The organism is Nocardioides ungokensis, assembly GCF_013466985.1.
In the GTDB taxonomy this organism is placed as follows: Bacteria; Actinomycetota; Actinomycetes; order Propionibacteriales; family Nocardioidaceae; genus Nocardioides; species Nocardioides ungokensis.
Genome location: NZ_CP059164.1, coordinates 4,277,567 through 4,335,237, shown reverse-complemented (window position 1 = coordinate 4,335,237; position 57,671 = coordinate 4,277,567). Strand labels below are relative to the sequence as shown.

Genomic DNA, 57,671 nt, shown 5'->3' with positions numbered 1-57,671 from the left:
GAACACGAACTCGTTGCCCGCGCGCCGCGCCGGGTCACCGGTGCAGGTCTCGCCGTTGCCCAGCACGCCGAAGCTGACGCCGGCCATGTCGAGCAGCTCGGCCACGGCCCGGGTCGTCTTCTTGGCGCGGTCCTCGTAGGCACCCGCGCAACCGACCCAGAACAGCCACTCGACCTCGTCGAGCGACTCGATGGTCTCGCCGACGACCTTGACCTCGAAGTCGAGTCCCTTGGCCCAGTCCATGCGCGCGTTGGGCGACATGTTCCACGGGTTGCCCTTGTTCTCCAGGCCCTTGAAGAGCCCGTTGAGCTCGGCCGGGAAGTTCGACTCCACGAGGATCGCGTAGCGGCGCATGTCGACGATGTGGTCGACGTGCTCGATGTCCACGGGGCACTGCTGGACGCAGGCGCCGCAGGAGGTGCACGACCAGAGGACGTCGGGGTCGATGACCGCGGCGCCGTTCTCCGGCATGTAGAACCAGTCGTCCCCGGTCTCGCCGACCAGCGGGCGCTCGACCTCCCGGGTCAGGGTGTCGTTGCCCTCCAGCAGCGCGGCGCGGTCGCCCTCGGCCGCCTGGAGGTACGGCGCCTTGGCGTGCGCGTGGTCGCGCAGCGCGGTGATGAGGAGCTTGGGGGACAGCGGCTTGTCGGTGTTCCAGGCGGGGCACTGCGACTGGCAGCGGCCGCACTCGGTGCACGAGGTGAAGTCGAGGATGCCCTTCCAGCTGAAGTCCTCGACCGCGCCGACGCCGAGCACCGAGTCCTCGTCGAGGTCGTCGATGTCGTCGAGGGTGATCGCCTTGCCGTCGGAGGTCAGCGGCTTGACGGCACCCAGCGCGGTACGGCCCGACGACTCGCGCTTGAACCAGATGTTGAAGAAGGCGAGGAACCGGTGCCAGGCCACGCCCATGGTCAGGTTGACCGAGATGGTGATCATCCAGATGAACGAGATCAGGATCTTCAGCATGGAGACGAAGTAGACGGAGTTCTTCAGCGAGGAGTCCGACATTCCCGAGAACGCCTCGCCGAGCCAGAAGGTCAGCGGGTAGTGGAAGGCGGTCGAACCGTCCTCGAGGGCGTACTCCAGGCCGCGCAGCGTGACGATGCACAGCCCGACGCCGAGGATCACGGCCTCGACGAAGTAGGCCTGCCACATCGTGGAGCCGAAGAACCGCCCCCGCGGGCCCCGGACCCGCTCGCCCGGCCGGCTCACGCGGTAGCCGATGAACGCGATGATGGCCACCAGCATCACGAACGTGACGAACTCGGTCAGCCACTCCCACAGGAAGAAGTGGCCGATCAGCGGCAGCGCGAAGGTGGGGCTGAAGAGCTGGCCGAACGCCGTCACCAGCGTGAAGAACAGCAGCCCGAAGCCGACGAAGATGAACCAGTGCCCCGCGCCGACCCAGTGCCACTGCAGCATCCGGGTGTGGCCGAGTGACTCCTTGAGCATCGTCGCGGTACGCCGGCCCGGGTTGTCGCTGCGCGCGGCCGGCTGCCCGACCTTCATCACCGCGATGATCTGACGGATGGCCCTCACGAAGAGGGCGATGCCGACGGCGGCGATCGCGAGCGAGACAACGATGGCGAAGATCTGCATGGACTACTGCTCCTCGTCGGGGCGGCGGCGTCGATCGGCGGTTCGGGACGCGTGGCGCGAGCCTAGGCGGGTCGGACGGGCCGCGTCAGTCCCCGAACGTTGTGAGGTGGATCCTACCCGCAGGTAACTTCGCGCCTGCCACGGGCACAGCAACGGCGGCCGGACCCCGAGGTCCGGCCGCCGCAGTGCTCAGCTGCTCGCCCAGCGAGCGGGTCAGTCGGTCAGTTCACCGACACCGCCGACCAGGCGGCCTTGACGGCCGCGACCTGCGACGACGAGGCGCCGTACAGGTCTGTGGCCGCGTTGATGTTGGCGGTGCGGGCACCGGCGTAGTTGGTGCTGGAGGTCATGTAGACCGTCAGCGCGCGGTACCAGATCGCGGCGGCGGTGGTGCGACCGATGCCGGTGATCGTGGAGCCGTTGCACGTGGGGCTGTTGTAGGCGATGCCGTTGATCGTCTTCGCGCCGCTGCCCTCGGACAGCAGGTAGAAGTAGTGGTTGGCCGGGCCCGAGGAGTAGTGCACGTCGACGCGCTTGGTGGCGGTGCTCCAGCAGTCCTGGCTGGCGCCGTCCATCGAGGGCTTGTCCATCCGGCGGATGTAGTTCGTCGCCGGGTTGTAGGAGCGGTAGATCTCCTCGCCGATGACGTAGTCGGGCACGTCGTTGGCGTTGTTGGCGTACCACTCCACGTTGGTGCCCATGATGTCCGAGCTCGCCTCGTTGAGGCCGCCGCTCTCGCCGCGGTAGGTCAGGCCGGCGGTCCGGCTGGTGACGCCGTGGCTCATCTCGTGGCCGGCCACGTCGAGCGCCACCAGCGGGTAGGTCGTCGAGTCGCCGTCGCCGTAGCGCATGCAGAAGCAGGAGTCGCTCCACGACGCGTTGACGTAGGCGCCGTCGTGCACGAACGAGCGCGCGCCCTTGCCGTCGTTGGCGATGCCGTTGCGGCCGAACGTGTTCTTGTAGAAGTCCCAGGTCTTCGCGATGCCGTAGTGGGCGTCGACGCCGGCCGAGGCCGGGTCGCTGGTGGAGCCGTTGCCCCAGACGTTGTCCGCGTCGGTGAAGATCGGCGTGGAGCTGTTGCTGAGCGGGCCGTTGTACGTCGCGTTGCCACCGCGCACCGGGTCGACCAGCTGGTAGGTCGAACCCGACTGCGTGGTGTCGAGCGAGACGGTCCCGTCGACCACGCCGGTGCCGGAGCCGGTGGCCTCCTCGGTCGAGGCCCACCGGTCGAGGACGCGCCCGTTGCGGGCACCGACGAAGACGTAGTCACCGGCGGGGGCGCCCTCGGCGTCGCGGCCGGTCACGTTGACGCGCCAGGCGAGCGTGGGGGCGCGGTGCACGGCCAGGACGACCAGGTCGTGCGTGGCGTGCTCGTGGGCGAGGTCCACGACCGAGGCGGCCTTGGCGGTGGCGGCCTGCGCCGTGACCGAGGCCGTGGTCGGCAGCTGGAACGGGGACAGCGAGCGCCCGGAGACGGAGCGGAAGGCGCCGCCCTTGGCCTGGTGCACGACGAAGTCGCCGCCGACGACCTCGAGGCCCTTGTAGGTCCGGTCGAACCGGACGTGGCTCGCGCCGCTGGAGTCCAGGACGGTGTCGCGGACGACCAGGCCCTGGCCGGCTGAGACACCGGCGTGCTCCTGGGCGTTGGTGCGGGCCTCGCTGATGCTCGCGGCGCGGCGGTCGGCGTGGGTGGACGCTGCTTGGGAGTTGCCTGCCGAGGCGACCAGGGCTGCGGATACGCAGCCGAGGGCGACGGCAGAAGCCAGGGTGGGCTTCATGCACGGTCTCCTGAGGGTGGGGGTGGATTCCGGACACCGTCCGTCTCGACGGTGCGGTGAGCGGATTCCATCCCGCGCCCACCCGGCCCGACAAGGCGCTCGGACCTGCACAAAGTTGAAATGCAGGAATGTGCAACCGAAGGGGTGAGGTGGCCCCCGATGACTCAGCCGAGGCGCCGCAACCCGGTGACGCGGCCCCCGTCCCCGAAGGTCACCTGCATCCGCACCCGCGGGTCGGAGCCGGTGCGGGCGCAGAAGACGTAGTGGTCACCGAGCCGGGTGTACGGCTGGCCGACCGCATCCATCACCTGCCGGGTCGTCAGGCCGGGAACGACCCGGTCGCGCACCCGGGCGACCGGTTCGCGCAGGCCCGGGTTGCGGCAGGAGTCGGGGGCGATGCCCTCGGCCCGCTCCCACATCTGCAGGTAGGCCTCCGCGCCGCGGGCCATGTCGTCGGCGATCGCGGCTCCGTCGCCGGCGTGCTCGGCGTCGGCGACCTTGCTGAGGTCCTGGATCCAGTCGGGGTAGAGGCCGTACTGCGCGACCCCGTCGGCATTGATGTCGTAGACCCGCTTGCCGGCGTGCTGCTTGCGCACCGTGATGCCGTTGAGGCCGCGGAACGGGTAGGTGACCGGGTTGGGCACGTCCGTCCCGCGCGGGTCGCCCTGCGCGCCGAGGCCGTTCATGTCCGCGCCGTAGCCGAGGCCCCAGTAGTAGCGCGGGTCGGCCCAGCCGATGTGGGCCCGCCACTTCTGGACGAACCCGGTCGAGTCGCCCGCGTACGGCGTGATGAAGCCGCCGTCGCGGTAGATCCGCGGGTAGGCGTCGGGCGTCGACCACGAGTGGCTAGAGACGACCCCGGGGTAGTGCATCGCCTCGATCTGGTCGAGCGCGGAGTTGCGGGCCTCGACGCTCATGTGGTCGGGGTCGAAGATCATGTGCCGCGCGGCCAGCCCGTTGATCGTGTGCTCACCCAGCGTCGTCAGGCCGCGGGCGTTGCAGTGGTCCGGCGGCGGGTAGAGCGGCAGGGCCGGCAGGTTCGTGGTGTCGATGAGCTGCGCGATCGCGCCGAAGAGCGCGTCCTGCTGCTCGGCCGAGATCTCGGGCGCTGCCACCTGGTCCTTGTCGTGGGACTGGCCGTCGGCCGGCTCGCAGTGCCGCATGTCCCAGAAGGAGCCGGTCTCCTTGAAGTTGGCGGCGTTCACTGCGGCGCCGACCTCGCCGTTGTCCCCGGCGACACCCGCCAGCGCGTTGTCGAACTTGTTGACCAGCTCCATCTGCCGCACGCCCCACCGGTGGACCTGGTCGAGCTGCCGGTCGATGTTGGCGGGAGTGCACTCGGGCGCGGGCTGGTCGCCTCCGGGCAGCGCCTTGAACGTGCAGCCGAAGGGCACGCTGGTCTCGATGCCCATGATCACCGCCATCTTCCCGGCGTTGATGACCCGGCGCGCCTGGAAGGGGTTCGTCACGATCCGGTAGAAGCCCTTGCCGGGGCCACCGAACTGGGCGTCGATGTAGTCCTGCATCTGGTACATGTCGCGCGCCTGGCGATGGATCGACTCCATGTCGTCGCACTTGGCGTACTCGGCGTTCTTGTGCAGCGGGTAGATCTGGCACAGCTGGTTGTTCTCCACCAGCAGGTTCACGAAGATCCGCTGGCCGCCCCGCCAGGAGCGCTCCAGCCACCGGTAGTAGGTGCCCTCGTGGGTCAGCGAGTCCGGCGCCGGCCAGTCCTTGAAGGTCGGCCAGCCGACCGGGTCGTGGTGGGTGCGCCCGGACAGCGCGTCCTCGAGGATCCCGCCGTACCCGCCGCTGTAGGTGTGGTCGGGGCAGTCCACGAGCGCGTACGGCGCGCCGTACCGGTCCCACGGCTTGCCGCAGTGGGCGTCGCCGCCGAGGAACTCGAAGGCCATGCCGTGGGTGTGCGCGTCGACGTAGCCGCGCACCTCCTGGTACGGCGTGACGCCCGCGTGCGGGTCGCCGGAGATGTCGATCTGGGACTCGGGGTAGGCCGTGCAGCCGGCCGCGCGGGTCGGGACGAACGCGGAGGTGCCGCCCCGCTCCAGCCGCGTTGACCCGGAGGTGAAGGTGAGGGCGCCGCCGTGCTGCGTGGCCGTCCACTCGGTGTCGGCGCTGGGCGCGTCGGCCGTGCCGCCGCCGGCGCTGACGAAGCGCCGGTCGTGGTCGTACAGCAGGTAGGTCCCGAGCTGCGTGGGCTTGAAGAACAGCGGCTCGCCGTGCGGGTGAGCCGGTAGCAGCCGTTCGCCATCGCGTAGCGGTCCTGCGGGTGGAGGCGTCGCGGGGCCGTCACGGGGACGGTCGTCAGCGGCGGGTCGGGCAGCCGGCGCTCGGCCGCGACGTAGGCGGCGCTGGACTGCTTCTGCGCCGCGGTCGTGGGATCCCGGGTCTCGGGCCCGGAGTCGGTGGAGCGGGAGATGGAGTTCTTGGTGGCCGGGTCGTTGTGGTTGTGCGGTGCCGTGCCGGGCGGGTCGACGTGGGGCCGCGCCTCGACCGCGGCGGCCTTGGTGGCGTCGTACCTCGCCAGCAGGTTGCCGTCACGGCTGCCCCAGGACGGGACGGCGACGGCGGTGGCGACCAGCGTGACGGCGAGCGTTCCCGACCAGAGCAGTCGGCGCAGCGGGCCTCGGTTGTGGTGGGACACGTCGGTTCCTCTTCCCGTCATCGGCCCGTGACGGGCTCGGTCGATCAACGAGCGGGAGGCGCCGACGTCACTGCGTGGTGCCGCCGATGCGGCGGGTGAGCCCGTCGGCGGTACGCCGCACCTCGCTGGCGAGCGCGGCCGCGTCACCCTCGGCGTAGGTCACCGCGACGCCGGCGACGGGGTGTCCGTTGTGGTCGTGCACCGCGGCGGCGACGCCGGCCAACCCGGGGGTGACCTCACCCTCCTCGGTGGCGTAGCCGCGCTGCCGGGTCTCGGAGAGGACGGTGCGCAGGGCGCTGAGGGTCCGGGGTCCGGTGCCGTGACGGTCCACGAACGCCGTCGGCGCCGGGTAGAGCGCGCGCACCTGCGGGGCCGGCAGCGACGCCAGGATGGCCCGGCCGCTGGCGGTCAGGTGCGCGGGAAGCCGCACGCCGACGTCGGTCACCAGGGGCGGCCGGCCCGGCGCACGCTCCTCGAGCACGTAGAGGACGTCCCGCCCGTGCAGCACGGCGAGGTGGGCGCTCTGCCCGGCCCGGTCCACGAGCGCGGCCAGCGGCCGGCGCGCGATCCGCTGGAGCGGCGCCTGCCGCGAGTAGCCGCTGCCCACCTCGAACGCCGCGACCCCGAGACCGAAGCGATGCTCCTCGGCGAGGTGCACCACGAAGCCCTCGTCGACCATCGCGCGCAGCAGGTGGTACGCCGTGCTGCGCGGCAGCTCGCACGCGCGCATGATGCGCTCGAGCGGGACCGGGTCGGGCTGGCTGGCCAGGAACCGGAGCACGCGCAGCGCACGCGTCGCGGCCGGGACCTGGCTCATGTCCCGGAGACTAGACCCCGGGCCGGGTCACACCCGCTTGTCGTCGGGGTCGATCCGCTGCGCCTCGCGGATCCGGTCCTCCTGCGTGGCCTGGTCCATGTGCACGCCGGTGCGAGCCTCGGCGGCGCGGCGCTCGGCCTGCTCGGCCTCGACCCGCGCGGCCTCGGCGTCGGCCTCGGCCAGCTTGGCCTCGCGCTCGGCCTGGGCGATCGAGTCGGACTGGGCGGCCGCCTCGGTGCGCAGCTGGGCCGCCTGGGCGCGGCGCTGCTCGTTCCTCTTCTTGCTCATCAGGAGTGCGACGACGACGCCGATCACGACCAGGATGACCACCAGGACGAGGATCGTGACGATGAGTCCTCCGGACATGGTTCCCTCCAAGGGGGTAGGTCCCGGGCGGGTGCCGGGACTCGTGCCTGACCTGTGGGTACCCGCCGCCGCCCCAGCTCAATCCCGGCCGGGCCGCCGGGCTGGTCCGGTCAGGACAGCTCGCGCTCGGTGCCGACCGGGACCAGTGGCGCGGCCACGACGGGGAAGACGGCCCCCAGGGCGAACGCGGCGGCGTACCCGAGATGTGTCACCGCCACCCCGGCGACCGGCGGCACGGCCGACGCGGCGAGGAACTGCGCGGTGTTCTGCACGCCCAGCGCCCGCCCCGACCAGCTCGGCCCGGCGCGCTCGGCGACGGCGGTGAAGGCCAGCCCGTTGTCGGCGACGGTGAGCACGGTGGCGACCACGAGCAGCGCGACCGCGAGCGCCCAGTCGCGGTCGGCGGCCAGCCCGAGCAGGCCCATCACCGACGCCGCGGCGACCGCCACCCAGCGCAGCGGAAGCATCCGGCTGCCGACGAGGTCGGAGAGGTGGCCCACGCCGATCCGGCCCAGCGCCCCGGCCACCTGGGCGGCGGCGACCAGCGACCCGGCCGCGGCCGGCGACCAGGAGCGCTCCTGCACCAGCCAGACCAGCGCGAAGGTCCAGACCAGGAACTGCGGCACGACCAGCAGCACCGAGACGCCGTGGACGCGGGCGAGGAAGCTGTCGCGCCGGTACGGGTTCGCGGCGCCGCCCGCGCGGGGATCGGGCCGGGGCGGGTCGAGGACCACGAGCGCGACCACGACCAGCGCGAGGGCGGAGGCCGCGGTCGGGACCCACAGGGCCGCGTGCACGCCGTGGGCGGCGGCCACCACGGCGATGCTCACCGCGGCGATCCCCACGCCCGCCGGCTGAGCCATCTGCCGGACGCCCATCGCGAGCCCGCGACGCTCAGGCGGGAACCAGCCGACCACGACGCGGCCGCTGGCGGCGTTGGTGCTCGCCGCGGCGGCGCCGGCCAGGACCAGCGCGGCCACGAGCAGGGGCGTCCCGCCACCGGCCGCGGCCATGGCCCCGAAGGCGGTCGTCAGCGAGAGCCCGCACAGCAGCGTGCGCCGCTCGCCGTACCGGTCCGCGACCGCGCCCCACGCGACGAGGGTGAGCATCACCCCCAGCGTGGGCGCGGCGGCCACGAGGCCGGCCTCGGCCAGGCTCAGGCCGCCCGCGTGCAGGGCCGGGATGAGGAAGGCCGGCCCGTGCATCATGACCGCCGCGGAGGCCTGGGCGAGGGTGCTCGCGCCCAGCATCGACCACCGGCGCAGCGTGCCGGGGCCGGCGCTCGTGGCGATGGCGGTCGAGGTCATGGCCCTCAGTCAACGCCCGACCCGACCTCGTGGGTCGCCGCGTCTTGTCTGCTGATCAGTGAGGTGTCTCGCGGGCCCCGGACGCGCCGACGCCGGACGCGCTGGGCGCGTCCGGCGTCGGTGAGGTGGTGCTGGGAGAGCCGCCGGTCAGCGATCGGCCCGCTTCACGTAGAACTTGCCCTCGCCGAGGTTGGCCACCGCGCCCGAGCCGTCCAGCAGCGTGATGCGCAGCGCCGTCACCGAGAGGCCGTTCTTGACCTTCTTCACGATGTTGCGCTCCAGCTTCGCGACGCCGGGGATCTCGAGCACGCCGGAGTCGGGGAAGGTCTGCTCCTGCCCGTTGGCCGTGATGGTGCCGATGGTCGTCTTCGCGTGACGGACCAGAGTCGCGAGGTCGGTGCCCTTGCGGGTCACCTCGACCCGCCCGACGATGCCGTCGACCACGAGCTGGCCGTTGCCGAGGTCGACCTTGGCGATCCGGCCCTCCTCGTGGCCCCAGGCGCGAGCAGCGGTCTGGTCCGCCATGCCCGAGGCCTCGACGCCGCTGAGGACGAGCCCGTTGCCGAGGTCCACGCTGGCGGTGGAGTTGTCCCGGAGGTCACCGTGGGTGCCCTGGCAGGGCATCGGCTGGTACGGCGTGCGTCCCGTCGTCACGTGGCCGTCGCCGGCGTTGGCCCTGGCTCCGTCGGCGTAGCCACCGAAGAGCCCGGACTTGATGCCGCGCGCGAGCTGGGCGAACGACTGGGCGACGTGCACCTTGGTGCCGGTGGCGGCCGAGGTGATGGTCAGCGCCTCGACGCGGGCCCGGGCGAGGTCCTTGCCCGCGGCCTTCTTGGGGGTGCCCATGTCGATGGTGGCGACACCCGGGACGTCGACGCTCTGCCCGGGGTCGGGCACCGGGATCTCCTGGGCCGGGCCCATCGCCGGGGTCAGCACGATCTTCGCGAGCTCCGCGGTCGTGTCGGCGTGGAAGCCCTTGTCGTCGTGGGACGCCACCGCGGTCGACTTGATGCCCTCCAGGGACAGCGTGCCGGCCTGGGTGCTCGAGAGGACGACCTTGGCGATCGCGTTGCGGGAGTGCGAGGCGACCACGCCGGTCGTGGCGTTGCGGGTGGTCCAGGCGTGCGTCGTGACCTGGTAGGCCTTGCCCAGCCCGGGGAGGTCCTCCGACGTCACCTTGTTGCTCTTGTCGATGCCGGCGTCGTTGGTGCAGCCGATGACCTGGAAGGCGGTGCTCCCCGAACCGGCCGGGACCTGGCCTCCGTGGGCGCGGCTGCCGAAGGCGTAGGACTTGAAGGCGAACGGCGTCGGGACCTTTCCGGTCGAGTCGGTCGTGGCGCCGGCGCCGGAGGCGCTGACGAGCCCACCGCTCGCGGCCAGCGCGAGCACGGCGGTGCTGGCGATCAGTAGTCGCATGGCTTCTCTCTCTTCCCCGAGTGCCCGGGACACCGACCTGCGGCTCCGAGCGTCTAGATGCGGACACGTGACCAGGTCGCCCCATGTACAGCCGGTCGGACGGAACTTACCCACCGGTCACATCTTTCAGACGTGTCGTCTCGGACTTTGTGATGCGGGTCCGACGTGGCGGCGGTCACACGGGTCTGGGATCCGAGACGCCGGGCGTTCGTGGGCGCTTGGCGGACCTCCGGCAGCGGCGTTGGATTGACCCATGCAGTCCTCACCAGTCGCCGTCGGCACCGGCCCCGTGTCGCCCTCGGACGTCCTGGCCGTCGCCCGCCACGGCGCCCCCGTCGAGCTCGCCCCGGACGCCGTCGCGGCGATCGCCGCTGCACGGTCGGTCGTGGAGGAGCTCGCGGCCGCCGCGACCCCGTCCTACGGGATCTCGACCGGCTTCGGCGCCCTCGCGACCCGCCACATCCCGACCGAGATGCGGGCCCAGCTGCAGCGGTCGCTGGTCCGCTCCCACGCGGCCGGGTCCGGTCCGGAGGTCGAGCGCGAGGTGGTGCGGGCGCTGATGCTGCTGCGCCTCTCGACGCTGGCGACGGGCCACACCGGAGTACGCCTGGAGACCGCGCAGCTGATGGCCTCGATGCTGAGCCACGGCATCACCCCTGTGGTGCGGGAGTACGGCTCGCTGGGGTGCTCGGGCGACCTGGCCCCGCTCTCGCACTGCGCGCTGGCGCTGATGGGCGAGGGCGAGGTCCGCGACGCGGCCGGCACGCTGGTGCCCGCCGCCGACGCGCTGGCCGCGGCCGGCCTGGTGCCGGTGGAGCTGGCGGCGAAGGAGGGCCTTGCGCTGATCAACGGCACCGACGGGATGCTCGGCATGCTCGTGATGGCCATCGCCGACCTGCGGATGCTGCTGCGCACCGCCGACATCGCGGCGGCCATGTCGGTGGAGGGCCAGCTCGGCACCGACCGGGTCTTCGCCCCCGAGCTCCAGGCGATCCGGCCGCACCCCGGTCAGGGGCTCGCCGCCGCCAACCTGACGCGGCTGCTCGCCGACTCCGGCGTGGTCGCCTCGCACCGCGGCCCGGACTGCAACCGGGTCCAGGACGCCTACTCGCTGCGCTGCTCCCCGCAGGTCCACGGGGCCGCCCGCGACACCGTGGAGCACGCCGCGCAGGTCGCCGGGCGCGAGCTGGCCTCGGCCGTCGACAACCCGGTGGTGCTCGCCGACCAGGGGCGCGTCGAGAGCAACGGCAACTTCCACGGGGCGCCGGTGGCCTACGTGCTGGACTTCCTCGCGATCGTGGCCGCCGACGTGGCCTCGATCAGCGAGCGGCGCACCGACCGCTTCCTCGACAAGGCCCGCAACCACGGCCTCCCGCCGTTCCTCGCCGACGACCCGGGTGTCGACAGCGGGCACATGATCGCCCAGTACACGCAGGCCGCGATCGTCTCCGAGCTCAAGCGCCTGGCCGTGCCGGCCTCGGTCGACTCCATCCCCTCCAGCGCGATGCAGGAGGACCACGTGTCGATGGGGTGGTCGGCCGCGCGCAAGCTGCGCCGCTCCGTGGACGGCCTGACCCGGGTGGTCGCCGTCGAGGTGCTGACCGCCGCGCGGGCGCTCGACCTGCGGCGGCCGCTAGCGCCGTCGCCCGCCACCGGCGCCGTCGTACGCCTGCTGCGCACCTCCGGCATCCAGGGCCCCGGCCCCGACCGCCACCTCTCGCCCGAGATCGAGGCCAGCGTGGAGCTGGTCCGCTCGGGCGCCGTCCTCACCGCCGTCGAAGAAGTGATCGGAGAGCTCGCATGAGCAACCCACGACTGCCCATCCACGCCGCCACCGGCACCGAGCTGTCCGCGAAGTCGTGGCAGACCGAGGCGCCCCTGCGGATGCTGATGAACAACCTCGACCCCGAGGTCGCCGAGCGGCCCGAGGACCTCGTCGTCTACGGCGGCACCGGCCGCGCGGCCCGCAGCTGGGAGGCGTACGACGCCCTGGTGCGCACGCTGCGCACCCTCGAGGACGACGAGACCATGCTCGTGCAGTCGGGCAAGCCGGTCGGCGTCATGCGGACCCACGAGTGGGCGCCGCGGGTGCTCATCGCCAACTCCAACCTGGTCGGCGACTGGGCCAACTGGGAGGAGTTCCGGCGGCTGGAGGACCTCGGGCTGACGATGTACGGCCAGATGACGGCCGGCTCGTGGATCTACATCGGCACCCAGGGCATCCTGCAGGGCACCTTCGAGACCTTCGCGGCGGTCGCGAACAAGAAGTTCGCGGGCACGCTGGCCGGCACCATCACGCTGACCGCCGGCCTCGGCGGCATGGGCGGTGCCCAGCCGCTGGCCGTCACGATGAACGACGGCGTGGTGATCTGCATCGAGTGCGACCAGTCCCGCATCCAGCGCCGGATCGACCACCGCTACCTCGACGTGCAGGCCGGGTCGCTGGAGGAGGCCGTCGAGATGGCGGTGGCGGCGCGCGACGAGCGCCGCCCGCTCTCGATCGGCGTGCTCGGCAACGCCGCCGAGATGGTGCCGGCGCTGCTGGAGATGGGCGCCCCCATCGACGCGGTCACCGACCAGACGTCGGCGCACGACCCGCTCTTCTACCTGCCCGTCGGCACCGCGTTCGAGGACTGGGAGCGCGAGCGCACCGAGGACCCGGTCGGCTTCACCAAGCGGGCCAGGGAGTCGATGGCCGTGCACGTGCGCGCGATGGTGGAGTTCCAGGACCGGGGTGCCGAGGTCTTCGACTACGGCAACTCGATCCGCGACGAGGCGCGCAAGGGCGGCTACGACCGGGCCTTCGAGTTCCCCGGCTTCGTGCCGGCCTACATCCGGCCGCTGTTCTGCGAGGGCAAGGGCCCGTTCCGCTGGGCCGCGCTCTCCGGCGACCCGGCCGACATCGCGGCGACCGACCGCGCGATCCTCGAGCTCTTCCCGGCAGAGGAGAAGCCGGAGTACGAGCGGCTCCACAAGTGGATCACGATGGCGGGGGAGCGGGTGCACTACCAGGGCCTGCCGGCCCGCATCTGCTGGCTGGGGTACGGCGAGCGCCACCTCGCCGGCCTGAAGTTCAACGAGATGGTGGCCTCCGGCGAGCTCAAGGCGCCGATCGTGATCGGCCGCGACCACCTCGACTGCGGGTCGGTGGCCTCGCCCTACCGCGAGACCGAGGCGATGCTCGACGGCTCCGACGCGATCGCGGACTGGGCGCTGCTCAACGCGCTGGTCAACACCGCCTCGGGTGCCTCGTGGGTGTCCATCCACCACGGCGGTGGCGTCGGCATGGGCCGCTCGATCCACGCCGGCCAGGTCTGCGTCGCGGACGGCACCGACCTGGCGGCGCAGAAGATCGAGCGGGTGCTGACCAACGACCCGGGCATGGGCGTGATCCGCCACGTCGACGCCGGCTACGAACGCGCCTCCGAGGTGGCCGCCGAGCGCGGCGTACGAATCCCGATGTCCGAGGCCTGACCCGTCGGTCGGCAACCCATTGGCGCAGCGGGGGCTCGGGCCTCCACAATGCTCGCGTGACTGAGGGGACCGTCGGTGCGGAGGAGATCAGGCCACCGGCGGCGGTCCCGCCCCGGCTGACCCGGCGGGGGATCCCGACCGACCCCAGCCTCCGGGTGCTGGCGCTGGGCACGTTCGTCAACCGCGCCGGCACCGGTGCGACGACGACGACGTTCGCGCTCTTCTTCACCCAGGAGGTCGGCCTCGCGGCCACCGACGTCGGCCTGATCCTCTCGGTGGCCACCCTGGTGGCGATGTTCGGGCAGGTGCCGCTGGGACACCTCGGCGACACCCGAGGCCCGCGTGAGGTGATGCGGGCGCTGACCGTGGCGGCGGGCGTGGCCCTGCTCGGCCTGCTCGTCGCCCGATCCTTCTGGCCCCTGCTGCTCGTGATGACGGTCTCGAACCTGCTGTTCTTCGGCAACGGCGCGGTCCGCAACGGCTACATCGCCCAGGTGGCGACCGGCGGTCGTGGGGTCCAGTTCAAGGCCTACCTGCGTGCGGTCACCAACGTCGCGATGAGCCTCGGCGCGATGCTCGGCGGCCTCGCGCTGCTGGTCGACCGGACCTGGGCCTACCTCGCGGTCTTCGCCTTCGACGGCCTCGCGACGATCGCGACCGGGCTCCTCTGCACCCGGCTGCCCCACCTCGAGCCCGCGCCCGCCCGGGCCGCGGGCGAGCCGCGGCTCGCAGTGCTGCGCGACCGCCCGTTCGTGGCGATCACGCTGCTCAACGGGCTCGTCGCCATGCACTTCGTCGTCATGGAGCTGGCGATCCCGCTGTGGATCGCATCGCACACCGATGCCCCCCACTCGATGGTGGCGGTCCTGCTGGTGCTCAACACCGTGGTGGTCGCGCTCTTCCAGGTGCGGATGACCCGCGGCGTCGACGACGTCCCTGTCGTCGGTTCGGGCGATGGTGGTCGGCTGCGTCTGGATCGCGACCGGCTTCGTGATCGTCTCCTCAGCGACGGTGCCGGCGCGGCCGTCGCGATCGTGCTGCTGGTGCTGGCGCGTCCGTGCACGTCGTCGGGGAGATGATCTCCAGCGGTGGCCAGTGGGGCATCTCGATGGGCCTGGCGCCGATGGACAGGCAGGGCCAGTACCAGGGCTTCGCCAGCCTCGGCTTCTCGATCTCCAACGTCATCGCGCCCACGCTGATCACGCTGCTCTGCATCGAGTGGGGGCGGCCCGGCTGGTGGGTGATGGGCGGGCTGGTGCTCGCGGCCGGCGTGCTGCAGGTGCCGGTCTGCCGCTGGGCGCTGCGCACCCGGTAGGCGGGCCCGGTCGTGCGAGAGTGACCCGGTGACGACCCAGCCGGCCCGGTCCCGGGCCACCCTGACCGGCATCAGCTCACGCGCGTGGGAGCACCCCGCCGACCGCGGGGCGCTGGTGGCGCTGCGCAGGCTCAAGGGCTTCGACACGGTGCTCAAGGCGACGTCCGGGCTGTTCAACGAGCGCGCCGTGCGGCTGGTCTTCCTCGGGTCGGCGATCCGGGTGGACGAGCGCCAGTTCGCGACCCTGCACCGCCTGCTCGGGGACGTGGGCCGGACCCTCGACGCCGCCGAGCTGCCCGAGCTCTACGTCTCCTCCAACCCGGTGCCCAACGCGATGACCATCGGTATGAACAAGCCCTTCGTCGTCGTCACCTCCGGCATGGTCGACCTGCTCGACGACGAGGAGATGCGCTTCGTCCTGGGCCACGAGCTCGGCCATGCGATCAGCGGCCACGCGGTCTACCAGACCCTGCTACAGCGGCTGATCCAGCTCAGCGGCGTGCTCGCCGTCGTCCCCGGCGGCGGGCTCACCGTCCGCGCGATCATGGCGGCCCTCTACGAGTGGGCGCGCAAGGCCGAGCTGTCGGCGGACCGCGCGGGGCTGCTCGCGGGCCAGGACCCGGCGACGGCGTTCCGGGTGCACATGAAGCTGGCCAGCGGGGGCCACCTCGACGACCTCGACGCGACGTCGTTCTTCGCACAGGGGCAGGAGTACGACGACTCCGGCGACGTGCGCGACTCGGTCCTCAAGCTGCTGCTCATCGAGAACCGCACCCACCCGTTCGCGGTCGTGCGCGCCAGCGAGCTGCGGCGCTGGGTCGACTCGGGGGAGTACACCCGCCACCTCGCCGGGGACTACCCGCGCCGGGACGGCGACGACGACGCCCGGGTCAGCGAGGCCGCGGCCGCCGCGGCACGCAGCTACTCCGAGACGTTCCGGCAGAGCCAGGACGCGGTGGGCAAGCTCGTGCACGACGCGGCCGGGTGGCTCGGCAGCGCCCGGCTGTGGCTCGACGACGTGCTGCGCCGCGACGACGACTGATCCCGTCCCACGGCGGCCCCGGACGTGCGACGACCCCCGGAGCCGAGGCTCCGGGGGTCGCTGCGGAGAAGTGTGGTGCGGGGGTGGTGCTAGTAGAACCTCCGTCGGGTGCCACCGATCGGAACGAAGTTCAGGATGAGACCGACGATCAGCAGAATTGCGCCGATGGTGACGAGCACAGGGATGCTCGCCACGAGGCCGATGATGAGCAGAATCAAGCCCAGGATAACCATGTCAACCTCCTCCCAAGGTCTAGGTTCGAGAGGTTCGTACCACTCCTGAGGACAGTTCAAACTCCCGAAGTCGATAACGATTTCGACTGCGGTCAATGGTCCAGCCCACGGGTCGAGCCGTCAGCCCTGCAGGGCGCTGATCGCGTCGTGGATGCTCAGCGTGCGCTGGGCGGACTCGACGTGGAGGTTCTCGATCATCCGGCCGTTGTAGGTCACCACGCCCGAGCCTGCCCCGTCCTCCCACGCCCGGAGGATCCCGCGTGCGTCGTCGACGGCCTGCTCGCTGGGAGCGAAGGCCTCGTTGGCGCCCTCGACCTGGCCGGGGTGGATCAGGGTCTTGCCGTCGAAGCCCATCTCGCGGCCCTGCCGGCACTCGGCGAGGAAGCCGTCGGTGTTCTTCACGTCGTTGTAGACGCCGTCGAGGATCACCTTGCCGGTGGCCCGCGCGGCCAGCAGCGCGAGGCCGAGGCCGGCCAGCACCGGCTGGCGGCCGGGGACGTGCTCGGCGTACAGCTCCTTGACCAGGTCGTTGGTGCCCATCACCAGGACGCTCAGGCGCTCGGAGGCGCCGGCGATCTCCTCGGCGTGCAGCATGGCGTACGGCGTCTCGAGCATCGCCCACAGCGTCGTGTGCTCGGGGGCGCCGTGGCCCGCCATCGCCTCGACCAGCCGGAGGACCGCGTCGGCGCTGTTGACCTTCGGCACCACGATCGCGTCCGGGCCGGCGGCGCAGGCCGCGGCCATGTCGTCGGCGTGCCACTCGGTGTCGGCGCCGTTGATGCGGATGGTCAGCTCGCGCTGGCCGTACTCGCCCGACCGCACCGCCGCGCAGGCCTTCTCGCGGGCCTCCGGCTTGGCGTCGGGGGCCACCGCGTCCTCGAGGTCGAGGATCAGGCCGTCGCAGGGGAGGTTCTTCGCCTTCTCCAGCGCCCGGTCGTTGGAGCTGGGCATGTAGAGGACCGAACGACGCGGCCGGAACGAGCCCGAAACAGAGAGAGTCATGCCTGCTCCTCGAGGGCGTCGTACTGCTTCTTCAGCTCGGGGTCGATCGCGGCCAGCTGCTCGGCCAGCTCGACCAGGACCAGGCACTGCTTGAGGGAGGCGTCGTCCTCCATCTTCCCGTCGAGCATGACCGCTCCGGTGCCGTCACCCATGGCAGCGACCACGCGGCGCGCGTGGCGGATGTCCTCGATGCTCGGGCTGAAGACCTTGTTGGCGATCGCGATCTGCTTGGGGTGCAGGCTCCACGTGCCGACGCAACCGAGCAGGAAGGCGTTGCGGAACTGGTCCTCGCAGGCCACCGTGTCGGCGATGTCGCCGAACGGGCCGTAGTAGGGGTAGATGCCGTGCATCGCGCAGGCGTCGACCATCCGGGCGATGGTGTAGTGCCACAGGTCCTGCTGGAAGGTCGCGCGGGTGGCCTCGAGGTTGGCGGCGCCGTCGATGCGGGGCGGGTCCTCGCGGACCAGGTAGCCGGGGTGGCCGCCCCCCACGCGGGTGGTCTTCATCCGACGGTCGGCGGCCAGGTCGGCGGGGCCGAGGCTGAGTCCCTGCATGCGCGGGGAGGCGCCACAGATCTCCTCGACGTTCGCGACGCCGCGGGCGGTCTCGAGGATCGCGTGCACCAGGATCGGCCGCTCGAGGCCGGCCTTGGCCTCGAGCTGGGCGAGCAACCGGTCGACGTAGTGGATGTCCTCGGCGCCCTGGACCTTCGGCACCATGATCACGTCGAGCTTGTCGCCGATCTCCGGCACCAGCGTGATCAGGTCGTCGAGCACCCACGGGCTGTCCAGCGCGTTGACGCGGGTCCACAGCTGGGTGGGCCCGAAGTCTGTCTCGCGGGCGATCCGCACCAGCCCCTCGCGGGCGGCGACCTTGTTGTCGGCCTTGATCGCGTCCTCGAGGTTGCCGAGAAGCACGTCGACCGTCCCGACCATCTGCGGGATCTTGGCGGCCATCTTCTCGTTGCTCGGGTCGAAGAAGTGGATCGCGCGGCTCGGGCGGGCCGGGATCTCGGTCAACGGGGTCGGTGCGCCCACCGCGAGGGGGCGGAAGAAGTCCTTGGCGCTGCGAGATGAGCTGGGCATGCTGCGGAAACTAGCAGCGAGTGGTTACCCGTCGGTATGACGGATCTGACAGTCGTGAGGACGACTTGGCGTCAGCGCCGCCACCACCGCCGCCGGCGACGGCGCTGCTCCGGAGCGGGGGTGGCCCGGGCGGCATCGGCCCGCCGGGCGCGCAGGGCCGTACGTCGCTCCCGCCACTGCGCGACCGCCTCCTCGACGTCGCGCGGCATCGTGATCAGAGGAGGGCCCTCCGGGAGCTGGTAGCGCGCGGCGATGACCCGGGAGTTGAAGTCCTCGAGCTCGCGGCGCACCTCGGCCTCGACATTGAGGGTGTCCAGCCGGTCGTCGAGCTCGGCGTCCTCCTTGCGCAGCGCCAGCGACGGCGGCAGGACGCCGGTGATCTGCTCCCGTTCGACGAGCTTCTTCAGCCACCAGTCCGGGTCGTGCTGGCTGCCGAGGTCCTTGATCGGCTTGCCGGCGCCGGGCAGGTCGTCGAACTCGCCCTTGGCCATCGCCACCCGGATCTGCTGGTCGACCCAGGCTGCCTGGTGCTGCATCCGGGCGGCCGCGGCGCTGCGTCCGGTGCGCTCGTCCAGCTCCGGTGCCCTGTCCTCCGGTGTCCTGTCCTCGCGGCTCTGCTTCTCGTCCTCGTCGGGCACGTGTCTCACCCCCAGGGTGCCGAGGATAGTCGGGCCGTTCCAGCGGAGGCAGGGTCCGCGTGGACAGGGCTCAGGGCACGGCGACGGGCTTGTCGGCCGCCCGGTCCTCGGCGGTCGCCCGGGGCAGGAAGAGCAGGGCCGCGGCGGCCAGCAGCGCCGCCACCGCGCAGACGGTCCAGACGGTCAGGTAGCCGGACAGGGGTGCGTGGCCCTTGGTCGGGTCGTCGAGCGAGCCGGTCGAGGCCAGGGCGATCGCGAACACCGAGGAGGCGATGGCGCCCCCGACCGTCTTGGTCGCGTTGGTCATGCCGGTCGCGAAGCCGGTCCGCTCGGGAGGCGCGGCGGCTGCTGCGGTCGCGGGCAACGCGGCCACCAGCGCGCCGGACCCGACGCCGGCGACCGCCATGTTCAGCAGCGCCTGCCCGGTGCCGGCGTGGAAGGGCAGCCACAGCGCGTACCCCAGGGCGACCAGCAGGGAGGACAGCACCAGCGCCCCACGCGGCCCGAGCGCACGGGCGGTGAGCGGCAGCGTGAAGGCCCCCACGGCGAGGCTGATGACGTAGACCCCGATCAGCGTCGAGACGAACGCGGCGTCCGCGCCCAGCCCGTAGCCGGCCACGTCGGGGTCGGTGCGGGCGAAGGTCGACAGCGGGATCTGGGCTCCCAGCACCGACATGCCGAAGAGGAACGCCGTGAGCTGCACCGGCCACTGCCCGGCCGCCGCGAAGACGCGGACGTCGACGAGCGGGTCCGCGTGGGCCGCCTCGTAGCGCACGAACGGCACCAGGGCGGCCACCCCGAGGACGACCAGCGCCCAGGCGACCGGGTTGCCCGCGCCCTCGAGCCGCACGACGATCAGGCCTGCCATCACCAGGCCGAGCACGAGGGTCACCAGCGCGAGCCCGACCAGGTCCAGCCCGCCGCCCGAGGTGCCCGGACGGTCCTCGACGCCGAGCCAGACCAGGCCCAGGACCAGCGTGACCGCGATGGCCGGCAGCATCAGGAGCACGGTCATGGACGTGCTGCCCACCAGTGAGCCGCTGGTGAGTGCGCCGATGATCACGGCCAGCTCCAGCGCCCCCACCAGGACCGCCGCGGACCGTCGGGTGAGCTGGTCCTGGCGGCCGGTGCCCGCGGTGCGGCGGTGGATGATCGCGATCTCCATCGGCAGCCACACGACGTACGCGCCCTGGATCGCGAAGCCGACCAGGAAGGTCGTGAAGGACGGCGCGAACGCGAGGATCCAGGAGCCCAGGGCGGTCACGGCGGTCGAGAGCAGCAGCACCTTCTTGTGACCGACCACGTCGCCGAGCCGGGCCAACAAGGGCACCACCAGCGCCGAGACGACCAGCTGGGCGGCCTCGAACCAGTTGACGTCGGCGTCCCGGATGGAGAGGTGGCCGGCGACGTCCTTCCAGATCGGGGTGTAGTAGCCCTGCAGCACCCCGCTGGCGATCTCCACGCAGACCAGGAAGCCCACGATCGTGACCAGGCTGTGTGCCCCGGCGCGGCTCCCCGCCCGGTCGAGCACGTCCCGGAGCCGTCATCGCGGCAGTCCTCTCGTCGTCGTCACAGGTCGCACGTGGGGCTCGGACCCCGCATCAGCGCGCGGGCGTCGTACCTCGCCAGCATCGGGACCAGCGGCCGGCCGCCGCGCAGCTGGAAGGTCTTGGCGCCCGCCTCGGAGAGCGCCCAGAGGTCGCCGCGGCCGTCGAGCTGGATGTCCTCGGTGCCGGGGGCCACCGCCACCCGGCGGCCGCCGGGCAGCAGCAGCTGGCCGCAGTGGGTGCTGCTCCGCACCAGGTAGAGGCCGTCCGGTCCGACGGTGCCTCCCTGCATCCAGGTGCGACCGGGGTCGCGCCGCACCGGACCGGCCTGCCCGGGACGGCGGTGCCGCCGGTGAGGTCGAGGAGCCGGGCGCGAGCAGGTCCCGGACGTCGAACCACGAGATGTCCTGGGGAGTGCCGCTCGCGTCGAACCGGCCCAGCCCCAGCCGCCCTCCGGAGTCGACCATGATCGAGCCGCGCAACGGTTCGACGATCCCCCAGACGCGCTTCACCGGGTCCCGCCCGGTGCCGATCGCGTCGGGGTCGAGCAGCCACAGCCGCATCGTCTCGGCGACCCAGAGGCCCTCGCGGGTCAGCGCCAGGCCACCGCCGTGCCGGCAGGCCTTCGGGTCCCGGTGCCCGACCGCGCCCTCGATCGGGGTGAGGCCTGTGATCCGGCGACCGGTGTGCAGCGACACCCGGGTGAGCGCGCAACGTCGGGCACCCGCCTCCGGGCTGAAGTGGTAGCCGCTGACCCAGGCGGTGTCGCCGTCGAGGGCGAGGCCCTGGGGCACCAGCCGGCGGTCGGCGCCCGGCAGCCAGTACGCCGCGCACATCGCGCGGCTGCCCGGCACGTCGGCGAGCGGGCCGTGGGCGTAGTCGATGCGGGGCCCGCGCACGTCGGCGGCGCTCACCCCCCGGCACCCGGGCCGGCCCTCGGGCCCGAGCGCACCGGGGCCCCCGCCCGGCGGCCGTGCGTCGCCGGAGGTGCAGGCCGTGAGGGCGAGGGCCGCCAGCGCGAGGGCCGCGGCGACCCGGACGCCAGCCACCCTCATCGGGGGAGGCTCTCGAGGAGGGTGCGGTACCACCGCACGCCGTCGAGGAGGTCGTCGACGCCGAGGTGCTCGTCGTAGGAGTGGATCGACTCGCGCTGCGCCCTGGTCATCCGGAACGGCGCGAACCGGTAGACCCGCTCGCAGATCGCGGTGAAGTAGCGCGAGTCCGTGGCGGCCATCATCACGTACGGCGCCGGGACGGCGTCGGCGAAGACCTCGCCGATCGCGCGCTCGAGCAGGGCGAAGGCGTCGTCGCGGGGAGACACCGGGCTGGGCTCGTACTGCTCGACCACCTCGACGTGCACCCGGTCGTCGTCGATCGCCCGGCGGACGTGCTCGATCACCCCGGCGACCGTGTCGCCGACCATGATCCGGATGTTGACCCCGGCGCGCGCGGTCGAGGCGATGACGTTGAGCGCCGGCGAGCCGGACAGCGTGGTGACCGCGACCGTCGTGCGCGTCAGCGCCGCCGTCTCGGGGCCGGCCGCCACCAGCGCCCGGGTGAGCACCGGGCGGATCCGCGCCGCGTTGGCCAGCAGCGGCCGCAGCGCGAGGGGTGCGTGCGGGGCCAGGCGTCGGAAGAGCTCGAGCGTCGGCTCGGGGATGCTCGCCGCCATCGGGGAGCGGTCGAGGCGGACGACCGCCCGCGCCAGCCGGGCGGTCGGACCCATCCGGGCGGGCGTCGAGGCGTGGCCGCCGCGGCCGTCGACGCGCAGCTCCAGGGAGGTGACGCCCTTCTCGGTCACCCCGATCACCCCGACCGGAGCGGCGACTCCCGGGAAGGCCTCGTGCGCGATCGCGCCACCCTCGTCGAGGACGAACCACGGCCGTACGCCGCGGCGCACGAGCTCGGCGACCGCCTGCGGCGCCGCCTGGCCCATCACCTCCTCGTCGCACCCGAAGGAGAGCCAGACGTCCTGGGCGGGGGTGACCTCCCGCTCGAGCAGGGTCTCGACGGCCTCGCAGATCGCGACCAGGCTGCCCTTGTCGTCGAGCGTGCCGCGGCCCCACACCTGCCCGTCGACCAGGTCGGCGCCGAACGGCGGGTGCTGCCAGGGGGCGTCCTCGTCGACGGGCACGACGTCGAGGTGGGCCATCAGCACAACCGGGCGCTCGGCACTGCGGCCGCGCCAGTGGAAGAGCAGTCCGTGGGTGTGGATGCGGGTCAGCTCCAGGCGCTCGTGGAGCAGCGGGAACTGCCGGCCCAGCTCGGCGAGGAGGTCGTCGAACGCGCCGGTGTCGACGAGGTCGGGGTCGCGCCGGGAGACCGTCGGGATGCGCACCAGCGCCTGCAGCTTCGCCACGGCGCGCGCGTCCCTCGTCTGCATGGGCCGAACCTACCGGTGCGAGGTTGTCTCGGATGCGAGATCGCCGCGCGGGCGCGGTCGTTGACCGGTCGCGGCTACGCCGATGGACTGGAGGCGTGCCCCCACTGACCGCGATGGACGACGTCCTCCATCGGCCTGCGCCGGCGTCGCGCCGGCGAGCCCGGGGCGCCGCCCTCGGCGGGGTGCCCGATCGTGATCACGCCGACCGGATCGAAGTCGTCGGGGATCCCGAACTCGGTGCGCACGGCGGCGTCGCGCTCCGGCGGGATCCCGAAGAAGCAGCCGCCGAGCCCCTCGTCGACCGCGGTCTGCAGGATCAGCAGGCTGGCCATCGCCGCGTCCATGTGCCAGAACGGCATCGGCCAGCGCGCCTCGTCGCGGTCGGTCCAGCCCTTGTCGCGCTCGGCGTACCGGCTCAGGTAGGCGGCCTTGCTGCTGCACGGCAGGATCACCACCGGGGCCCGCATCATGCCCCGCAACCAGGTGTCCGGGTCGCTCGTGTCGGCGGTCGCGGCCCAGTAGCGGGCGACGTCCGCGGGGGTGTCGAGCACCACGAACGCCCAGCCCTGGCTGAAGCCTGCCGACGGGGCGCGCACGGCGTTGGCCAGCGCCCGGTCCACCACCTCACGATCCACCGGCTCGTCGGTGTAGCTGCGGACCATGCGGCGACGGCGTACGACCTCCTGGAACTCCATGGCCCCGATTATGGACAGCGCGATGACTGACGACTTCGAACGCATGTGGGACCGACCTCACCCCCGTCGGACGGTCGGCCGCCTCGGGCGGCTACTTCCGCCAGCCCTACCGGGGTGCGGAGAGCGAGCTGCGCTCGTGGTTCCTCGAGCAGGCGACCGCCCGTGGGCTGCGGGTCGAGTCCGACCCGGTCGGCAACGTGGTGGCTGGTGGGCGCCCCCGGGCGTGTCCGGTCCGGGCGTGCTGACAGGCTCGCACCTCGACTCGGTGCTCGACGGCGGGGCGTACGACGGCCCGCTCGGCGTGGTCTCCGCGCTCGCCGCCGTGGACGTGCTCCGCTCGCGCGGGTTCGTGCCGGCGAAGCCGATCGGGTGTCGGTCTTCGTGGAGGAGGAGGGGTCCCGCTTCGGCCTGGCCTGCCTGGGGTCCCGGCTCGCGGCGGGTGTCGTGCCGTGGCGCGACGCCCTGGCGCTGACCGACCGTGACGGCACCTCCTTCGAGGACGCACTGTCCTCGGCCGGCCTCGGCGCCGGGACGTACGAGCCGTGGGACCTGGCCGCCACCGTCGACTGCTTCGTCGAGCTCCACGTCGAGCAGGGCCGCGACCTCGTGGACCGCGGGGCGGCGGTCGGGTGGCCAGCGAGATCTGGCCGCACGGGCGTTACCGCTTCGACTTCACCGGCGCCGCCAACCATGCCGGGTCGACGCGGATGGAGGACCGGCAGGACCCGATGCTGACCTATGCGATGACCGCGCTGGCCGCCAACAAGCAGGCCCGCCTGGCCGGCCAGCGGGCGACCTTCGGCCGGGTCGAGGTCGCGCCCAACGGCACCAACGCGATCCCGTCGCGGGTGACCGCCTGGCTCGACGCGCGCTGCTCGACCGACGCGGGGCTCGCGTCACTGGTCGAGGCGATCAGCGGCCAGGCCACCGACCGCGCGGATCGGGACGGGACCTCGCTGCGGGTGACCGCGGAGTCGGTCTCGGCCTCGGTGGCCTTCGACGCCTCGATGGCGGCCCGGCTGGCCGCCGACCACGAGGGCGGGGACTGGCCGGTGATCCCGACCCAGGCCGGCCACGACGCCGGGATCCTGTCCGCCGCCGGGGTGCCCACCGCCATGCTGTTCGTCCGCAACCCGACCGGGGTGTCGCACTCGCCCGAGGAGCACGCCTCGATGCCCGACTGCCTGGTCGGCGTCTCGGCGCTGGCCGACACGCTGGAGAGGCTGGCCCGGTGAGCGCGTCGTACCACCTGGAGCGGGCCTGGGTCGACGGTGCCGTCCGCGACGACGTGCGCGTGGAGATCGAGGACGGGCGCTTCACCTCGGTCGAGGTCGCCGCGTCGTCCGCCTCCGCCGCCGTCCGCGTCCCCGGCCTGACCATCCCGGGGCTGGCCAACTGCCACAGCCACGCCTTCCACCGGGCTCTGCGCGGGCGGACCCAGCGCGAGCGCGGCACGTTCTGGACCTGGCGGGACCGCATGTACGCCGTGGCGGGGCGGCTGGACCCCGACTCCTACTTCACGCTCGCGCGGGCGACGTACCGCGAGATGGCGGCCGCCGGGATCACCGCCGTCGGTGAGTTCCACTACCTGCACCACCAGCCGGACGGCACGCCGTACGACGACCCCAACGCGATGGGCCTCGCGGTGGTCGAGGCCGCGCGGGAGGCCGGCATCCGGATCAGCCTGCTCGACACCTGCTACCTCAGCTCCGGGTTCGGCAAGCCGGTGGAGGGCGTCCAGGTCCGCTACTCCGACGGGTCCGCTGAGGCGTGGGCCGAGCGGATGGGCCGCCTGGGCGCGCGCGAGGGGGTCGTGGTCGGCGCCGCGGTCCACTCCGTGCGCGCGGTGCCGCGCGACCAGCTCGGGGTGGTCGCCCGGGCCGCTCACCACCGGCCGCTGCACGTCCATCTCTCCGAGCAGGTCGCCGAGAACCAGGCCTGCCGGGAGGTCTACGGCCGCACGCCCACCCAGGTGCTCGACGACGCCGGGATCCCCGGTCCGCTGACGACCGTCGTCCACGCCACCCACCTCACCGACGACGACGTCACCGTCCTCGGCGGGTGGTCGACCCACGCCTGCTTCTGCCCGACCACCGAGCGCGACCTCGGCGACGGCATCGGCCCGAGCCGCGCGCTGCACGACGCCGGCGCACGCCTCACCCTCGGCTCCGACAGCCACGCCGTCATCGACCTCTTCGAGGAGATGCGGGCCGTGGAGCTCGACGAGCGGCTGGCCGCGCAGTCGCGCGGGCACTGGCAGGCCGCGGAGCTGCTCGCCGCGGGGACCGGCGGCCACGACAGCCTCGGCGTCGACGACGCCGGCAGGATCGAGGTCGGCCGGCGCGCCGACCTGGTCACCCTCGACACGGCCACCCCGCGGACCGCCGGCACCGGCGCCGACGAGAACACGGCCGTCTTCGCGGCGTCCGCCGAGGACGTCACCCAGGTGATGGTCGACGGCCGGGTCGTCGTGCGCCACGGGGACCGGGCCGAGATCGGCCGGGAGCTCGACGCCGCGATCGACGCGATCTGGAAGGGGATGGAGTGACCAGCACGCTGCTGACGAACATCGGTGAGCTCACGACCAACGACCCGGAGGCCGACGACCTGCTGGGGCTGGTCGAGGACGCCGCGCTCGTCGTCGACGGCAGCACCGTGGCCTGGGTCGGCCGCGCTGCCGACGCGCCGCCGGCCGACGAGGCCCTGGATCTCGGGGGCCGGGCCGTGCTGCCCGGCTTCGTCGACAGCCACAGCCACCTGGTCTTCGCCGGCGACCGGGCCGCGGAGTTCGCGGCCCGGATGGCGGGGGAGAGCTACGCCGCCGGGGGCATCCGCACCACCGTCGCCGCCACCGGGCCGCCACCGACGAGCAGCTCACCAGCCACGTGGCCCGCCTCGTGGAGGAGATGCGCAGCCAGGGCACCACCACCGTCGAGATCAAGAGCGGCTACGGGCTGAGCGTCCGCGACGAGGCGCGCAGCCTCGCCGTCGCTCGCCAGTTCACCGAGGAGACGACGTTCCTCGGCGCCCACGTGGTCCCAGAGGGGACCACGCCCGAGGAGTACGTCGACCTCGTCACCGGGCCGATGCTCGACGCGGCCGCCCCGCACGCCCGGTGGATCGACGCCTTCTGCGAGCGGGGCGCCTTCGACGCCGACCAGGCGCGGACGGTGCTCGAGGCGGGGGCCACGCGGGGGCTGCGCGGGCGCCTGCACGCCAACCAGCTCGGGGCCGGGGCACGGCGTACGACTGGCCGCGGAGCTGGGGCTGGTCGCGGTGGACCACTGCACCTACCTCGACGACGCCGACGTCGACGCGCTCCGCGAGTCCGGCACGATCGCGACCCTGCTGCCGGGGGTGGAGTTCTCGACCCGGCAGCCCTACCCGGACGCGCGGCGGCTCCTCGACGCCGGAGTCCGGGTCGCGATCGCCAGCGACTGCAACCCCGGCTCCTGCTTCACCAGCTCGCTGCCGCTGTGCATCGCGCTCGCGGTGCGCGAGATGGGGATGACCCCGGCCGAGGCCGTCCACGCCGCGACGTTCCGGGGCGCCCAGGCGCTGGACCGCGACGACGTGGGTGCCCTGGTGCCCGGCCGGCGCGCCGACCTGATGGTCCTCGACGCCCCCACCCACGTGCACCTCGCCTACCGCCCCGGCGTGCCACTGGTCCGCGGGGTGTGGGTGGCCGGCCGGCCGGTCTAAGCCTGGATTCGCCGAGGGCCGCCGTCGCGAGCGTCATCAGGCGGGTGCGATGGCAAGACGCCGTCGCGAAGACTTACCGGGCGTCTTTCGAGCGTCGGCAACGCCGCCAGCGTGCCCGCGTGGTGGCGCGCAGCAGGCGGGCATCGGTGAATCCAGGCTAAGGCACCCCCGGCCGGCTCCGTCACAGATAAGGCAGTTGCCCGATGTGCGGGGCTACCTCAGTCGACGAACCTCGTCTCAACAACGAGGAGCTGAGGAGCCCACCATGTACGAGTCGAACCTGTCCTTCGCCCAGGCCGAGATCGCCTTCCGCACCGAGCAGATCGCGACGGCGCGGTCCGGGAAGCGGCGCCTGACCCGCCTTGCCCGAGGTCGGCGGGGGGTGCAGCCGAGCGACACCCACCACTGATCCGCCCGGAATCGACCGGACAATGATGAATCAGGTGGACGCGCACGGGATCATGGGCGATGTGGCACACACGAGCCAGGTCCTGGTCGGACGAGACGCCGAGCTGACGGAGATCGCTTCGTTGCTCGGCGTCCGTCCCGTCCCCGGGCAGGACCCGTCCGTGGTGCTGCTCTCCGGTGACGCCGGCGTCGGCAAGACCCGGCTGCTCACCGAGCTGCGGGACCTCGCGTTCACCGAGGGCTGGCAGGTCTTCGCCGGCCACTGTCTCGACTTCGGCGACAGCGCGCTGCCCTACCTGCCCTTCTCCGAGGTCCTCGGCCGGCTCGCCGCGGACCTGCCCGACGTGGTCGAGACCGTCGCGGCCGCCCACCCCTCCCTCGCCCGGCTCCAGCCCGGACGCCGCGTCCTCGGCGCGCCCGACGGCTCCAGCGGGACCGAGTCCGCCGCGCTCGACCGCGCCGACCTCTTCGGCGCGGTCCACGCCCTGCTCGACGCGGCCGCGCAGAAGGCGCCCCTCCTGCTCGTCATCGAGGACGCCCACTGGGCCGACCAGTCCACGCGCGACATGCTCAGCTTCCTCTTCTCCCGCCCCTTTGCCGGCCCGGTCGCCCTCGTCGCGTCGTACCGCTCCGACGACCTGCACCGCCGTCACCCCCTGCGGCGCCAGGTCGCGGAGTGGTCGCGCATCCGCGGCGTCGAGCGCGTCCAGCTCGCCCCGCTCCCGGCGACCGCGGTCCGGGACCTGATCCGCGAGCTCCACCCCGACTCCCCCCTCGAGGAGTCCGAGATCGCCGACATCGTCGGTCGGGCCGAGGGCAACGCGTTCTTCGTCGAGGAGCTCGTCGGTGCCGCCTGCGGTCCGGGCCGCTGGCTGCCCGACGACCTCGCCGACGTCCTGCTGGTGCGCCTCGACCGGCTCGACGACAACGCCCGCCAGGTCGTCCGGGTCGCCAGCGTCGCCGGGCGCCAGGTCTCCCACGAGATGCTGACCGCCGCCTCCGGCCTGCCGACAACCGCCCTGGACGAGGGCCTGCGCGGCGCCGTCGAGATGAACGTCCTCGTCGCCGGCCGGGGCAGCTACTACTTCCGGCACGCCCTGCTCGGCGAGGCGGTGTACGACGACCTGCTCCCGGGCGAGCGGGTCCGGCTGCACGCGGCGTACGCCGAGTCGCTGCGCAGCGGCGTGGCCCGCGGCACCGCGGCCGAGCTGGCCCGCCACGCCCGGCTCGCGATGGACCTGCCCACGGCCCTGATCGCGTCGATCCGCGCCGGCGACGAGGCCAGCGCGGTCGGTGGCCCCGACGAGGCGGCCCAGCACTACGAGCAGGCGCTCGAGATCCTCGCCGATCCCCGGCGCGGGGAGGAGTGGGACGGCGACCTGTCCAAGCTGGTCGCCAAGGCCGCCGATGCCCTGATGGCCAGCGGCCACGCGATCCGCGCCGCCGCGCTCGTCGGCGAGCAGCTCGACCGGCTCGCGCCCGACGCGCCCGCGTCGTACCGCTCGCGGATGCTGTCCGCGCGGGCCAACGCACTCGTGGTGATGGAGACCGTCGAGGACCCGGTCGCGATCTCGCGGCAGGCCGTCGAGCTCGCGCCGGAGGGGGCGAGCGGCCTGCGGGCGAAGGTCCTCGCCGTGCATGCCCGCATCCTGTCCAGCCACGGCCGGTTCGAGGAGGCGCAGACCTACGGCCTCGAGGCACTGGGCCTGGCCGAGCGCCTCGACCTCCCCGAGCTCGCGTCCGAGGCGGTCACCACGCTCAGCGGGCTGAAGAAGGCGGGCCCCAAGGAGGCGCTGCGCTCCTCCCTCGAGAGCGCCGTGACACAGGCCGAGCAGACCGGCGCGCTCCACGCCGAGCTGCGCGGCCGGTGGCTGCTGGGCCGCTCCTACGAGGACTGGGCCGAGTTCGACGAGACCGAGCGGTGGTTCCGCAGCGCCATCGACCGGGCGGCCGACGCGGGTGTGCCGTGGGCGCCGTTCGCCTTCGAGAGTCGCTGGCAGCTGGCCTGGGTCAAGCTCGTGCGCGGCGAGTGGGACGAGCTGCTGGCGCTGTGCGACTTCACCGGGCAGTCGCCCCCGCCCATCTCGCGCGCGCTCCTCGACAGCATCCGGCTCTACGCCGAGGACGGACGCGGCCTCGACGTCGCCGCCGAGGCCGCGTCGCTCCGGCGCTGGTGGCGCAAGGAGGGCGGCGTGGCCATCCACTCCGCCGCCGTCGAGATGCTCCAGGCGGGCCGTCGCCGCGATCCCGCCGCGGTCATCCGCGTCTACGACGAGGTGGTCGGGCTGCTGGGCGAGATCTGGCACCCTTGGTTCAGCGCCCGGATCCGCCTGGCCGCCGTCGCGGTCGGCGCCGTCGCGCAGGCCATGCCGCACCTCGCCGCGGCCGAGCGGGTGGCGTACGTCGAGCACGTCGACCGCCTGCTCGCCGACGGGCACGTCGTGCTGGACCGCTACACCGACCCGTCCGGCTTCTGGGGTCCCGAGGGCCGGGCCTGGATGAAGCGGCTGGACGCCGAGACGCTGCGCGCCCGCTGGCTCGCCGGCGTCGACGCCCCGCCGCTGGACGTCCTGCTCGACACCTGGCGCGAGGCGGAGGTGCTCGTCGAGGAGTTCGGCGACGTCCACGAGCTGGCCCGGGTGCGGCTGGTGCTGGCCTCGATCCTCCGCTCCAGCGGCGACCTCGCCGCGGCCCGGGTCGTGGGCGACGCCGCCCGCGAGGCCGCGCACCGCCTCCGGGCCCAGCCGCTGCTCGACGAGCTGCGCGCGATCGGCAGCACGCCCGCCCGGGGCGACTCGTCCTCCGACACGCTCACCGCCCGGGAGAGCGAGATCCTCGCGCTGGTGGCCGAGGGCCGCTCCAACGGCGAGATCGGCAAGCAGCTCTTCATCAGCGCCAAGACCGTCAGCGTCCACGTCTCCAACATCCTCGGCAAGCTCGGTGCCGCCGGTCGCACCGAGGCCGCCGCCATCGCCCGCCGCAGGGGCCTCATCCCCTGACGGGCACAATCGCAGCGTGACCGAGGAGTTCCGCTGTGCCGCCGCCAGCCTCGCCGACGCCGAGCCGATGGCGGGCACCGCGCCCGAGGACGCCGTGTGGCTGTTCGTGGAGGACGTCGGCCCCTGGGGGCGCAAGGCCGTCGCCGAGAGCCGGCTGCCCGAGGAGGTGCGCGCCTTCCTCGACGGCCTCGACGGGGTCCGCGTCCAGCTGGTGCGCCGCCACGGCGGGGTCTCGAGGCCGGGCGTCGGTGTCTTCGCCGCCCACCTCGGCGCAGACCGCGAGGGATCCCCGCGTGTCTGGGCGACGACGCTCGACGACGTCCACGACGTCCTCGACCTCGACGTGGCCGCGCTGCGCGCCGGGCGTCCCGACCTCCCGGTGCATGAGGGGCCGCTGTGGCTGGTCTGCACCAACGGCCGCCGGGACCGGTGCTGTGCGGAGGCCGGCCGCCCGATCGCGGCCGCCCTGTCCGCCCGGTGGCCGGACGAGACCTGGGAGACGACCCACCTCGGCGGGCACCGGTTCGCCGGGACGCTGCTGGCGCTGCCGAGCGGGCTGGCGCTGGGGCGTCTCGACGCCGGCTCCGCGGTCGCGGCGTGCAAGGAGCTCGAGGCCGGCCGGCTGCCGCTGGACCACGCCCGCGGCCGCGCGGGCCGGCCGCCCGCGGTCCAGGTCGCCGAGCTCCACCTCCGCGTCGAGCTCGACCTCGACGACGCGGCACCTGCCGAGACCCTCTCCGTGGACGGCGACACCGTGGTCCTGCGCGTCGGTGGCGCCGACTACTCCGTCGAGATCGAGCGGATCCTCATCGAGCCCCGGCGGCAGAGCTGTGCGGACCTGAAGACCAAGGCCGGCTGGGAGCACCGGGTGCGGTCCTGGCGGCTCGGCACCGGCTGAGCGCCCGGGTGGACCGCCTCAGTAGCCTGCGGGCTTCCCGTCCTGCCGGAGCCAGTCGGAGAACAGGCCGCCGAGGTCGTCGCCGGAGATGCGCTCGGCCAGCGCGACGAACTGGGCGGTGCGCACGTTGCCGTGCCGGTGTGCCCGCGCCCAGGCCCGCAGGATCGCGAAGAAGTCCTTGCTGCCCACCCGCTCGCGCAGCACCTGCAGGGTCATCGCGCCTCGGTTGTACTCCGGGCTCCCGAAGAGGTCGGCCGGGTCGGTGAACTCGGTCGGCGCGGGGTGCCACAGGGCGTTGTCGGCGGGCTTGGCGTAGAGGCTGTCGAAGCGCTGGGCCGGCGTGTGGCCGCCGTGGGCCGCGCCCCAGAGCCACTCGGTGTACGTCGCGAAGCCCTCGGCCAGCCAGATGTCGTGCCAGTCGCGCAGCGTGACCGAGTCGCCGTACCACTGGTGCGCCGTCTCGTGCACGAGCGTCGGGGTGTCGACGCCGCCCGGGTAGAACGGCCGCGTCTGGGTCTCGAGGGCGTAGCCCACCTTGGCGTCGTCGACGATCATGCCCGCCGACGTGAACGGGTAGGCGCCGAAGCGCTTCTCCTCGAAGCGGATCACCCGGGGGAGCAGGGCCCGCGCCCGGCTCGCGGACGAGGTGGTCGGGTCGGTGAAGGACCAGATCGGGATGGTCCGGCCGGTGACCGACCTCGTCGACGAGCGGTGCACGTCGAACCGGCCGATGGCGACCGTCGCGAGGTAGGTCGACATCGGGTCCTTCTCCCGCCACACCCAGGTCGTGTCGGGCCCGCGCCGGACCCGCTCGGCCAGGTCGCCGTTGGCCGCGACCTGCACGGTGCTCGGCGCCGTGACCCGGAACGTGTATCGCGCCTTGTCGCCGGGCGTGTTGTTCGACGGCAGCCAGGTCATGGTGCCGACGGGCTCGCCCAGCGCGGTTGCACCGTCGTGCGTGCGCACCCAGCCCTCGGTCGAGCCGTCGGGGTCGGTGTGCTCCTTGGGAGTGCCGGCATAGCGCACCGTCGTGGTGAAGGGACCCCGCACCTTCCTCCGGGGCGTGACGACCAGCTCGTGGCCGTGCCGCTTCCAGGTGGCCGGCCGGCCGTCGACGGTGATCGCGCGGACGTGCATCCCCTGCAGGTCGAGGTGGTACGACGCCAGGGCGTGCTCGGCCCGCGCCCGGATGGTGGCGACGGCCCGGAGGTGGTTGGTGGCGGGCGCGTAGCCGAGCGAGACGTCGTAGCTGCGCACGTCGTACCCGGGGTTGCCCTGGCCGGGGAAGAGCGTGTCGGGGGCCTGCGTCCGGGCGCTCGCCGGGGGTGCGACGGCGGTCAGCGCGCCAGCCGCGAGGCCGATCCCGGCGAGGGTGACGGCGGCTGCGCGGACGGGGTTCGGCTTCGACATGTGGGGCTCCCTCGTGGTGACGTCGACGATCGGCTCCGACCCTACGCGCGCCCGCGCCCGGTCCGGCGGGCCTACAGTGAGGTCCATGGTGGTGAGGGTCGTCTTCGCGGACGACAACTACCTCGTCCGCGAGGGGGTGGCGGGGCTGCTCACGGAGGCCACGGGTGTCGACCTCGTCGAGACGGTGGCCGCTCCCGACGCGCTCCACCGCGCGGTCGCCGAGCACCGGCCCGACGCGGTGCTGACCGACATCCGGATGCCCCCCAGCTTCACCACGGAGGGCATCGAGGCCGCGAAGCGGATCCGCGCCGAGTTCCCCGGGACCGGGGTCGTGGTGCTCTCGCAGTACGTCGAGGAGGACTACGCCTTCGAGCTCCTCTCCGACGGCGTTGCCGGGCTGGGCTATCTGCTGAAGGAGCGGGTGAGCCAGGTCGACGAGCTCGTCCGGGCGCTGGACGACGTGGCGCGGGGCGGGTCGGCGCTCGACCCCAAGGTCGTGGAGGGCCTGGTGGCGCGACGCAGCCTTGAGCCGAGCTCGGCCCTCGCCGGGCTCACCTCCCGCGAGATGGAGGTGCTCCGCGAGCTGGCCACCGGCCGGAGCAACGCCGCGACGGCCAAGGCGCTCTTCATGAGCGAGCGCGCGGTCGAGAAGCACGTCGGCGCGGTGTTCCAGAAGCTCGACCTGGTCCACGAGGCCGAGACCAACCGTCGGGTGATGGCCGTGCTGGCGTTCCTCGAGGCGACCGGTGGCCCGGCGGCCCGGTGAGGGAAACCCGCCCGCGCCCGGGCGGTCAGCACCCTGTCGGCGGGGGCGTCTGATCGCGACGATGTCGGTCAGGAGGTGTCGCCGGTGGCAGAGGTTCGCGTCGTGATCGTGGACGACCAGGAGCCGTTCCTGCTCGCCATGGCCGCGGTGGTCGCCGAGACCGACGGGTTCGTCGTCGTCGGGTCCGCCACCAGCGGCGAGGAGTCGCTAGCCGTGGCCGCGGAGCTTCGCCCGGACCTGGTCCTGATGGACGTGCACCTGCCCGGCATCGACGGGGTGGAGGCCACGCGTCGGCTCGTCGCCGACCCGGGCGGCCCGGTGGTCGTGCTCCTGTCCACCTACGACGAGGACCAGGTGGACCTGCTGGGCTGCGGCGCCACGGCGTACGTCGCCAAGCGGGCGTTCGGGCCGGACCGGCTGTCAGCCGTGTGGGCCGGCGCCGGCCGGCACGGGAAGGTCTCCGAGGCCGACCGGGACCTCGAGCGTCAGGCTCCCGTCGCGGACGACCAGCGAGCCGCCGACGGCGGCGGCACGGTCCACGATCCCCTGGACGCCGACGCGCCCTGACCCGGAGCCTCCGATGTGCAGGACCAGGTCCTCGCCGGCGATCACGAGGTCGATCGTGGCCGGGCCGGGGTCGCCGCGCAGGGCCTCCGCGCAGCAGAAGTAGAGGGCTGCCTCGACCCGGGGGCTGAACCGCCTGCCGTCGACGGCGGGATCCACGTCGAGCGTCGTCGGCAGCCCACTTCGCGCCACGAGCGAACGCAGCGCCGGGCCGAGCCCGGACCGCTCCAGCTGGGTCGGGAACACACCCCGGGTGAGGTCCCGCAGCGACTCGAGGGCCGCGTTGACCCCCGCCACCAGGCCGGCGATGCGACCGGCCTCGACCGGTGCGTCGCCCGCGTCGGCCACGACGGCGAGCTCCCCGGCGACCTCGACCAGGTGGGGCAGGACCTCCCGCGAGATCGCCGTCTCCAGCGTGCGCCGCACCGTGTCGTCCGCCTCGATGATCCGGGCCCGGGCCTCGCCGAGCTCCCGGGCGGTCCGGTCGAGCTCGGCCACCTGGCCCGCCAGCTGGGTCTCCAGGGCGGCGTTGCGGAAGGCGACCGCGGCCTGGTCGGCCAGCGCTTCGAGCAGGCGCCGGTCGGAGGGGCGGAGGTGACGGCCCTTCGGGATCTCCACCTCGATGCTGCCGAGTGCGGCGCCGCCGGTGCGCACGCGGGCGATGTGCGAGGTGAGCCCGGTCAGGCCGCCCCGCTCCCAGACCGCCGTCGACGCGGGTGCACCGGGGACGTCGAGCCGGACCGTCACGCGTCGGGCGGACAGCGCCTGGCCCGCGGCGGCTGCGACCACCGGCAGCAGGGTCTCGGGCGACGGGGTCTCGCCGAGCCGCTTGCTGAAGTCGGACAGCTCCCGGTAGGGCTGGGCCCGCGAGCCGTAGGCGAGCCGGTTCGCGAGGTGGACGACGCGCCGGCGCAGCGGCTGGAAGGCCAGGGCCACCAGCGCGGTGGCGGACAGCGAGAGCCAGTAGCCGCTGGTCTGCCGGTCGACGAGCTTGCCCACGACCACCACCAGCGTGGTGTAGCCGACCGCGGCGAAGGCGGTGCCGACGGCGAGCACCACCGTCCGGTTGATGATCACCTCGATGTCGTAGAGGCGGTAGCGCAGCACCGCCACGGCCAGCAGGATCGGCAGCAGGAGGTAGGAGACGAAGAGCGGCAGCGATGCCGCCCAGGTCTGCTGGCCGCCGTTGACCCCCGTGACGACGGCCAGCACCACGAGCCCCACGCACATGCCCGCAGCGGCCAGCGCGATCAGTCGCACCTGCTGGCGTGCCTCACCACGGCTGCGGTGCAGCCGGACCAGCATCGAGACCAGGGCCGCGATCAGCACCCCGGTGATGAGGAGGAACCCCACCGAGAACAGCACGCTCTGCAGGGCGCCGACCGCGTCGGACGTGGTGCTGACCTGGAACGTGGTCGGGTCGATGGTGAGCAGCGCGGTCACGCAGGACAGCTCCCCGAGCGCGAGGACCACCACGGCGTACCTCCAGCGCCGCGAGAGGAGCCGCCCGTCGGGTGCCAGGAGGAAGAGCAGGGCGAGGCCGGCGATCGCGAGCTGCCCGCCGAGGAGCGTCGACACCCAGGCGGCCCAGCCCCCGACCGCGCGGGTGCCGGGCCCGTCCTCGTCGATCACCCAGACGGCCCAGGCCTCGGTCACCAGCGAGATCGCGGTCGTCGTGCCGATGAGGGTGAGCAGCCAGCCGATCACGTGCCGCTCGTAGCGGCTGATGACGATCGCGCCCATCACGGCACACCCCAGCACCGCGCCGTCGACGAAGGGGAAGCCGTGGACCGCCACCGCCGCCTCCGAGGTCAGCGAGCGGTACTGCGCGGTCAGCACTGCGTCGACGACGACGAGGACGAGCGTCGCCCCCGCCATCCCCCACGCGATCCTGGCGAGCATCTCAGCTCTCCGGGCTCGACGGCTCGACGTCGCGGGCCACCGGGGGCAGCTCGAACCGGACCCGGGTGCCCGCCCCGGGAACGGCGCGGACCGCGAGCGTGCCGCCGACGGACTCGACCCGGTCCCGCATGTTGGCCAGGCCGCGGCCGGTGTCGGCGGTCGCCGTGTCGAACCCGGTGCCGTCATCCTCGACCGTGCACGTGAGCGAGTGGCTGCTGCCCTCGAGCACCACCCGGATGGCGCGCGCGCCCGCATGCTTGGCGGCGTTCTGCAACGCCTCGAGGCACGCGAAGTAGGCCGCGGCCTCGATCGTGCGGTCGTAGCGTGCGACGTTCCGGGTGACGACCTCGACCGACGTGGGGCCGGCGGCGGTCGCCGCGCGGAGGGCGGCCTCCAGGCCCGCGTCTGCGAGCAGGGGCGGGTAGATGCCGCGGGAGAGCTGGGAGAGCGCGTCGATGGCCGCCATCGACGCCCCGTGCTGCGCCACCAGCAGCCGTCGAGAGCGCTCGGGAGCCTGGGGGGCCAGGGTCTCCGCGAGGCGGAGGTTGACCGCCAACGCGACCAGGTGCTGCTGGGCGCCGTCGTGGATGTCGCGCTCCAGCAACCGGCGCTTGTCGTCCTGGACGTCGACCAGCCGTTGGAGGGAGCCGCGCAGCTCGTCGGCCCGCCGGGACAGCTCCCGCGCCCGGGCAGCGAGCTCGGCCCGCAGCCGCGCGCCGCGCAGCACCAGGCCGGCCTGGGCGGCGAGGTCGGCGAAGAGACGCTGCTCGAGCGAGGTGAGGGGCCGGTTCGGCCGCTCCTGCACCACGAGCACGCCGAGCTGGTCGCCGCGGTGCCGCACGGGGAGCGAGCGTCGTCCTGGGGCGTCGGCCAGGGTGTCGGCCGGGGTGTCGGCGCCCGCGGGGGTGGGCGGACCCGGCGGCCAGGACGCGGCCAGCGTCGGCCGGTGGCCGACCACCAGCCACACCTGGGACCAGGCGCCGGTCCCGTCGGTCAGCGTGGGCGATGCGGCGGGCAGCTCCTCCGCCGCATGGCTGCCGCTGACCGTCTGGGCCAGCTGCCGCAGCGCGTCGTACGCGAGACCTGGCCTTCGGGGGCGACGACCCGGGAGGCCAGCGCCTCGAGGCGTGTCTGCACGGGGTCGAAGCCGAGCGCCACCAGCGCGGTGGCCAGCACCGACAGGGACACCAGCGGGGAGGAGGTCCGGCCGACGGCCTCGCCGCCGCCCACCACGACCACGACGTAGACGAGGACCACGAACCCGACGAGCCCGACCAGGACCAGCGACGACGCGAGCACCTCGCGCCGTGAGCGTCGAAGGCGTCCCAGAGGGGTCATTCCTGCAGTGTGCGCGCTCCGGCAGCGACGGGGGAGGGGGCAGACCCGAACCCCGGTGGTGGGGCTGGCCGCACGGGTGACCGCCCCCGACCCCGCGGCTGGGCTCCGCCGACGTGCGCCCAGCCCTCTGGGAGCGGAAGCGGGATCGGCGTGTGCTGGACGAAAGCTGCCCGCACCGGGCGACCCACCCCCAGGAGCTCAGATGTCACTCACCACCGGGACCCCCCGCGTGATGACCACGCACGCCGCCCGAGCGGAGTCGGTCACCAAGATGTACGGCACCGGCGACGCCGCCGTGGCCGCCCTCGACAACGTCAGCGTCGGACTGGGACAGGGCCATTCACCGCGATCATGGGCCCGTCGGGGTCCGGGAAGTCGACGCTGCTGCACATGCTGGCGGGGCTGGACCGCCCGACCTCGGGCGAGGTCTACCTCGGCGAGACCGAGACCACCGGCCTCAACGACAAGGCGCTGACCCTGCTGCGCCGCGACCGGATCGGCTTCATTTTCCAGTCCTTCAACCTGCTCCCGACCATGACGGCCGCGGAGAACATCGTGCTGCCGATGCGGATCGCCGGGCGCCGCCCCGACGAGCACTGGGTGGCCTCGATCGTCGCGACCGTCGGGCTGGAGGACCGGCTCCGGCACCGGCCGGCGGAGCTCTCGGGTGGTCAGCAGCAGCGCGTGGCCGCGGCCCGGGCACTGGCCTCGCGGCCCGACATCGTCTTCGCGGACGAGCCGACCGGGGCCCTCGACTCGAGGTCCGGCCTCGAGCTGCTCAGGTTCCTGCGCCGGGCGGTCAGCGAGCTGGGCCAGACCGTCGTCATGGTCACCCACGACCCGACCGCGGCCAGCTACGCCGACCGGATCCTGTTCCTCGCCGACGGCCGGGTCGTCGGTGAGCGGCAGGCCGCCACCGCCGAGGAGATCCTCGACCACATGAAGAGCCTGGGGGCCTGAGGACCATGTTGACCGCCACCCTGCGCGGGATGTTCGCGCACAAGCTCCGCCTCGTCCTCACGACGGCCTCCATCGCGCTCGGGGTCGCGTTCCTCGCCGGGACGCTCATCCTCACCAGCACGATGGCGCTCGCCTTCGACCAGCTCTTCGGCAAGGTCTCCTCCGGGACCGACGCGGTCGTCCGCACCACGGCGCCGTACACCGCCCAGGACGGGGTCGGCACCAGCCGGGCCCCGATCTCCGCCTCCGTGCTCCCGACCGTCCGCAAGGTCGACGGCGTGCGCGCGGCCGAGGGCTCCGTGAGCGGCTACGCCCTGCTGACCGACAACGACGGCAAGGCCGTGCTGACCAAGGGCGGCGCCCCCACCATGGGCTACTCGATGCCCTCCGACGAGAAGCTCCGCGGCGACGTGGGGTTGCTGTCCGGCCACGCTCCCCACGGCGCGCACGAGGTCGCCATCGACGCCACCAGCGCCGAGCAGCACCACATCGCGCTCGGGTCCACCATCGAGGTCCTGTTCCGGGGGCCGACCCGCGAGTTCACCGTGGTCGGCACCGTGGGCTTCGGCGGCGAGAAGGACCTCGGCGGCACCACGTCGGCGTACTTCGACGTCCCGACGGCACAGCGGGTGCTGGGCACGCCCGGCCACTTCGACACCATCGACGTCAGCGCGGAGGACGGGGTGAGCCAGACCGAGCTCGCCAAGCGGCTCGACGCCGTCGCGCCACCCGGCGCCGAGGCCGTGACCGGCGAGGCCGTGGCCCAGGAGAGCTCGGACGCGATCAAGGAGAACCTCAAGTTCGTCTCGGTCCTGTTCCTGATCTTCGCGGGCATCGCGCTCTTCGTGGGCTCCTTCATCATCTGGAACACGTTCACGATGACCGTGACCCAGCGGGCACGGGAGATCGCGCTGCTGCGGGCGATCGGCGCCACCCGGCGCCAGGTGCTCCGCAGCCTGCTGGTCGAGGCCCTCGTGCTGGGCGCGGTGGCCTCCGCCGTCGGGCTCGGGCTCGGGCTCGCGGTCGCGAAGGGGCTCAAGGTCCTCATGGACGTCGTCGGCTTCAGCCTGCCGAGCACGTCGCTGCAGGTCGCGCCGAGCACCATCTGGATCTCGCTGCTGGTGGGCACGCTGGTCACCGTCGTCGCGGCGCTCGTGCCGGCTCGTCGGGCCACGAAGGTGCTGCCCGTCGAGGCGCTGCGCGAGTCGACCCCCGGCGCCGAGAAGCCCTCAGCGCGGCGGGCGGTCATCGGCCTGGCCGTGGCCGGCGCCGGTGCCGGCGCGATGCTGTGGTCGTTGTACGGCGGCGCGGACATGAAGGTGTTCGGCCTCGGCCTGCTGGCCTCGATGGTCGGCGTGATGGTGGCGCTGCCGATCGTGGTGCGTCCGCTGTCGACGGTGATCGGGATGCCGCTGCGGATGCGGGGCCTGCCCGGCGAGCTGGCCGAGCAGAACGCCGTGCGCAACCCGCGGCGTACCTCGGCGACGGCCGCGGCGCTGATGGTCGGGCTGACCCTGGTCGTGAGCATGAGCGTCTTCGCCTCGTCGCTCAAGGCGTCGTTCGGGGACGTCATCTCGGACCAGACCAACGCCGACCTGTTCGTCACGACCGCCAGCACCCAGGCCGACGGCTTCAGCCCCTCGGTGATCGCCGCGGTCAGGGCCGTGCCGGGCGTCGACCAGGTGTCGGCGAACGGTTGGGGGGAGGCCCGGTTCGCCGGTGCGTCGTCGAGCTTCTCGGCGGTCGACCCCACCAACGCCGAGGAGGTCATGAACCTCGGGGTCTCGCAGGGCGCCGTCGGGGATCTCGGCAAGGACGGGGTCGTGGTGTCGCGGGCAGTCGCGAACCGGCACTCGTGGTCGGTCGGTGACGAGGTGCCGGCGGAGTTCGCGGCCAGCGGCAAGCAGCAGCTCCACTGGTGGGCATCTACACCGCAAGGGGTGGATCGGTGACGACTACATCCTGAGCATCGCCGAGCAGAACGCGTTCGCCGGGCCGTCGCTGGTCTCCACCGGGCTGGTCACGCTTGCTCCGGGGGCCGACCAGGCCCAGGTGCAGGCGGCGATCACGGACGCGCTGGCCGCGCACCCGGACGCCAAGGTGCTGGACCAGGCAGGATTCGAGAAGGAGGCCAGCGGATTCATCGACCAGCTGCTCACCTTCGTCACCGTGATGCTCCTGCTGGCCGTCCTGATCGCGCTGCTCGGCATCGTCAACACCCTCGCGCTGTCGGTCTTCGAGCGCACCCGGGAGCTCGGACTCCTGCGCGCGATCGGGATGACCCGCAGCCAGGTGCGCGCGATGGTCCGCTGGGAGTCGGCCGTGATCTCGCTGATCGGCGCCCTCAGCGGCGCCGGGCTCGGGATCGGCATCGGGCTGGCGCTCTCGCAGGCCCTGAAGGACGAGGGGATCAAGGCGATCTCGATCCCGACCCTGCAGGTGGCGATCTACGTGCTCCTCGCGGCGTTCGCCGGGGTGGCGGCGGCGATCGGCCCGGCCCGCTCCGCGGCCAGGGTGGACGTGCTCAAGGCGGTGGTCACCGACTGACTGGAGCGGCGACGGCCCGGTGGTGTCCTCGACATCGCCGGGCCTCGGCGTCTCAGAGGTCCCAGCCGAGCAGCCGCGCCACCTCGGCGTGCAGGGTCATCGGGTCGAAGGGCTTGGGGATCACCCCGTGGATGGCGAGCTCGTCCCAGAGCTGCCGCTCACCGGCCAGCACCTTGGCGGTCAGCAGGATGACCGGGATGTCGCGGGTGGCCTCGTCGGCCTGGAGGTGGCGGAACGTGGTGGGCCCGTCCATCCCGGGCATCATCACGTCGAGCAGCACCGCGTCGGGACGGTGGCTGCGGGCCAGCTCCAGGGCGGTCACGCCGCTGTCGGCGGCGACGACCTGCCAGCCGCCGACCATCTCGAGCGCCAGCTGGGTGATCTCGCGGACCGAGTCGTCGTCATCCACGACCAGGATGTGCGGCACGGCCACGACTCACCTCCTTCTGGCGCCGGAGGCCCAATGCTAGGGGGTGGCGGGCCGCGGCCGGCATCCCCCGGACGGGTCAGTCCCGCGACGTCGGGAGGGGGCCGTGGAAGGTGCTCGCGTAGTAGGTCTGCCGGTCGATCGGGGCGACCGTGACCTCGGCGCAGCCGTGCAGGATCCGCTCGATGTTGTCGTTGAGCCCGAGCAGCTCGTCGTTGTGGGCGCAGATGTCCCAGGCGCAGACCGCCCGTCGCTCGACCAGGAGCTCGACGATGCGCTCGACCATGGCCCGGAAGATGCGCGTCTGGCGGCGCTGGCGGTGCACCAGCGTGAACCCCAGGTAGTAGACCGCTCGGCGCGCGCTGTGCTCGGGGTAGCGGTGGGCGAAGTAGGCCGGGCTGATCCAGGGGACCGTCTCGAGGTCGGAGGTCAGGGTCGACATCCCGATCACCTCGTCACCCTCCCAGGCGACGTACTTGTGCACGCGGGGGTCGCGCATCTCCTCCATGAACTCGTGCTCGTGGAGCAGCTGCCGGGCCACCGCCCGGGTCTCGAGGGCGCCGAAGGTGCTGCGGTAGAGCTGGTAGTAGCTCGCCGCGGTCTCCGGGGAGACCTCGGTCTCGACGGTGATCGGTACGCCGGTCAGCCGCCGCTCAAGCACCGGGGCTCCACGGGACCACTTCGTAGGCCGCGATGGTCAATGCGCAGACCGGCCGGTCCACGCAGTGCGCCGACGCGGTCGCCGTGTGCACGGGGCCGTAGCCGCCACCCCGGTTGGCGGTCATGTCCGCCAGGCTCAGCTCGATCTGCTCGAGCAGGGACTCCTCGCTGCCACCCTTGTGCTCGACGAAGAGGCCGCCACCCGTGGTCTCGTCGAAGGTCCAGCCCAGTCCCGCCCAGACGAACTCGCCCGGGTGGTCGGCGTACGCCGCGGAGAGCACGCAGTAGAGCCGGTCGCCGTGGCCACCGGGCAGGGCGGTGTCGACGACGCGGACGCTGCTCTCCGGAGGGATGACCGAGGAGAGCGCGATCAGGTTGAAGTTCGCGACGCCGGCAGCGAGCAGGGCGCTGTCGAAGGCGGACAGCAGCGTCCGCCCGCTCCCCGTGCCTGTGCGGACGGAGATGTCCGGTCCGGCGGGGGTCGGTCTCGGGCGGGTCACGCTGGGGTCATCCACGTGCGAATCCCTCATGTCTTCCTGTGGTGCCGTCGAGGAGGCCCACCAGTCTCTCGCGGAGCTCCTCGGGGCCGACGCGGGCCCTGGTCAGGAAGACCGTGCGGCCCAGTGCGAGGTCCGCACGGCGCTCGGGTGCGACGTCGTCGGCGCTGTAGACCAGCAGGGTCGCGTCGGCCAGGGCGTGCTCGCGTCGCAGGTCGGCCCACGACCCGGGCCCCGTCGTCGAGCCCCTGGAGGTCGAGGACGACCGCGCGTGGGCGCAGCTCCCGGCCGCGGGCGACGGCCTCCGCGGCGGTCGTGGTGTGCACGACGTCGAGTCCCTCGTCGGTGAGCAGCTTCGTGATCGCACGCGCCAGGTCCCCGTCCCCGCCGATGAGCAGGATCGATCCCGGCAGGGTGCGCGCACCGTCGCTGGTCGCCATGGTGCGCGGTGCCGGCGACGAGGGCAGCGTGAACAGGATGGTGGTCCCGGCCCCGAGCTCGCTCTCCGCCCAGATCCGGCCGCCGTGCCGCTCCACGATGCCGCGGCTGATGGCCAGGCCGAGGCCGGTCCCGCCCTTCTGGCGGGCGTCGGAGGAGTCCACCTGCTCGAAGCGCTCGAAGACGGACTCGAGCTTGTCGGCCGGGATGCCGCGGCCGTGGTCCCGCACCCGGAACAGCACGTGTCGTCCCGCTCGGTCGCGTCCATGAGCACGACGTCGCCCGGCTCGGAGTACTTGATGGCGTTGCCGAGCAGGTTGGTCAGCGTCTGCATGATCCGGTCCTCGTCGGCCAGCACCCGCCCGGAGCAGTCGCCCAGCTCGACACGCACCTTGGTGGCGGAGGCCAGGCCCTCGATGGCGTGGGCCGCGGCGGCCAGCAGGTGGCAGGCGTCGAGCGCCTCGATCTCCATCGGCTTGGTGCCCGACTGGATGCGCTCGATGTCCAGCAGGTCGTTGATCAGGCGGGTGAGCCGCTCGCTGCTCTGCAACGCGATCCCGACCAGCGAGTCCGCGCGCGGGGGCAGCTCGCCGAGCTTGCCGCCGGCGAGCAGCCCCAGCGAGCCGCGGATGGAGGTCAGCGGGGTGCGCAGCTCGTGGCTGACGACCGAGAGGAACTCGCTCTTCATCCGGTCCACCTCGCGCCGCTGGGTGACGTCGCGGAAGACCACCACCGCGCCGCGAACGACGTCGTCGTCGACCAGGGGGGACGCGGTGATCTCGACGGGGAACGCGGTGCCGTCGGACCGGACGTACATGTCCTCCTCCGCGCTCGCCACGACGCCGTGGCGGATGGCGTCGTTGATGTAGCAGCCCGACCAGGGGAACGGCACGCCGTCCTCGGCGGGGGCGTGGAAGGTGTCGTGGGCCGGCCGGTCGTGCAGCTCCCCGGCGTCGTACCCCAGCGCAGCGGCCCCGGACGGGTTGACGAAGGTGACGCGGCCGTCGTGGTCCACGCCGTAGATCCCGTCGCCGACCGAGGTGAGCAGGACCTCGGTCTGCCGGGCCAGCCGGCTCAGGTCGGCGGTCTGCTCACGCACCCGCTGCTCGAGGCCGCGGCGCAGGGCGGCGTTGTCCGCGGCCAGGAGCATCTGCCGCGTCCCTGCCGCGAGGAGCAGCACCAGCCACAGGCCGGCCTGCGCGGCGGGGAGGTGGCCGCCCGTGCCGAAGCCGACCTGCACGATGCCCGCGGTGAGGAGGACCGCGAACACGACGACCGTGCCCCGGGCGTCGGTGGAGCCGCCCTCCATCTGCTCCGGCGCCCCGTCGGCCCGGGCGCTCGGGTACCACGCCGCGAGCGCGATCAGGAGGTAGCCGGCGATCCAGCCGAGGTCGAGGTAGGTGCCGAAGTGGAAGCGGTCCTGGGCCGCGAGGACGGCGAAGGAGAGGTCGGCGACGGCGTAGGTCAGGAATCCGGCGGTGACCAGGGCCAGCGCCGGCCGGTCCGACCCCGACGTGCGCAGGAGCAGCAGCAGGGCGACGGTGGCGAGAACCACGTCGAGGACGGGGAAGAGCAGGGCCGAGGAGCGCGAGGCAACGTCGGCGGTCACCGAGTCCAGCAGCTCGGCGTAGACGAGGACGGAGGCGATCACCAGCACCGCGCTGCCGGCGACCAGGCCGTCGAGCGACATCAGCAGCTGCTCGATGCCGCGCCGGCGGATGCTGGGGAAGCTGAGCAGTCCGGCGATGGAGAGCAGCAGGGCCACGGCGATGCTGCCGTTGCCGACCGCGCTCGGAGACGCGACCGGGTCCGCGCCCACGATCGCCACCCAGACGTTGCCGGCGACGGCCACCACGGCGGCCGACATCAGCAGCCGCCACGACCGCCGGCGGCGACCGATGGTCTGGGTCGCCCGGACGCCACAGCTGATGGCCGCCAGGACGCCCGCCACGAGGAGGCCGAGACCGGAGGCCGACTGCCGCAGGTCGAGCGGGAAGTTGGGGCCGAGGAGCACGGTGAAGGTCGCGATCAGCGCGAGAGCGACGGGTACGGCGACGGCGAACCGGCGTCGCTGCCCGGCCAGCGACGGCATGGTGCCCATGGGCCGCGACGCTATCAGCAGAGAGGGGCGATCACGCGGGACGCGACGGGGGCGCGAGCCGCACCTGCATCGCCTCGACCCCGAACACGATCGACAGCTGTCGCAGGGCGATCGCGTCGAGGCGGGACTCGAGCTCCAGGTCGGGGAACCGGGCCGCGAGCGCCGGGAACGCCGTACGCAGCTCCATGCGCGCCAGCTCCGCGCCCACGCAGCGGTGGAAGCCGTGGCCGAACGCGAGGTGCGCGCCGGGGCTGCGCCCCGGGTCGTAGCGATCGCCGTCCGCACCGGCACGGTTCGCGCCGGCCAGGTGGCAGATCACGACGTCCCCCTTCGACACCCGGCGGTCGCCGAGGACGAGGTCGCGGCGCGCGAACCGGGGGAAGGCGATCTGCACGACCGACAGGTAGCGCAACAGCTCCTCGACCGTGGGGTCGACCCGCTCGGGCCGGGTCGCCAGCGCCCGGAAGTCCTCGGGGTGCTCGAGCAGCACCGCCGTCCCGAGGGCCAGCATGCTGGCGCTGGTCTCGAGGCCGCCGGTGAAGACGCCGTCGGCGAGGCCGGCCAGGTCGAAGTCGCTGATCGCGTCGCCCTCGGCGCGGATGATGTCCCCGATCAGGCCGTCGCCCGGGTCGCTGCGCTGCCGTCGGGTCGCCTCCATCAGGAAGCTGCGGGACTGCGAGACGGCACCGAAGGTGCCGTAGCCCCCGCGGCTCACGTCGAAGCGCGCCGAGCCCAGCTGCCGGAAGGTGTCCCGGTCGTCGTCCGGGAGCCCCAGGAGCTCGCAGATCACCTGGAACGGGATGGGGAACGCGAACTGCTCGACCAGGTCGACGACCGGGCCGCGGCCCTCCATCTCGTCCAGTCGCCGCTCGACGATGTCGGCCACCCGCGGGCGCAGGCGCTCGAGCCGCCGCATCGTGAACTGGGGGGTCAGCAGCCTGCGCAGCCGGGTGTGCTCGGGCGGGTCGGTGAAGCCGAGTCCGCCGACGTCTCCCGTCGTGGTCGACCCCCGGGCCCCCACGAACGGACGGATGTCGTTGCTGAAGTCGGTCTGGTCGGCCAGCACGGCCCGGGCCACGGCGGGATCGGTCACCATCCAGACCTTGAGCCCGAAGAACGACGTCAGCCGGTGCACGGGCTCCTGCTCCCGGACCTGCGAGAGCCGCGCCACCGGGTCCACGCCGTCGCGCTGCAACGGCCACGTCAGGCGCGCCGGGACCCGGTCGAGCCGTGACAGGTCGACGGTGCGCCTGCCGGACAGCGCCGTGAACCCCCGGCGGGTCTGCCTCAGCAGCGATGCGGTGACGGACGACATGTCTGCTCCTGCAGCGGGCGCGATCTCGTGACACCTCGAGCCTATCCGCGACGGGCCCGGAATCGTGGTTGTTCCGGCGCGAGCGGGTTCGTGGCCCGACGCTCAGCGGGCGCCGACGCTCTCGCCGGCGTCCGGTGCCGGGACCTGTGTCGGCTCCAGCCGGGCGATCCAGACCAGGCCGAGGGCCATGACGACGGCGGACACGAGCTGGACGGCGAGGGAGAACGGACCCTGGACCGGCGCCTCGCCGAAGACGAACCAGCCGAAGCTCATCGCGACGACCACGTTGACGACGTTCAGGACCGGCATCGAGGAGGCGAGCCGACCTGCGTGGAAGGCGCGCTGGTTGGTGCTCACCGCCGCGAACCCGGTCGCGGCGAGCACCCAGGGGCGCCACGACTCGAGGGCCGACCACACCCCGTCCACGGCGATGTCGTGCGTCACCAGCTTGATCAGCCCGGCCATGACGCCGAAGAGGACGCCGGCGGCCGCGCCCAGCAGCCCGGCGCGGGCACGCCGCAGGCCGGGACGCGACGCCAGCAGGTTCAGCACCAGGAAGGCGACCAGCGTGGTGAGGCACATGACGGCGGCGCGGCCGGGGCTCGGGGCCTCGCTGCCCGCGCTGAGCTTGGTGGCGGCGAGGAAGACCGCCAGGCCGGTCACCGTCACCGTGACCGCGAGGACGTCGTCGCGGTGCGGCAGGCGGTGGTTCACCGCGGCCCGGACGGGCACGGCCAGGACCACGCCGCACAGCATCAGCGGCTGCACCAGGGCCAGCGTGCCGAGGTGCAGGGCGAGCGCGTGGAGGGCGAAGGAGAGCAGGCCGAGGGCCGACGCCAGCAGCCACAGCGGGGTCCGGACGAGACGTACGAGCAGCCCGACCGCCGAGGCCGACGCGTGGACGCGGCTGGCGGCGAGGTGCTGGAGCGACGTCGAGACCGCGAAGCCGCTCGCGGCCGCAAGCGCGACCACCGGTGCACCGACCATGCCCTGCCCTCCCGTCCGGACCCCCGCGACACCACCCGTGCCGGGCTGGCGACGGGCTGGCGACGGGGGTGCGCCGATGGGTCCAGTCAAGCATCCGGGGCCTTGACGTACTCGTAGTATGTGAGCGTGGCCACGATCGAGCAGGACGTCGACCAGCTGACCGAGCAGCGCTTCCGCCGGATGAGCTACGTCGGGGGCGGGGCGCTGCCGCCGGTGGACATGACCGGCCTGCCGCCCGGCCCACGCTGGCCGGTCCTCGTGCAGAGCGCCGGCCTGCTGCGGTTCCGGCACTGGTTCCACCCCTACCTGCACCGGCGGTACGGCGACGTCTTCACCGTGCGCCTGGTGCCCGGCGGCCGGCCGCTCGTCTTCTTCACCCGTCCCGAGCACGCCAAGGAGATCTTCGCGGGCGACCCCGAGGTCTTCCACGCCGGCAAGGCCAACGCGATCCTCGGACCGATCATGGGCGAGCACTCCCTGCTCCTCCAGGACAGTGGCGAGCACAAGCGCGCCCGCAAGCTGCTGATGCCGGCCTTCAACGGCCACGCCCTGCGCGGCTACGAGTCGCTGGTCACCGATCTCGCCCGCGCCGAGGTCGGCCGCTGGCGACCGGGCTCGGAGATCCGCGCCCTGGACCGAATGAACGCGCTCACCCTCGAGGTGATCCTGCGCGTCGTCTTCGGCGTGACCGACGAGGCCCGACTGGCCGAGCTCCGGCCGCGGGTGAACGCGACCGTCGACATCAGCCCGGCCGTGCTGCTCGGCTGGGGCTACCCGCGGCTGCAGCGGTTCGGTCCCTGGAAGCGCACCGTGGCGAACCAGCACGAGCTGGACCGCCTCATCTACGCCGAGATCCGCGAGCGCCGCGAGGCCCCGGACCTCGAGCAGCGCACCGACGTGCTCTCCCGGCTGATCCTGGCGCGCGACGGGGAGGTGGGCAGCGACGCCCTCGACGACACCGAGCTGCGTGACCAGCTGGTCACGCTGCTCCTGGCCGGCCACGAGACCACCGCGACGGCCTTGGCCTGGTCGCTGTTCGAGCTCGGCCGGCACCCGGACCTGCTGGCCCGGTCCCGCGAGGCCGCACGCACGGGCGACGACGCCTGGCTGGACGCGGTGCTCAAGGAGTCGATGCGGCTGCACCCGGTCATCCCGATGGTGGTGCGCACCCTGATGGAGCCGGCCACCGTCGGCGGCTGGTCGCTGCCCGCCGGGACGACCGTCGGGCCGTCGATCATCATCAGCCACGGCCGCGAGGACAACCATCCCGACCCGGAGGTGTTCCGGCCCGAGCGCTTCCTGGGCCACAACCCGCCCACCAACACCTGGATCCCGTTCGGGGGCGGCGTCCGTCGCTGCATCGGAGCCGGGTTCTCGCTCATGGAGGGGGTCGCGGTCCTGCGCGAGGTGCTCACGGCGTACGCCGTCACGGCCGTCGGCGAGGACCGGCCCCGGGTCCGCAACATCACCAGCGTCCCCCGTCGCGGCGCGCGCATCCGGCTCAGCGAGTAGCCGCCCGCCCGCTGGAAAAACCGGTGGGGCGCACCGTCGTCCGGTGCCACGATGGTCGTTTGTGATCGACCGATGAGCTGGAAGGAGCGGCTGCGCGCCGTCCGGATGGACGTGACCCCGCTGCGGGAGTCGCGGGACTTCCGGCTGCTCTTCCTGGCCGGGACCGTGTTCTACCTCGGCGCGATGGTCACCTACGTCGCGATCCCGTACCAGATCTACACGCTGACGGGCTCCAACTTCGCGGTCGGTGCGATCGGCCTGGTCGAGCTCGTGCCGCTGGTGGTCTTCGCGCTGTACGGCGGCGCGCTGGCCGACCACGTCGACCGGCGCAGGCTGCTGATCTGGACCGGCCTGGCCCAGGCCGGGTTCACCGTCGTGCTCGCGGTCAACGCCTTCTCCGACCACCCTCACGTGTGGGTGATCTTCGTGGTCTCCGGACTCCTGGCGGCCTCCTCGTCGCTCCAGCGGCCCTCGCGCGAGGCGCTGATGCCGCGGACGGTCCGGCACGAGCAGATCACTGCGGCCAACAACCTCACCAGCCTCGGCATGCAGATCGGCGTGCTGGTCGGGCCGGCGATCGGCGGCCTGATGGTGGCCTACGTGGGGATCGGCTGGTGCTTCCTGATCGACATCTGTGGGCTGGCCGTCGCGACCATGCTCTTCGTCGCGATGCGCCCCTACCCGCACCGGGAGGAGACGACGCCGCCCAGCCTGGCCGGCATCGGGCAGGGGCTGCGCTACGCGTTCTCCCGGCGCGACCTGCTCGGGACCTACCTGGTCGACATCGCGGCGATGCTGCTGGCCCTGCCGGTGGTGCTCTTCCCGGCGCTGGCCGAGGAGGTCTTCGGCCGTCCCGAGCTGCTCGGCCTGCTGTACTCTGCCGAGACGGTGGGGGCCCTGCTGGCCACCGCGCTCAGCGGCTGGACCTCGAGGGTCCACCACCACGGACGCGCGATCGTCGTCGCGGCGGCGGCGTACGGCGCCTGCGTCGGTTTCGCCGGCCTGATGCCGAGCATCTGGCTGGTCGCCTTCTTCCTGATGCTCTCGGGCGCGGCGGACATGGTCTCGGGGGTCTTCCGCGGCACCGTGTGGAACCAGACGATCCCCGAGGGCATGCGCGGCCGGCTGGCCGGGATCGAGATGCTGTCCTACTCCCTCGGTCCGCTCGGCGGGCAGGTCCGGGCCGGCGTGACGGCGGACCTGTGGACGGTCCGGGGGGCGGTCGCCAGCGGCGGCTTCGCCTGCATCGCCGGGGTCGGCGTGACCGCCCTCGCGCTGCGCGACTTCTGGTCCTACGACGCCCGCACCGACGAGTACGCCGTGGCGGAGCGGACCGCCGTCAGCGCGCCGGCGAGGGGCTGGACGCCGCCGAGGCCTGACCCGGCGCTGCGGGGCGGAGCCCCACGGGTGACCGCGATTGGCCCCGCTTGACCTCGTCACGGAGAATGGGCCACGACCGGTCCGATCGACCAGGGGGTGCCCCGCCAAGTGGATGATGGAGAAGGACGTCCGGTCCTCACCGGACTGCTCGCCCTCGTCGGCGTCGCGGTCGCCGTCGGCCTGATCCTCGGCGTCGTGGCCCTCGTCGGGACCAAGGTGCTGGGCCTCGACGGCGGTGCGGGCGCGTCGCAGGCTGCCGCCGAGCACTCGATGTACCTGCCGAAGCCGTCGAAGACGCAGGCGCCGTCGGGTCCCCTCATCACCCTCGCGCCCGGACAGACGCAGTCGCCGTCGTCCGGCAGCAGTCAGCCGGCCCAGAAGCCGACGAAGAAGAAGACCCCGAAGACGCAGATCTCGCTGTCCGCCGGCGAGACCTCGGTCGGCCCGATGCAGCAGATCGACCTCACCGGGGTCTACCCGGGTGGCGAGGGGGCGATCCTCCAGGTGCAGCGCTTCACCAGCGGCGCCTGGACGGACTTCCCCGTCACCGCCTCGGTGAGCAACCAGACGTTCTCCACCTACGTCCAGACCAGCCAGGCCGGGGTGAACCGGTTCCGGGTCGTCGACACCGACACCAAGCTGGAGTCCAACGAGGTCAAGGTCACCGTCGGCTGACCCCCGCGTGGTTACTGTCGGAACCACGGGATGCAGACCCGGCGAGGAGAGCAGCATGGCGACGGAACGTTGGTCGCAGCGTCGCGTGCTGACGTCGGCTCTGGTCGTCCTCGGAGTCGTCGTCGTCCTCGACGCAGCCCTCCCCGGGATCTCGCTCAGTGCCTCCTACGCGGTGGCTGCCGTGGTGGCAGCGGTGGTCGCCGGTGTCAGGCGCACGGCCGCCGTCGCGGCTCTCGCGCTGGTGCTGTCGGTGCTGGCCGGTCTCTGGAACCACAACCTGGGCAGCTTGGACTGGCTGCTCCGGGTGGCGATCACGCTCCTCCTCGGCGCGCTGGCAGTCCTGACGGCGTGGCTGCGCGTGGATCGCGAGCGCGACCTGCAGCACATGACCGTGATCGCCGAGACCGCCCAGCGGGCCCTGCTCGCGGCGATGCCGAGCGAGGTGGGCTCGGTGGGGTTCGCCTCACGCTACGTCTCGGCGACGCAGGACGCCCTGGTCGGTGGTGACCTGTACGAGGTGGCCGCGAGCCCGTACGGCGTCCGCGTCATCGTCGGCGACGTCCGGGGCAAGGGCCTCGACGCGGTCCAGCTGGCCGGGACGGTGCTCGGCGCGTTCCGCCGCTCGGCGTTCACCGTGGAGTCGCTGGGGCAGGTCGCGCGGGACCTCGACGTCGTCGTGTCGGCGGTCGCCGGCGACGAGGACTTCGTCACCGCGGTGATCGCGGAGTTCCACGACGACCACACCGTGACGCTGGTCAACTGCGGTCACCACCCGCCGCTGATGGTGACGGGCGAGGACTGCGTCGACGAGATGCCCACGGGGACGCCCGAGCCGCCGCTGGGACTGCGTCCCGAGCCGCACCCCGTCACCTCGCCGTGGCCCGAGGGCTCCCGCATGCTGATCTACACCGACGGCCTGGTCGAGGCCAGGGACGAGCGGGGCACCTTCTTCCCCCTCGGGGAGAGCGCCCGGTCGCTGGTCGACGGCGACCTCGAGGAGGCGCTGGACGTCCTGCTGGTCCGACTGCGCGACCATGCCGGCCAGCGGATCAACGACGACATGGCGCTCGTGCTCGTGGAGCACCGCGCGGCCTGACCGGGCCCGCGTCACGCCGTTCGCGTCACGCGGCCGAGGCGGCCCGTCGTTCCTCCGCGGTGGCGTCCCGCCGCAGCCCGGCGACGGTGCCGGCCCGAGGTGCCGGACGCGCCCGTCGGCCGCCGAGGGCGCTGCGGACCGCTGCCTGGAACGCGGGCTGGCCGGCGAGGACCCCGCCCAGCACCAGCAGCATGCCCAGCGCCTGGGCCCAGCCGAAGAGCTCGCCGGCGAAGACGACGCCGAGCATCGTCCCGACCACCGGGTTCACCAGCCCGATCAGCGAGACCACGCCCGCGGGCATGCTGCGCAGGCCCAGGAACCAGCAGTAGTACGCCAGGCCGGTGCCGACGAGCCCGAGCCACAGGAAGCCGCCGACGGCGGGCAGGTCGAGCGCCGGAGGTGCGCCCTCGACCACCAGGGCGACCGGGACGAGCAGCAGGCCGCCGACGACCAGCTGCCAGGACACCAGCGTCAGGTTGTCGACCGGGGCCGGCCAGCGCTTCACCAGCACGTAGCCGAGCGCGGAGACCAGCACCGAGCCGAAGGCCGCGGCGAGGCCGACCGCGTCCACGTGGCCGGGGGAGCGGAGCACCAGCAGCGCCACGCCGACGGCACCGACCAGGGCGGCGCCGACGCGGGCCGAGCCGGGACGCTCGCCGAGACCGGGCCAGGCCAGGGCCATGGTGACCATCGGGGCCGTCGCCTGGAGGGTGGCCGCCAGCCCGCCGGGGAGGTGGTAGGCCGCGAGGAAGATCAGCGGGAAGAACATCCCGATGTTGAGCAGGCCCAGGACGAACGCGCGCCCCCACCAGCCGCGGGGCGGCAGCTGCCGGCGGAGGGCCAGCAGGAGCAGCCCGATCGGCAGCGCGCGGACCACCGCGGCGAAGAGCGGCCGGTCGGGCGGCAGGAAGGTCTCGGTGACGAGGTACGTCGAGCCCCACGCGACGGGGGCGACCGCCGTGATCAGCGCGAGCCGAGCCTGATTAGTTTCCATGGAAAGCATAATAGTTTCTTCGGAAGGTATATTCCGCCCATGGTGAGCGATCTCGATCACGTCGGGGGGTGATGGCGCAGTGGCACGACGCGCGTCCGGACCTCGACGTGTCCCCCCAGGGCGTCATCGGCCGGCTGCACCGGCTCGCAGGCCGGCTCACCGAGGAGCTGGTCGCCGTCTACAGCCGGTTCGGGCTCGGTGAGGGCGAGTTCGACGTCCTCGCGACGCTGCGTCGCGCCGGGGCGCCGTACGAGCTGACCCCCAGCGAGCTCGCCGCCTGGACGATGGTGTCGTCGGGCGCCGTGACGAAGCGGGTCGACCGCTGCGTCCAGCAGGGGTGGGTGACCCGCCGGCACAGCGACCGCGACGCCCGCGGCCGGGTGGTCGCGCTCACCGACGCGGGCAAGGAGCTCATCGACCGGGCGTTCGAGGCGCACATGGCCAACGAGCACCGGCTGGTGGCGAGCCTGAGCGAACGGCAGAGGGCCCAGCTCGCACACCTGCTGGAGGTGTGGGGCCGGGCCCTCGACGCCTGATCCGCATGTTGAGTTGGGCCTGATTCGGCGTCGAGTTGGGCCAGATTTCGAGAATCTCGCCCAGCTGACTGCTGATTTCGGCCCAACTCAACGAGCGGGGTGGCTCAGGCCGGGACGTAGTCGAACGTGTCCGGGTTCGGGCCGTTGCGGCCGTCCTCGCCGCGGTCGAGCGCGCTGATCGCCTCGACCTCGTCCTGGGTGAGCGTGAAGTCGAAGATGTCGAAGTTCTCGCGCATCCGCTCCTCCCGCATCGACTTGGGGAACACGATGTCGCCGCGCTCGACGTGCCAGCGCAGGGTGACCTGCGAGGCGGTCTTGCCGTAGTTCGCGCCGATCTTGTTGATGACCTCGTCGTCGAGCACCTTGCCCTGCGCGATCGGGGACCACGCCTCGACCTCGACGCCGTGGCGGATCGACGCCGCGCGCGCGTCCTCGTTGGTGAAGTAGGGGTGCACCTCGATCTGGTTCACGGCGGGCACGACACCGGTCTCGGCCACGATGCGGTCGAGGTGGGCCGGCTGGAAGTTCGAGACGCCGATGGAGGTGGCGCGGCCGTCGGCGACGAACTCGGCCAGGGTCTTCCACGTGGACACGAAGTCGCCGTCGTACAGCGTCGGCAGCGGCCAGTGGATGAGGAAGAGGTCGATCCGGTCCAGGTCCAGGGCCGTCAGGGTCGCGTCGAAGGCGCGGCGGGCGTCGTCGGGCCGGTGGAAGCCGTTGTTGAGCTTGCTGGTGACGTAGAGCTCGTCGCGGCCGATGCCGGAGGCCTTGATCGCCTCGCCGACGCCCTGCTCGTTCTGGTACATCTCCGCGGTGTCGATGTGGCGGTAGCCGACCTCGAAGGCCGTGGTCACCGTCTCGGCGGTCTCCTCCGGCGGCACCTGGAAGACCCCGAAGCCGAGCTGCGGGATGGTCGTCTGGTCGTTGAGGGTGATCGTGGGAACGGTCATGGAGGGCATGACAACGATCCGCCCCTCGCTATTCCGGTCCTGGGGACTTCGTACGCCGGCCCCGCGGGGACTGTGAACCATCCCACGCGTACTGCCGGGGTCATCCGGGGCGGAGGCCGGGAACAACGCGGGCCGGACCTTCGTTGAGCCGGGTGAACAGAGTTGAGTTGATCCCACTCAACTTGTTTGCCAGACTCGCCGCCATCGGCGCAGGATGGCGTCACCACAGACTCAAGCAGGTCCCAGAAGAGGACCCCCAGAGATGGGTTCACAACCGGAGGTATTCCCCATGGCACGTGCGGTCGGCATCGACCTCGGCACGACGAACAGCGTCGTCGCCGTCCTCGAGGGTGGCGAACCCACCGTCATCGCAAACGCGGAAGGCGCCCGCACCACCCCGTCGGTCGTGGCCTTCGCCAAGTCCGGCGAGGTGCTGGTCGGTGAGGTCGCCAAGCGCCAGGCCGTCACCAACGTCGACCGGACCATCCGCTCGGTCAAGCGCCACATGGGCACCGACTGGAAGCAGAAGGTCGACGACAAGGACTTCACCGCGCAGCAGATCAGCGCGTTCGTCCTGCAGAAGCTCAAGCGCGACGCCGAGGCCTACCTGGGCGAGCCCGTCACCGACGCGGTGATCACCGTGCCGGCGTACTTCTCCGACGCGCAGCGCCAGGCGACCAAGGAGGCCGGCGAGATCGCGGGCCTCAACGTCTCCCGCATCGTCAACGAGCCGACCGCGGCCGCGCTGGCCTACGGCCTCGACAAGGGCGACGACCAGACGATCCTGGTCTTCGACCTCGGTGGCGGCACGTTCGACGTGTCCCTGCTCGAGATCGGCGAGGGCGTCGTCGAGGTGAAGGCGACCTCCGGTGACAACCACCTCGGTGGTGACGACTGGGACGCCCGCGTCGTCGAGTGGATGGTCAAGAAGTTCAAGGACAACAACGGGGTCGACCTCGGCGCCGACAAGATCGCCAAGCAGCGCCTCCAGGAGGCGGCCGAGAAGGCGAAGATCGAGCTGTCCTCGTCCTCCGAGACCACGATCCACCTGCCCTACATCACCCACGGTGAGTCCGGGCCGCTGCACTTCGAGGAGAAGCTCACCCGCAGCGAGTTCCAGAAGATGACCTCCGACCTGCTCGACCGCACCAAGGCGCCGTTCCAGTCGGTGCTGAAGGACGGCGGCGTGGACGTCAACAAGATCGACCACGTCGTGCTGGTCGGCGGCTCCACCCGGATGCCCGCGGTCACCGAGCTGGTCAAGCAGCTGCTCGGCGGCAAGGAGCCCAACAAGGGCGTCAACCCCGACGAGGTCGTGGCCGTCGGCGCCGCGCTCCAGGCGGGCGTCCTCAAGGGCGAGGTCAAGGACGTGCTGCTCCTCGACGTCACCCCGCTGAGCCTGGGCATCGAGACCAAGGGCGGCGTGATGACCACGCTGATCGAGCGCAACACCACGATCCCGACCAAGCGCTCGGAGATCTTCACCACCGCCGACGACAACCAGCCGTCGGTCGAGATCAAGGTCGCCCAGGGCGAGCGCCAGATGTGGGCGCAGAACCAGCCGCTCGGCAACTTCGAGCTGACCGGCCTGCCGCCGGCTCCCCGGGGCATCCCGAAGATCGAGGTCACCTTCGACATCGACGCCAACGGCATCGTGCACGTCTCCGCGAAGGACCAGGGCTCCGGCAAGGAGCAGTCGATGACGATCTCCGGCGGCTCGGCCCTCGGCAAGGACGAGATCGACCGCATGGTCCGCGAGGCCGAGCAGTACGCCGAGGAGGACGCCAAGCGTCGCGAGACCGTCGAGACCCGCAACCAGGCCGACTCGCTGGTCTACTCGACCGAGAAGTTCCTCGAGGAGAACGGCGAGAAGATCCCCGAGGACGTGAAGACCGAGGTGCAGGCCGACGTCGACGCGCTGAAGGCCACCCTGGAGAACGCCGAGGCGTCCGCCGAGGAGATCCAGGCCGGCGTCAGCAAGCTCGGCGAGTCCAGCCAGAAGATGGGCGCGGCGATGTACGCCGCCGCCGAGGCCGACTCCGCCGCGGCGGGTGGCACCACCGGTGCCTCCGGCGAGGCCGACGAGGACGTGGTGGACGCCGAGATCGTCGACGAGGCCCCGGAGGCCGGCGAGGGTGACGCCAAGTGACCCGTGCACCCGATGACGGTGCCCAGGCTCCGGCCGAGCCCGTCGAGACCCCCGAGGTCTCGACGGGCCCGGCCCCGGGGTCGTTCGGGGACGAGGCCGCCGAGATGGCGAACGAGACCGAGGTCGAGGCGCCCGCCGAGGGCGACGGCGACGTCGAGCTCGAGGACGACCTGACCGCGGCCCGCCGCGACCTGGCCGACCTGACCACCGACCTCCAGCGACTCCAGGCCGAGTACCTCAACTACAAGCGGCGCGTCGAGCGTGACCGGGAGCTGGTCCGCGAGAACGCGACGTACGCCGCGCTCGCGCCGATCGTCGACGTGCTCGACACGATCGACCGCGCCCGTGAGCACGGCGACGTCGACGGCGGCTTCAAGGCCGTGGCCGACCAGCTCGAGCGGGTGGTGACCAACGTCGGCCTGACCAGGTTCGGCGCGGTGGGCGACGCGTTCGACCCGAGCCTGCACGAGGCGCTCTCGCACATCGGCGCGGACCCGGAGGTCAGCGTGACGACGTGCAAGGTGATCGCCAAGGCCGGCTACCGCATCGGCGACCGCGTCGTACGCGCCGCCCAGGTGCTCGTGGTCGACCCCGCGGGCGAGTAGAACGTCAACCGACACATGACAGGAGAGGGGGTGCGCGGATGAGTGCCACCGACGGGATGCGGGCCGACTGGGCCAACAAGGACTTCTACGCCGAGCTGGGTGTGAAGAAGGACGCGACGGCCGACGAGATCAAGAAGGCCTATCGCAAGCTGGCGCGCGCCAACCACCCCGACTCCCACCCCGGGGACACCGCCAAGCACGACAAGTTCAAGGCGGTGGCCGAGGCCTACGACGTCGTCGGCGACCCCGAGAAGCGCAAGAAGTACGACGAGATGCGCGAGCTCTACGCCGGCGGAGGCTTCCGGGGCGGGTTCCCCGGCGGCTTCGGCGGCGGGGGCGGCGGCGCGGGCGGGTTCGACCTGAACGACCTGCTGCGCGAGCGCGCCGGCGGGGGCGGCGGCTTCGGGGACATGTTCGGCGACCTCTTCGGCGGTGGCCGGCAGCGGACCCAGCAACGCCGGCCTCAGAAGGGCGCCGACGTCGAGACCTCGGCGAC

50 protein-coding genes and 2 pseudogenes (2 of these 52 running past the window's edge) are annotated in these 57,671 nt (G+C 72.7%); 25 read left to right on the top strand and 27 right to left on the bottom strand.

Translation table 11 applies throughout. The features are described 5' to 3' along the window. From H0S67_RS21485 to H0S67_RS21455, 7 genes are all read right to left on the bottom strand, one after another. A protein-coding gene (locus H0S67_RS21485) for a heterodisulfide reductase-related iron-sulfur binding cluster (RefSeq protein WP_180934706.1) crosses the window boundary here: on the bottom strand, positions 1–1,599 show its 5' end (the start). 1,938 nt of this gene lie to the left of the window's left edge; only the first 1,599 of its 3,537 coding nucleotides appear in the window; it begins with the start codon at positions 1,597–1,599; its stop codon lies off the left edge, out of view. 221 nt (positions 1,600–1,820) lie between these two features. Next, positions 1,821–3,377, bottom strand: a complete 1,557-nt coding sequence (locus H0S67_RS21480) for a M4 family metallopeptidase (RefSeq protein WP_180934705.1) — start codon at positions 3,375–3,377, stop codon at positions 1,821–1,823. Between the two features lie 164 nt (positions 3,378–3,541). Then, entirely contained in the window at positions 3,542–5,323 is a 1,782-nt protein-coding gene (locus H0S67_RS21475; protein ID WP_180934704.1) for an amidohydrolase family protein, read from the bottom strand. A 783-nt stretch (positions 5,324–6,106) separates the two neighbouring features. Further along, positions 6,107–6,856 (bottom strand): IclR family transcriptional regulator, encoded by a 750-nt coding sequence (locus H0S67_RS21470; RefSeq protein ID WP_180934703.1) that lies wholly within the window; start codon positions 6,854–6,856, stop codon positions 6,107–6,109. 27 nt (positions 6,857–6,883) lie between these two features. Next, positions 6,884–7,222 (bottom strand): hypothetical protein, encoded by a 339-nt coding sequence (locus tag H0S67_RS21465; RefSeq protein ID WP_180934702.1) that lies wholly within the window; start codon positions 7,220–7,222, stop codon positions 6,884–6,886. Between the two features lie 110 nt (positions 7,223–7,332). After that, positions 7,333–8,529, bottom strand: coding sequence for an MFS transporter (locus H0S67_RS21460; protein ID WP_180934701.1), 1,197 nt, complete (start codon positions 8,527–8,529; stop codon positions 7,333–7,335). Positions 8,530–8,676: 147 nt separating this feature from the next. Then, the gene (locus H0S67_RS21455) at positions 8,677–9,945 is read right to left on the bottom strand and encodes a choice-of-anchor P family protein (RefSeq protein ID WP_180934700.1); all 1,269 of its coding nucleotides are present in this window, start codon (positions 9,943–9,945) and stop codon (positions 8,677–8,679) included. A gap of 253 nt (positions 9,946–10,198) precedes the next feature. Between H0S67_RS21455 and hutH the strand changes: the two genes are divergently transcribed. The 5 genes from hutH to H0S67_RS21430 are packed head-to-tail and all read left to right on the top strand — an operon-like array spanning position 10,199 to position 15,776. Beyond that, entirely contained in the window at positions 10,199–11,749 is a 1,551-nt protein-coding gene (gene hutH / locus H0S67_RS21450) for a histidine ammonia-lyase (protein WP_180934699.1), read from the top strand. Continuing rightward, a complete protein-coding gene (gene hutU / locus H0S67_RS21445) occupies positions 11,746–13,419 on the top strand; it encodes a urocanate hydratase (RefSeq protein WP_180934698.1) in 1,674 nt (557 codons plus the stop codon). Before hutH ends, hutU begins: the two co-directional genes overlap by 4 nt. A 56-nt stretch (positions 13,420–13,475) precedes the next feature. Next, positions 13,476–14,498: an MFS transporter gene (locus H0S67_RS21440; protein ID WP_180934697.1), complete on the top strand. Its 1,023-nt coding sequence runs from the start codon at positions 13,476–13,478 to the stop codon at positions 14,496–14,498. Then, positions 14,495–14,734: a hypothetical protein gene (locus H0S67_RS21435; RefSeq protein WP_180934696.1), complete on the top strand. Its 240-nt coding sequence runs from the start codon at positions 14,495–14,497 to the stop codon at positions 14,732–14,734. Before H0S67_RS21440 ends, H0S67_RS21435 begins: the two co-directional genes overlap by 4 nt. Before the next feature lie 28 nt (positions 14,735–14,762). Next, positions 14,763–15,776: a M48 family metallopeptidase gene (locus tag H0S67_RS21430; protein WP_180934695.1), complete on the top strand. Its 1,014-nt coding sequence runs from the start codon at positions 14,763–14,765 to the stop codon at positions 15,774–15,776. Between the two features lie 89 nt (positions 15,777–15,865). Here the strand turns inward: H0S67_RS21430 and H0S67_RS21425 are convergent, their stop codons facing one another. The 8 genes from H0S67_RS21425 to H0S67_RS21390 form a co-directional block, all read right to left on the bottom strand. Continuing rightward, a complete protein-coding gene (locus H0S67_RS21425; protein ID WP_180934694.1) occupies positions 15,866–16,009 on the bottom strand; it encodes a hypothetical protein in 144 nt (47 codons plus the stop codon). A gap of 120 nt (positions 16,010–16,129) precedes the next feature. Beyond that, the gene (locus H0S67_RS21420) at positions 16,130–17,011 is read right to left on the bottom strand and encodes an HpcH/HpaI aldolase/citrate lyase family protein (RefSeq protein ID WP_180934693.1); all 882 of its coding nucleotides are present in this window, start codon (positions 17,009–17,011) and stop codon (positions 16,130–16,132) included. After that, complete coding sequence (locus H0S67_RS21415; protein ID WP_180934692.1) at positions 17,008–18,096, bottom strand: HpcH/HpaI aldolase/citrate lyase family protein; 1,089 nt, start codon at positions 18,094–18,096, stop codon at positions 17,008–17,010. Before H0S67_RS21415 ends, H0S67_RS21420 begins: the two co-directional genes overlap by 4 nt. A gap of 71 nt (positions 18,097–18,167) precedes the next feature. Then, positions 18,168–18,743 (bottom strand): DnaJ family domain-containing protein, encoded by a 576-nt coding sequence (locus H0S67_RS21410; protein ID WP_246354945.1) that lies wholly within the window; start codon positions 18,741–18,743, stop codon positions 18,168–18,170. 61 nt (positions 18,744–18,804) lie between these two features. Further along, on the bottom strand, positions 18,805–20,265 hold the full coding sequence (locus H0S67_RS21405) for an MFS transporter (protein ID WP_219635378.1): 1,461 nt from the start codon (positions 20,263–20,265) through the stop codon (positions 18,805–18,807). 38 nt (positions 20,266–20,303) lie between these two features. Further along, positions 20,304–20,600, bottom strand: a complete 297-nt coding sequence (locus tag H0S67_RS21400; protein ID WP_180934691.1) for a hypothetical protein — start codon at positions 20,598–20,600, stop codon at positions 20,304–20,306. A gap of 732 nt (positions 20,601–21,332) precedes the next feature. Continuing rightward, positions 21,333–22,664 (bottom strand): M20/M25/M40 family metallo-hydrolase, encoded by a 1,332-nt coding sequence (locus H0S67_RS21395; RefSeq protein ID WP_180934690.1) that lies wholly within the window; start codon positions 22,662–22,664, stop codon positions 21,333–21,335. 74 nt (positions 22,665–22,738) lie between these two features. After that, entirely contained in the window at positions 22,739–23,359 is a 621-nt protein-coding gene (locus H0S67_RS21390) for a nitroreductase family protein (RefSeq protein WP_180934689.1), read from the bottom strand. A 369-nt stretch (positions 23,360–23,728) separates the two neighbouring features. Here H0S67_RS21390 and H0S67_RS26175 point away from each other — a divergent pair, with 369 nt between their 5' ends. The 7 genes and pseudogenes from H0S67_RS26175 to H0S67_RS21360 all read left to right on the top strand — a co-directional run bounded on the left by H0S67_RS26175 (position 23,729) and on the right by H0S67_RS21360 (position 31,366). After that, complete coding sequence (locus tag H0S67_RS26175) at positions 23,729–24,094, top strand: hypothetical protein (protein ID WP_246354944.1); 366 nt, start codon at positions 23,729–23,731, stop codon at positions 24,092–24,094. Next, a complete protein-coding gene (locus H0S67_RS26170; RefSeq protein WP_246354943.1) occupies positions 23,989–24,594 on the top strand; it encodes a M20/M25/M40 family metallo-hydrolase in 606 nt (201 codons plus the stop codon). Before H0S67_RS26175 ends, H0S67_RS26170 begins: the two co-directional genes overlap by 106 nt. Beyond that, a complete protein-coding gene (locus H0S67_RS21380) occupies positions 24,591–25,907 on the top strand; it encodes a formimidoylglutamate deiminase (RefSeq protein WP_180934688.1) in 1,317 nt (438 codons plus the stop codon). Before H0S67_RS26170 ends, H0S67_RS21380 begins: the two co-directional genes overlap by 4 nt. Beyond that, positions 25,904–27,093, top strand: a pseudogene (gene hutI, locus H0S67_RS21375) (imidazolonepropionase); the annotation flags it as partial. The gene H0S67_RS21380 and the pseudogene hutI, both read left to right, overlap by 4 nt. A 233-nt stretch (positions 27,094–27,326) precedes the next feature. After that, positions 27,327–27,470, top strand: coding sequence for a hypothetical protein (locus tag H0S67_RS21370; protein WP_180934687.1), 144 nt, complete (start codon positions 27,327–27,329; stop codon positions 27,468–27,470). A gap of 61 nt (positions 27,471–27,531) precedes the next feature. After that, positions 27,532–30,468 carry a helix-turn-helix transcriptional regulator gene (locus H0S67_RS27035; RefSeq protein WP_180934686.1) on the top strand — a complete coding sequence of 979 codons (2,937 nt, stop codon included), beginning with the start codon at positions 27,532–27,534 and terminating at the stop codon, positions 30,466–30,468. A gap of 16 nt (positions 30,469–30,484) precedes the next feature. Beyond that, a complete protein-coding gene (locus tag H0S67_RS21360; RefSeq protein WP_180934685.1) occupies positions 30,485–31,366 on the top strand; it encodes a sucrase ferredoxin in 882 nt (293 codons plus the stop codon). Between the two features lie 18 nt (positions 31,367–31,384). Here the strand turns inward: H0S67_RS21360 and H0S67_RS21355 are convergent, their stop codons facing one another. After that, on the bottom strand, positions 31,385–32,776 hold the full coding sequence (locus H0S67_RS21355) for a M1 family metallopeptidase (RefSeq protein WP_180934684.1): 1,392 nt from the start codon (positions 32,774–32,776) through the stop codon (positions 31,385–31,387). An 85-nt stretch (positions 32,777–32,861) separates the two neighbouring features. Here H0S67_RS21355 and H0S67_RS21350 point away from each other — a divergent pair, with 85 nt between their 5' ends. Then, positions 32,862–33,542 carry a response regulator transcription factor gene (locus H0S67_RS21350; protein WP_180934683.1) on the top strand — a complete coding sequence of 227 codons (681 nt, stop codon included), beginning with the start codon at positions 32,862–32,864 and terminating at the stop codon, positions 33,540–33,542. A gap of 84 nt (positions 33,543–33,626) precedes the next feature. Continuing rightward, the gene (locus H0S67_RS21345; protein WP_219635377.1) at positions 33,627–34,109 is read left to right on the top strand and encodes a response regulator; all 483 of its coding nucleotides are present in this window, start codon (positions 33,627–33,629) and stop codon (positions 34,107–34,109) included. A 1,900-nt stretch (positions 34,110–36,009) separates the two neighbouring features. Here the strand turns inward: H0S67_RS21345 and H0S67_RS21340 are convergent. Both H0S67_RS21340 and H0S67_RS21335 read right to left on the bottom strand, forming a co-directional pair. After that, positions 36,010–36,966 carry a sensor histidine kinase gene (locus H0S67_RS21340; RefSeq protein ID WP_180934682.1) on the bottom strand — a complete coding sequence of 319 codons (957 nt, stop codon included), beginning with the start codon at positions 36,964–36,966 and terminating at the stop codon, positions 36,010–36,012. 35 nt (positions 36,967–37,001) lie between these two features. After that, positions 37,002–37,346, bottom strand: a complete 345-nt coding sequence (locus H0S67_RS21335) for a hypothetical protein (protein WP_180934681.1) — start codon at positions 37,344–37,346, stop codon at positions 37,002–37,004. Positions 37,347–37,697: 351 nt separating this feature from the next. Between H0S67_RS21335 and H0S67_RS21330 the strand changes: the two genes are divergently transcribed. Genes H0S67_RS21330 through H0S67_RS21320 form a run of 3 tightly spaced genes read left to right on the top strand, consistent with a single transcriptional unit; the run spans position 37,698 to position 40,853 of the window. Further along, on the top strand, positions 37,698–38,306 hold the full coding sequence (locus tag H0S67_RS21330; RefSeq protein ID WP_425489844.1) for an ABC transporter ATP-binding protein: 609 nt from the start codon (positions 37,698–37,700) through the stop codon (positions 38,304–38,306). Positions 38,307–38,311: 5 nt separating this feature from the next. Then, complete coding sequence (locus tag H0S67_RS21325; protein ID WP_180934680.1) at positions 38,312–40,258, top strand: ABC transporter permease; 1,947 nt, start codon at positions 38,312–38,314, stop codon at positions 40,256–40,258. Then, positions 40,173–40,853: an ABC transporter permease gene (locus H0S67_RS21320; protein ID WP_180934679.1), complete on the top strand. Its 681-nt coding sequence runs from the start codon at positions 40,173–40,175 to the stop codon at positions 40,851–40,853. Before H0S67_RS21325 ends, H0S67_RS21320 begins: the two co-directional genes overlap by 86 nt. Positions 40,854–40,905: 52 nt before the next feature. Here H0S67_RS21320 and H0S67_RS21315 read toward each other — a convergent pair whose 3' ends face one another. The 7 genes and pseudogenes from H0S67_RS21315 to H0S67_RS21290 form a co-directional block, all read right to left on the bottom strand. Further along, entirely contained in the window at positions 40,906–41,286 is a 381-nt protein-coding gene (locus tag H0S67_RS21315) for a response regulator (RefSeq protein ID WP_180934678.1), read from the bottom strand. 73 nt (positions 41,287–41,359) lie between these two features. Next, the gene (locus H0S67_RS21310) at positions 41,360–41,941 is read right to left on the bottom strand and encodes a GNAT family N-acetyltransferase (protein ID WP_219635376.1); all 582 of its coding nucleotides are present in this window, start codon (positions 41,939–41,941) and stop codon (positions 41,360–41,362) included. Further along, positions 41,934–42,455, bottom strand: coding sequence for a pyruvoyl-dependent arginine decarboxylase (locus H0S67_RS21305; RefSeq protein ID WP_219635375.1), 522 nt, complete (start codon positions 42,453–42,455; stop codon positions 41,934–41,936). The genes H0S67_RS21310 and H0S67_RS21305 overlap by 8 nt, the downstream gene beginning before the upstream one ends. 11 nt (positions 42,456–42,466) lie before the next feature. After that, positions 42,467–43,105, bottom strand: a complete 639-nt coding sequence (locus H0S67_RS28530) for a sensor histidine kinase (RefSeq protein WP_425489950.1) — start codon at positions 43,103–43,105, stop codon at positions 42,467–42,469. Positions 43,106–43,368: 263 nt separating this feature from the next. Then, positions 43,369–44,025, bottom strand: a pseudogene (locus H0S67_RS28525) (histidine kinase dimerization/phospho-acceptor domain-containing protein); the annotation flags it as partial. A 982-nt stretch (positions 44,026–45,007) separates the two neighbouring features. Further along, positions 45,008–46,291 (bottom strand): cytochrome P450, encoded by a 1,284-nt coding sequence (locus H0S67_RS21295; RefSeq protein ID WP_180934675.1) that lies wholly within the window; start codon positions 46,289–46,291, stop codon positions 45,008–45,010. A 102-nt stretch (positions 46,292–46,393) separates the two neighbouring features. Continuing rightward, on the bottom strand, positions 46,394–47,278 hold the full coding sequence (locus H0S67_RS21290) for a DMT family transporter (protein ID WP_180934674.1): 885 nt from the start codon (positions 47,276–47,278) through the stop codon (positions 46,394–46,396). A gap of 126 nt (positions 47,279–47,404) precedes the next feature. Here H0S67_RS21290 and H0S67_RS21285 point away from each other — a divergent pair, with 126 nt between their 5' ends. From H0S67_RS21285 to H0S67_RS21270, 4 genes are all read left to right on the top strand, one after another. Continuing rightward, positions 47,405–48,790 carry a cytochrome P450 gene (locus H0S67_RS21285; protein ID WP_219635374.1) on the top strand — a complete coding sequence of 462 codons (1,386 nt, stop codon included), beginning with the start codon at positions 47,405–47,407 and terminating at the stop codon, positions 48,788–48,790. Between the two features lie 72 nt (positions 48,791–48,862). Continuing rightward, on the top strand, positions 48,863–50,221 hold the full coding sequence (locus tag H0S67_RS21280) for an MFS transporter (RefSeq protein WP_180934673.1): 1,359 nt from the start codon (positions 48,863–48,865) through the stop codon (positions 50,219–50,221). Between the two features lie 45 nt (positions 50,222–50,266). Then, positions 50,267–50,845: a hypothetical protein gene (locus H0S67_RS21275; RefSeq protein WP_180934672.1), complete on the top strand. Its 579-nt coding sequence runs from the start codon at positions 50,267–50,269 to the stop codon at positions 50,843–50,845. Between the two features lie 55 nt (positions 50,846–50,900). After that, on the top strand, positions 50,901–51,941 hold the full coding sequence (locus tag H0S67_RS21270; protein WP_180934671.1) for a PP2C family protein-serine/threonine phosphatase: 1,041 nt from the start codon (positions 50,901–50,903) through the stop codon (positions 51,939–51,941). A 25-nt stretch (positions 51,942–51,966) separates the two neighbouring features. Here H0S67_RS21270 and H0S67_RS21265 read toward each other — a convergent pair whose 3' ends face one another. Next, positions 51,967–52,935: an EamA family transporter gene (locus H0S67_RS21265; RefSeq protein WP_246354942.1), complete on the bottom strand. Its 969-nt coding sequence runs from the start codon at positions 52,933–52,935 to the stop codon at positions 51,967–51,969. 71 nt (positions 52,936–53,006) lie between these two features. Between H0S67_RS21265 and H0S67_RS21260 the strand changes: the two genes are divergently transcribed. Continuing rightward, entirely contained in the window at positions 53,007–53,471 is a 465-nt protein-coding gene (locus tag H0S67_RS21260; protein ID WP_180934670.1) for a MarR family winged helix-turn-helix transcriptional regulator, read from the top strand. A gap of 104 nt (positions 53,472–53,575) precedes the next feature. Here H0S67_RS21260 and H0S67_RS21255 read toward each other — a convergent pair whose 3' ends face one another. Continuing rightward, a complete protein-coding gene (locus H0S67_RS21255; RefSeq protein ID WP_180934669.1) occupies positions 53,576–54,421 on the bottom strand; it encodes an aldo/keto reductase in 846 nt (281 codons plus the stop codon). Between the two features lie 289 nt (positions 54,422–54,710). Between H0S67_RS21255 and dnaK the strand changes: the two genes are divergently transcribed. The 3 genes in view from dnaK to dnaJ are tightly spaced (at most 38 nt apart) and all read left to right on the top strand, a layout consistent with a single transcriptional unit that may run on beyond the window. Continuing rightward, complete coding sequence (dnaK, locus tag H0S67_RS21250; RefSeq protein WP_180934668.1) at positions 54,711–56,570, top strand: molecular chaperone DnaK; 1,860 nt, start codon at positions 54,711–54,713, stop codon at positions 56,568–56,570. Further along, entirely contained in the window at positions 56,567–57,175 is a 609-nt protein-coding gene (gene grpE, locus H0S67_RS21245; protein ID WP_246354941.1) for a nucleotide exchange factor GrpE, read from the top strand. The genes dnaK and grpE overlap by 4 nt, the downstream gene beginning before the upstream one ends. 38 nt (positions 57,176–57,213) lie before the next feature. Next, positions 57,214–57,671 carry the beginning of a molecular chaperone DnaJ gene (gene dnaJ / locus H0S67_RS21240; protein WP_180934667.1) on the top strand. Its footprint extends 724 nt past the window's final position, so only the first 458 of its 1,182 coding nucleotides appear in the window; its start codon is at positions 57,214–57,216; its stop codon lies off the right edge, out of view.

Coding starts and splice junctions, on each gene's coding strand:
- H0S67_RS21480 (WP_180934705.1), bottom strand. CDS start 3,377: ATGAAGCCCACCCTGGCTTCTGCCGTCGCCCTCGGCTGCGTATCCGCA.
- H0S67_RS21470 (WP_180934703.1), bottom strand. CDS start 6,856: ATGAGCCAGGTCCCGGCCGCGACGCGTGCGCTGCGCGTGCTCCGGTTC.
- H0S67_RS21465 (WP_180934702.1), bottom strand. CDS start 7,222: ATGTCCGGAGGACTCATCGTCACGATCCTCGTCCTGGTGGTCATCCTG.
- H0S67_RS21460 (WP_180934701.1), bottom strand. CDS start 8,529: ATGACCTCGACCGCCATCGCCACGAGCGCCGGCCCCGGCACGCTGCGC.
- H0S67_RS21455 (WP_180934700.1), bottom strand. CDS start 9,945: ATGCGACTACTGATCGCCAGCACCGCCGTGCTCGCGCTGGCCGCGAGC.
- hutH (WP_180934699.1), top strand. CDS start 10,199: ATGCAGTCCTCACCAGTCGCCGTCGGCACCGGCCCCGTGTCGCCCTCG.
- hutU (WP_180934698.1), top strand. CDS start 11,746: ATGAGCAACCCACGACTGCCCATCCACGCCGCCACCGGCACCGAGCTG.
- H0S67_RS21435 (WP_180934696.1), top strand. CDS start 14,495: ATGATCTCCAGCGGTGGCCAGTGGGGCATCTCGATGGGCCTGGCGCCG.
- H0S67_RS21425 (WP_180934694.1), bottom strand. CDS start 16,009: ATGGTTATCCTGGGCTTGATTCTGCTCATCATCGGCCTCGTGGCGAGC.
- H0S67_RS21420 (WP_180934693.1), bottom strand. CDS start 17,011: ATGACTCTCTCTGTTTCGGGCTCGTTCCGGCCGCGTCGTTCGGTCCTC.
- H0S67_RS21415 (WP_180934692.1), bottom strand. CDS start 18,096: ATGCCCAGCTCATCTCGCAGCGCCAAGGACTTCTTCCGCCCCCTCGCG.
- H0S67_RS21395 (WP_180934690.1), bottom strand. CDS start 22,664: ATGCAGACGAGGGACGCGCGCGCCGTGGCGAAGCTGCAGGCGCTGGTG.
- H0S67_RS21390 (WP_180934689.1), bottom strand. CDS start 23,359: ATGGAGTTCCAGGAGGTCGTACGCCGTCGCCGCATGGTCCGCAGCTAC.
- H0S67_RS21370 (WP_180934687.1), top strand. CDS start 27,327: ATGTACGAGTCGAACCTGTCCTTCGCCCAGGCCGAGATCGCCTTCCGC.
- H0S67_RS21355 (WP_180934684.1), bottom strand. CDS start 32,776: ATGTCGAAGCCGAACCCCGTCCGCGCAGCCGCCGTCACCCTCGCCGGG.
- H0S67_RS21350 (WP_180934683.1), top strand. CDS start 32,862: ATGGTGGTGAGGGTCGTCTTCGCGGACGACAACTACCTCGTCCGCGAG.
- H0S67_RS21335 (WP_180934681.1), bottom strand. CDS start 37,346: ATGACCCCTCTGGGACGCCTTCGACGCTCACGGCGCGAGGTGCTCGCG.
- H0S67_RS21330 (WP_425489844.1), top strand. CDS start 37,698: ATGGGCCCGTCGGGGTCCGGGAAGTCGACGCTGCTGCACATGCTGGCG.
- H0S67_RS21325 (WP_180934680.1), top strand. CDS start 38,312: ATGTTGACCGCCACCCTGCGCGGGATGTTCGCGCACAAGCTCCGCCTC.
- H0S67_RS21295 (WP_180934675.1), bottom strand. CDS start 46,291: ATGTCGTCCGTCACCGCATCGCTGCTGAGGCAGACCCGCCGGGGGTTC.
- H0S67_RS21290 (WP_180934674.1), bottom strand. CDS start 47,278: ATGGTCGGTGCACCGGTGGTCGCGCTTGCGGCCGCGAGCGGCTTCGCG.
- H0S67_RS21280 (WP_180934673.1), top strand. CDS start 48,863: ATGAGCTGGAAGGAGCGGCTGCGCGCCGTCCGGATGGACGTGACCCCG.
- H0S67_RS21270 (WP_180934671.1), top strand. CDS start 50,901: ATGGCGACGGAACGTTGGTCGCAGCGTCGCGTGCTGACGTCGGCTCTG.
- H0S67_RS21265 (WP_246354942.1), bottom strand. CDS start 52,935: ATGGAAACTAATCAGGCTCGGCTCGCGCTGATCACGGCGGTCGCCCCC.
- H0S67_RS21260 (WP_180934670.1), top strand. CDS start 53,007: ATGGCGCAGTGGCACGACGCGCGTCCGGACCTCGACGTGTCCCCCCAG.
- H0S67_RS21255 (WP_180934669.1), bottom strand. CDS start 54,421: ATGACCGTTCCCACGATCACCCTCAACGACCAGACGACCATCCCGCAG.
- dnaK (WP_180934668.1), top strand. CDS start 54,711: ATGGCACGTGCGGTCGGCATCGACCTCGGCACGACGAACAGCGTCGTC.